The organism is Streptomyces hawaiiensis, assembly GCF_004803895.1.
Taxonomy (GTDB): Bacteria; Actinomycetota; Actinomycetes; order Streptomycetales; family Streptomycetaceae; genus Streptomyces; species Streptomyces hawaiiensis.
This window is the reverse complement of record NZ_CP021978.1, coordinates 5,279,312-5,336,551: the sequence shown is the minus strand read 5'-3', so window position 1 is coordinate 5,336,551 and position 57,240 is coordinate 5,279,312. Positions and strand designations below refer to the sequence as shown.

Here is a 57,240-nt window from a genome sequence, read left to right as displayed (position 1 = left end):
ACAACTCCCGTGCGACGACAGCGAATTGTGCCCTACACCACCCGGTTCGCGTCTGCCCGCTCTGGTCAACACGGGTGAAGTTCGGCGTGCCGTGTTGACACTGCTGGTCACACGCGCCACCGGCCCGCGGAGCATCGCCATCGGCGACCTCGTACAGGCCGAGTGGCTCCGCTAGCCCAGCAGGCCCGGCTCGCTCCGGCTGACGTCCTCCCACATGGGCTGGTAGTTGATCCACGCCACCAGGTCGCCGCCCAGCTGCTCCCGCGTCGCCACCGCCATCCGGTGGTCGATCCGGACCGGCCGCCCGGCCGCCTGGGCCGTCAGCTGCACCTGGCAGGAGCGCTCCATCGACACGAACCACCAGGCCGCCGCGTCCACCGAGTCGCCGACGGTCAGCAGCCCGTGGTTGCGCAGCACGAGCGCCTTGCGGGAGCCGAGCACAGCCGCGATGCGCCGCCCCTCCTCGGCGTCGACGGAGACTCCGGTGTATGTGTCGTAGAGGGCGTGATCCTCGTAGAAGGCGCAGCTCTCCTGGGTGATCGGCTCCAGCAGCTCACCGAGCGCCGCGAGCGCCCGGCCGTGCACGGAGTGGCAGTGGGCGACGGCGACCACGTCGGGCCGGGCCGCGTGCACCTGGGCGTGCACGGTGAAGGCCGCCTGGTTGACGTGGTAGCCGCCCTCGACGACCTGGCCGTCCTGGTTGGCGAGCACGAGGTCGCTCACGGTGACGTGCCGGAAGGGCATCCCGAACGGGTTGACCCAGAAGCAGTCGCTGAATTCCGGGTCGCGGGCGGTGATGTGCCCGGAGACGCCGTCCTCGAAGCCGAGCCGGCCGAAGATCCTCAGGGCGCCCGCGAGCCGCTCCTTGCGGTGCCGGCGCTCGTCCTCGACCGACTCGTGCATCGGCGGCATGGCGAACCGCAGCCGGTCGGTGGGCAACGGCAAGGGCGGGGTGGGCCCGTGCATAGGTCCTCCAGCACTGATTCTGCGTACGGGCGGAAGTTACCGTCCGTGAGGCCGGGAAGAACAGAAGCGTTTCGTGAAGATGACCCGAGCGCCCCTGTGAGCACCGTGTGCCCACTCGTGTGCCCCCTGGCTCCCCAACCCCACGAATAGCCGACAGAAGATGTCGGATTTCGGCGCGACACTCTCCCCATGACAGCGAACTGGGCGGCTTTCGCCACCGCCGAACCGGATCTGGCCGGCACCGTCGAGAAGCGTTTCGGCGCCTACACCCACCACGTCCTCGCCACCCTCCGTAAGGACGGTTCGCCCCGCACCAGCGGCCTTGAGGTGCGGTTCCTGAACGGCGAACTCTGGCTCGGCATGATGCCGGCCTCACTCAAGGCCCTCGACCTGCGCCGCGACCCGCGCTTCGCGCTCCAGGCGAACCCCGGGGAGGGCACGGGCATGGGCGGCGGCGACGTCCGGATCAGCGGCAGGGCGATCGAGGTCGACGACGTGGAGACCAAGGCCGGATACGTCGAAGAGGTGGAGCCGCCGCAGCCGTTCCACCTCTTCCGCACCGAGCTGACGGAGGTCGTGAGGACCTACATCGAGGACGAGACGTACCTCGTCGTCCAGATCTGGACGCCCGGCCATCCCCTGCGCACGATCAAACGCACCTAGGGCCGCGGGGTCACTCCCACTCGATCGTCCCCGGCGGCTTCGAGGTGACGTCGAGGACGACCCGGTTGACGTCCTTGACCTCGTTGGTGATCCGCGTGGAGATCCGGGCGAGGACCTCGTACGGCAGGCGCGACCAGTCGGCCGTCATGGCGTCCTCGGACGAGACGGGGCGCAGGACGATGGGGTGGCCGTAGGTGCGGCCGTCGCCCTGGACGCCGACGCTGCGGACGTCCGCGAGCAGGACCACCGGGCACTGCCAGATGTCGCGGTCGAGGCCGGCCGCCGTCAGCTCCTCGCGGGCGATGGCGTCGGCCTCGCGCAGCAGGTCCAGGCGCTCCTTGGTGACCTCGCCGACGATCCGGATGCCGAGGCCCGGGCCGGGGAACGGCTGGCGCTGGACGATCTCCTCCGGCAGGCCGAGCTCCTGGCCGACCATGCGGACCTCGTCCTTGAAGAGCTTGCGCAGCGGCTCGATCAGCTTGAACTCGAGGTCCTCGGGCAGGCCGCCCACGTTGTGGTGGGACTTGATGTTGGCCGTGCCGGTGCCGCCGCCGGACTCGACGACGTCCGGGTAGAGCGTGCCCTGCACGAGGAACTCCACGGCCGGGCCCTGGTCGGCGATGATCTCGGCCTGGGCCTGCTCGAAGACCCGGATGAACTCGCGGCCGATGATCTTCCGCTTCTCCTCGGGGTCGGAGACCCCGGCCAGCGCCTTGAGGAACCGCTCCTCGGCGTCCACGACCTTCAGCTGCACGCCGGTCGCGGCCACGAAGTCCTTCTCGACCTGCTCGGTCTCGCCCTTGCGCATCAGGCCGTGGTCGACGTAGACGCAGGTCAGCTGCGAGCCGATGGCCTTCTGGACGAGGGCCGCGGCGACCGCGGAGTCCACGCCGCCGGACAGGCCGCAGATGGCACGCCGGTCGCCGACCTGCTCGCGGATGGCGGCGACCTGTTCCTCGATCACGCTGCCCGTGGTCCAGGACGGGGTCAGGCCCGCGCCCCGGTAGAGGAAGTGCTCCAGCACCTGCTGCCCGTGCGTGGAGTGCATCACCTCGGGGTGGTACTGGACGCCGTAGAGCTTCTTCTCGTCGTTCTCGAAGGCGGCGACCGGCACGACGTCCGTGGAGGCCGTGACGGAGAAGCCCTCGGGGGCGGCGGAGCAGGCGTCGCCGTGCGACATCCAGACGGGCTGCTCGGCGGGGGTGCCCTCGAAGAGGGTGGAGGACACCTTGGAGACGTGCAGGCCGGTGCGGCCGTACTCGCGGGCGCCGGTGTTGTCGACGGTGCCGCCGAGGGTGCGCGCCATCAGCTGGAAGCCATAGCACATGCCGAAGACGGGGACGCCGGCCTCGAAGAGCGCGCGGTCCAGGCTGGGCGCGCCCTCCTCGTAGACCGACGAGGGGCCGCCGGAGAGGATGATCGCCGCGGGGTTCCTGGCGAGCATCTCCTGGACCGGCAAGGTGCTCGGCACGATCTCGCTGTAGACCCGCGCCTCGCGGACGCGACGGGCGATGAGCTGGGCGTACTGCGCGCCGAAGTCGACGACCAGGACGGTGTCGGCGGCGGTGGCAGCGGGAGTCGCTGATGACACGGGGTGCCTTCCGGCGGTGGGGCGGGGGTCTTGTGCACCCGATTCTACCGGGGGACGGCCGGGCTCCTTCCGTGTGCCGGACAGCCGCCCCGTCTCAGGATGCGAACCAGCTTGGACGGGCCTGGTACGCGGTGCATACTTGCCCTCATGTTCAAGCACCAGACGTTCGTCTTTACCTATGGCATCCGGCCCGCCGGACGCCATGGTCGTGCTGCTTGAGCTACTGACAAGCGACTTCCCAGGCGCCCCGGGCCGACAAGGCCCGGGGCGCCTGTCGTCGTCCGGGCCCTGTCGCCCCGGGGCAGCCCCCGACGACGAGGAGCCCTCTATGACCGCCATCGACGTGACCGGCGCCCGCACCCCCGAGGCCGCCGACATGATCACCGGCGCGCGCGAGCGGATCGACGCGCTCGACGACCGGATCATCGGCCTGATCCAGGAACGGGTGGCCGTCTCCGCCGTCATCCAGGAGGCGCGGATCACCTCCGGCGGCCGGCGCGTGAACCTGTCCCGTGAGATGGACGTCCTCGGCCACTACAGGCAGGCGCTGGGCAAGCCCGGCACCGCGCTCGCGATGACCCTGCTGGAGCTGTGCCGCGGCAAGATCTGACGCCGCCCCCCGGCCGGGACCGGTGTTCCCGGGACAGACGTCCGCATCCCTCTCACCCGTACGGCGCGTGACCGCCCCCGCGCGACGTCGTTGGTCCCGGTGTCCGTGCCAGCCAGGGGCGGGCCCGAAAGAACCACGCGTGGCTCACTGGGGCGATGAGACGCACGGATCGTGCCGTGTGTCGTGGGACCTCGCTCCAGGGAAGTGACCGGACGGCAGGGGACAGCAGCCCGGTCACCCAAGAGAACGGTCGGCTCCGGGGACGCCCGGGGCCGACCGGCGGACCTTGCATAAATGCACAAGTCTGGGTCAAACGGTTGCGGGCGCCGCGTTCATCCAGCACGATGCGTACACAGTCCAAGTCCCCTCGCGGGCACCCGCATTGCCCCACTGTCAGAGGTACAGACCAGCGGCGCAACCCCCCGGCGCCGCTTCCAGGCACCGGCGCTGCCCTGACGTCGGTGCTGACGAGAAGAAGGGCCCCGCGGCTCCACCCCGCGGGGCCCTTCGCTCTGCTCAGGTGCGGGTCACCGTCCCGCAGTCATCACCGTCGCCGTGTTCGATGCCCTTGCTCCGGTCGTACGGGTCCGTCGCCGGGCCGCTCGGCGACGGTCCCGCGGACGTGCTCGACGAGAACTCCGGGTGCAGGTAGCCGTCGTAGACGAAGCAGGAGGAGTTGCCTATCTCCTGGTCGTAGTTGAGCAGGAGCAGCCGGCCCGGTGTGACCTGGTAGCGGGCGGGGTCGGCGAGTTCGACGTCGAGGACCCGGCGGACGATGGTGCGGGTGACCTCGGTGGGGCCGTCGGCCCGCACGACGGGGTAGACGAAGGTGTAGTCGGCGCGCACCGCCACGCCTCCGTGCGATCCCTTCTTGAACGTCATGCGCCCGCGGGTCTTGACCACGTCGCCGACCGGCCGCACCTCGTCGGGGTCGAAGCGGCTGAACAGCGTCACCGGGTCGTGCTCCCGGCTCGGGGAGCGCAGCCCGGTGTCGAGCTCGTCGAGGAGTTCGGGCTGCTTGGGATCGAGCACGGAGAGCGCCGCCGCGGGACGGGCCCCGCGCACGGTCTTCGGGTCGAGGTTGGCGCCCACCAGAAGTTTCTTCGTCAGCTTCAGCGCCTGTGCCACCCGGTCCTGGGAGACCGGGCCGACGGCCTCGGCCTCGGGAAGGACGATGCCGGCCTCGCCGTCGGCCCAGCGCAGGGCCGGGGAACCGGCGAACGGCCGGTCAAGAGTGGGCTCTTCCGGGTCGGACGCCCCCGGCGCGGCGGTGGGCGCCGCCGTCTCGTCGGGCAGCGGTGAGGCCTCGGCGGCCTGGGACTCCCCGGTGCCGAAGGGGTCGCCGGGCAGCAGCGACGGCTTCAGCGCCACCAGCGCCACGGCCACCGCGACGGGCACACCGAGCACGGCCCACAGCTTGCGGCGCCGGGCCGCACGGCCGTTCATCTCCTGCCAGGCCGGGCCGGTGCGCCACCCGGGAGGCAGTTCGCCCCGGGCGTCCTGCTCACGCAGGCGCTCACTCACCATGCGTGCCCGCGCGGACGGCTCCTTCGGGGCGGAGGAACGGATGTCCCGCTCGGTGTCACGGGTGAACTGCTCCCAGACGTCGTCGGGGATCTCCGAGGCCGACGGCTGGTCGTCGGACGGCTTTTCAGACACGAAGCCAAGATCTAAGCGTGTGGAAAGCGCCTCCACAAGTCTTCACAAGAAGGTCTCGGGTGTGACTCAGCCCACATAAGGATTCTGTGAATGCCGGCACAACCATTCACAGGTTTCACGGATCAAACCTGCCGAACCAAGGGCCACTCCCGCGCCCCACACGCGGAGGCCTCCCCCAACGTTCGTGCCGCATCCCGCGGTACGCCGGACTCTCCGAGGTCTTCATGAAGCTTCGCCGCGCCATGGCAGCAGCGGCCGCTACGGCGGTCATAGCCCCGGTGGCACTGCTCGCGGCACCGGCCGCGTACGCGACCGACGAAACGACGCCCAGCCCGAGCACGTCGGTGAGCGAGTCCGCTCCCGAGACGTCTCCCTCCCCGTCCGTGAGCGAGTCCACGCCCGAGACGACGCCGAGCCCGAGCGCCTCGGTGAGCGAGTCCGCTCCCGAGACGTCCAGCTCGCCGAGCGCCTCCGCGAGCGAGTCCTCCCCGGCGCCCAGCGCGTCCGAGCCCGAGGAGTCGGAGTCCCCGGACCCCGAGCCCTCCGTGTGTGAGGACACCAAGGTCGACGTCAGCATCTCCGGTCTGCCCGGCAAGATCTCGGCGGGCAGCGGCTGGCACAAGTTCTCGCTGAACGTGGCCAACAACTCCGACTCCACGCTCAACGACCTCGACTTCTTCGCCGGGGCCTCCCCCGACAAGAACGGCGAGGAGTTGTTCTCCAGCAAGCAGGTCCAGCTCCAGGCCTGGGACCCCCAGGACAAGATCTGGGTCGACCTCAACGAGGGCGGCTACGCGGTCGGTTACGTCGGTTACACCGACGAGCTGAAGCCCGAGTACGAGGTCGACATCCCGCTGCGCCTCAACGTCAGCAAGTCCGCCCCGGTCGGCGCCGGCTTCTCGCTCGGCGCGACGATCTACGGCGACAACGACGCCGAGTGCACCGGCTTCGGCGACGTGTCGTACAAGTTCCAGATCGTCTCGGCCGGTACGGACACCGGTGGCACCAAGCCGCAGGAAGGCGGCAAGGCGCCCGTCACCGACGAGAAGCCGAGCGGCAACACGCCGGAGGTCACCGGCAGCCTCGCCGAGACCGGCTCCAGCTCCGCCCTGCCGATGATCAGCCTGGTCGGCGGTGCCGCGGTCGTCGCCGGTGCCGGCGCGATCTTCGTGGTCCGTCGCCGCAAGGCCGGCGTGCAGGCGTAAGCCATAGCGGCCGGCAGGCCGCGGCACCAAGCAGAAGAGGGACCTGCGCTCGGAGGGGGGCGCAGGTCCCTCTTCTGTATCCGCTGTCGCTCAGTTCTTCGGCGGTACGGACGGCATGCCGAGGAACGGCAGCCGCAGCGCCCCGAACGCCTCCGCCGGGACCGCCGGGGACTTCGGCTCGACCGGCTGGAGACGCGCGTAGGCCGTGCCCTGCTGCGGGCGCGGGTCGGGCTCGCCCTTGTTGGGCCAGTACGACATCGCCCGCTCGGCCTGGGCGGTGATGGTGAGGGACGGGTTGACGCCCAGGTTGGCGGAGACCGCGGCGCCGTCGACGACCGAGATGCCGGGGTGGCCGTAGAGGCGGTGGTACGGGTCGATCACGCCGGTCTCGCGGGAGTCGCCGATGGGGCAGCCGCCGAGGAAGTGGGCCGTGAGCGGGGTGCCCATCAACTCGCCGACGTTGGAGCCCGCGAAGCCGTTGATCTCGGCGGCCAGTGCCGAGGCACCCTCGGTCGCGGCCTTGATCTGCTTGGGGTTGGGGGCTCCGTGGCCCTGGCGGGCGGTGAGCAGGCCCCGGCCGAGACCCGACGGTTTCACGTACGTCGTCAGGGAGTTGTCCAGCGACTGCATGACCAGGCCGATGATGGTCCGCTCCGACCAGCGGCGGTTGGACAGGGAGCGCAGCACGAGCAGGGGGTGCCTGGCCGCGTGGGTGAGGAAGCCCAGGACCCGTGACGTACCGGAGTTCCTCCCGGCGTAGGGGACCTGGAGGATGGACAGGCTGCCCATCGAGTTGGAGCCCTTGCCGTAGCGGACCGGCTCGATGTGGGTGCTGGCGTCGGGGTGGATCGAGGACGTGATGGCCACGCCCCGCGTGAAGTCGGCCTTGGGCGCGCCGTGCGCCTTGCGGTAGCGCCGGTCGTCGGTCTGGGCACCGACCAGGGCCTCGGAGTTGGTGCGGGTCAGCTCACCCAGCTTGTCCGAGAGGTACGGCAGTTGGCCGCCCGCCTTCATGCGGTGCAGCAGGGTCTGGGTGCCGTAGGTGCCGGCCGCGAGAACGACCCGGCGGGTCGAGTAGGTGCGGCCCTTCCTCTTGCCGCGGCCGTCGGTGGGCAGGGTGGCGACGGAGTAGCCGCCGCGCGAGTCGTCGGTGACCGACACGACCGTCGTCATGGGGTGGACGACCGCGCCGGCCTTCTCGGCGAGGTGCAGGTAGTTCTCGTTGAGGGTGTTCTTCGCGCCGTGGCGGCAGCCGGTCATGCACTCGCCGCACTCCGCGCAGGCCCTGCGGGACGGGCCCGCCCCGCCGAAGTACGGATCGGGCACCTCCTGGCCCGGCTTGGCCTTCGCCGTGCCGTCGGCGTCCTCACCGTCGCCGAAGAAGACGCCGACCGGAGCCAGATGGAAGGAGTCGCCGCAGCCCATCCGCTCCGCCGCGGCTTTCAGATGGACGTCCGAGGGGGTCATGGTCGGGTTGAGCCGTACGCCGAGCATGCGCCGGGCCTGGTCGTAGTACGGCGCCAGCTCGTCCTGCCAGTCGGTGATGTCACGCCACTGGGGGTCCTCGAAGAACGGCTTCGGCGGGACGTAGAGGGTGTTGGCGTAGTTGAGGGAGCCGCCGCCGACGCCCGCGCCGGCCAGGACCATGACGTTGCCCAGCAGATGGATGCGCTGGATGCCGTACATGCCGAGCTTCGGGGCCCACAGGTAGTTCTTGAGGTCCCAGGAGTTCTTGGGGAGGGTCTCGCGGGTGAAGCGGCGGCCGGCCTCCAGGACGCCTACGCGGTAGCCCTTCTCGGTCAGGCGCAGGGCGGTCACCGAGCCGCCGAAACCGGAGCCGACCACGATGACGTCGTAGTCGTAAGCGTCCTGAGGCACGTGTTCTCCTCGTTGAGTGTCGCGTGCGGGCCGTCAGTGGTTGATCGCGCAGTTCCCCGCGCCCCTCTAGGGCATCACCGGAACCGGAATGCCTTCATCAGGCGGAGACTGCGGCTCATGAACTCGGCGTACTTCTCGTCGTCCATGCCCAGTGAGGGGGCCATCGGGAGCACCCGCTGGTGGGCTACCGTCTGGGCCTCGGTGTACTTGAGGATGCCCTCGGAGCCGTGACGGCGGCCCAGGCCCGAGTCCTTCATGCCGCCCATGGGCGACTGGACGCTGCCGTAGGCGGGGGCGTAACCCTCGTTGATGTTGACCGTGCCGGTGCGCAGCCGGGCGGCGACCTCCTGGCCGCGGCGGCCGTTCCTCGTCCAGACCGAGGAGTTGAGGCCGTACGCCGTGGCGTTGGCGCGCTCGATGACCTCGTCCTCGTCGGTGAAGCGGTAGACCGACACGACCGGGCCGAAGGTCTCCTCCCCGCAGACGGACATGTCCGTGGCGACCCCGTCGAGGATCGTGGGCTCGAAGAAGTACGGGCCGACGTCCGGGCGCGCCACACCGCCCGCGACGACCTTCGCGCCCTTGGCGACGGCCTCCTCGACGTGCCGCGTGACCGTTTCGAGCTGGCGTTCCCCGACCAGGGAGCCCATGTCGGCGCCGTACGCCAGGGACGTGCCGAGGCGCATGGCCTTCGTGCGGGCGGCGAAGCGCTCCAGGAAGGCGTCCGCGATGGACTCGTGGACGTAGAGCCGCTCGATGGAGATGCAGAGCTGGCCCGCGGAGGAGAAGCAGGCGCGGACCGCTCCAGCCGCGGCCTTTTCTATGTCGGCGTCCTCCAGCACCAGCATGGCGTTCTTGCCGCCGAGTTCGAGGGAGACGCCGACCAGCCGCGCGGCGGCGCCCTGGGCGACCTCGCGGCCGGTGCGGGTGGAGCCGGTGAAGGAGACGTAGTCGGCGTGCCGGACGACCTCGGGGCCGACGACCGGGCCGTCGCCGAGGACGACCTGGAAGACATCGGCGGGCAGCCCGGCCTCGATGAGCAGGTCACGGGCCCACAGGGCGGTCAGGCAGGTCTCGGTGTCCGGCTTCATGACGACCGCGTTGCCCGCGACGAATGCCGGGAGCGCGTCACCGACCGACAGCTCCAGGGGGTAGTTCCAAGGGGCGATCTGGCCGACGACACCGCGCGGGTGGCGCAGTTCGGTGACCTTCGTGAGGGTCGGCATGGCGCCTGCGTGCCGCTTGGGCCGGAGGTAGGCGGGGGCCTTGCGGCCGTAGTGCCGGGCGGCGACCGCGACGGCCTGGACCTCTTCATGGGCGTGCAGGCGGGCCTTGCCCGTCTCCAGCTGGATGAGGTCGAGCACCTCGGCCTGGCGCTCCAGCACCAGGTCGTGGAAGCGGAGCAGGACGGCGGCGCGCTGCCGTACCGGCGTCTGCGCCCACACGGCCTGGGCGGCGCGGGCCAGTTCGAAGGCCCTCGCGACGTCCTCGGGCGTCGACTCGGGGAGGTCGGCCAGCTTCTCGCCGGTGAACGGCGTGTGGTTGGCGGTCCTGCCCGAGCCGGCCACGCCCTTGGTGAGCTGGGCGACCAGCTCGGGCGTGACCACGTCCGCGGCGGTGCGGGCGCCCTCCGGGGCGGGGGCGAGGGGGTTCGTGCCGGTCTGTGCCGTGCCGGTCTCTGCCGTCTTCTCGGCGGCCTGCGCGTCCGTCATGAGGCGCAGGGTATGCCGCGGCGGAGCCTTTGGGTACCCGTCGGTAATACGGCTTCACCGAGTGCACACACGACGCCAGTGACCGCTGGCAACAAACGCGCTGATCAGGACGTTGTGCGGTGGCCCGTGGGGGTGATTCAGCCTTTTACGATCCCCAGCCGGTCCCGGGCTCCCTCGAACACCGAGGTGCCCTCTTCCTCCTCCGGTGTGCCCTTGGGCATGTCGACGCGCAGTTCGTACATGCGGTCGTCGTCGGTGCGGATGACCAGCCGCATGAGCCGCCTGGGGGTCTCGCCCCGGCGGTACGTGGTGTCGGCGAGGGCGGCTTCGTGGCCCTGGAAGCCGGTGCGGGTGTACCGGGTGTCTCCCCCGGCGCCCGGCGCCTTGCCGGCCTGGTCCATCGGGGAGGCCGGGGCCCTGTCCCAGGAGAGGAGACGGACCTGGATCGTGCCGGTCCGCTCGTCGCCGTAGAGCGCCGTGCGGGGCTGGGCGGTCGCGCTGCCGGTCCGGCCCAATGGGCGGTAGTGGCGCGGCAGGTGGAGAACGGCCGCCATCTCCGGCTCGGGATGCGGGCTCCAGTCGTCGGTCGCGTCGGCAGCCGGCCCGGCGCTCTCCGCGCTGCTGGTGTCGGCGAACTGGGTGACGGCCCCTATGCCCCCGGCGAGCAGCGCGGAGAGGAGGGCGAGAGGGCCGGGGCGGAGCAGGCTTTGGCGTTTGGGTGGTGTGGGGTCTTGCTGCAGGGCGCCGCTCCCAGGGCCGGGCTGCGCGGCGGGCCCGGGGTGGGGCGCGGCGGCAGGCGCAGGGCCGGACCGCGCGGCGAGCACGGGGTCGGGCGCCACGAGCACGGGGTCGGGCCCGGCGAGCACGGAACCGGACGCGGCGCCGGTCACCGGGCCGGACTGTGCGGCAGGCACGGAAGCGGACTCGGCGGCGGACACCGGGGCGGGCTGTGGCGGGGTCTGGTCGTCGGGCTTGCGGGGGGCCTCGGTCGGTGTGGGTCCCGCCACCGCCTCCAGCTCCTTCGCGACCTCCTCCGCGTCCGGCCGCTGTCCGGGGTCCGGTGCCAGCAGCCGTGCGATCAGCGGCCCGAGGGGGCCGGCCCGGGTCGGTTCGGGCGGCTCGGCGGCGAGGATCGCGGCGAGCGTGGCCTCCGGCGTGGTCCGCAGGAACGGGGACGAGCCCTCAACGGCCGCGTACAGCAGGGCGCCCAGGGACCACAGGTCGGAGGCGGGCCCGGCGATGCGGCCGGACATCCGCTCGGGGGCGACGAACTCCGGCGAGCCGGCGGTGGATTCCCCGCTCGCGGTGGGCAGGTCCTCGCCCTGCACATGGGCGATGCCGAAGTCGGTGACGACGACGCGCCGGTGCGGGCCGAGCAGCACATGGGCCGGTTTCACGTCCCGGTGCACGATGCCGACGGAGTGCGCGGCGCGCAGGGCACCGAGCACGGCGAGGCCGATCCGGGCGGCTTCGGGCACGTCGACCCGGCCGCGCCGGAGCCTTTCGTGCAAGGACTCGCCGGGCACCAACTCCATGACGATCCACGGGAGTCCGTCCAGCGCCTCGGCCGCGTCGAGCTCGTCGGGGCCTATGGGGCCCGGGCGTTCGTCCCGCTGCTCCGCCTCCACCACAACGTCGTGGATGGCGACGGCGGCAGGGTGATCGACGCGGGCGGCGGCCCGGGCCTCCCGGTGGAGCCGGTGGGCGGCCCGCCGGTAACTCTCGTCGTCCGGGTCGCCCGGCAACCGGGGCTGTCTGACGGCGACCTCACGCTGCGCGAGCTCGTCGCGGGCCCGCCAGACGGTGCCCGTCCCACCCGAGCCGATGCGCTCGATCAGCCGGTAACGCCCACCGACCAGCCGGCCCCGGGCGTCGTCCGTCCCGCCCCCGTCGTTGCTCATTCCCCATCAGTACCCCGCGAGGCGGGCCCTTGTCGACGCGGATCTTTTCCGGGGGAGTTGGACCAGCGGGATCAGGTCTTGTCGATGTCCAGGTTCGCGATCGCCGCGCTCGCCACCTCGCGTCCACGGGCCGTGAAGTCGCCCGCGCCGGGGTAGCTGACGGTGAGTTTGTACATGTCGCCGCCGGGGGTCCGGTAGTAGAAGATCTGAACCTCCCGGGGGAGCGGGTTCTCGCTGTCGTCGGTCTTGAAGGGGACGGTGTTCCGGGCGGCCTTCTTGTCTCTGTACGTGGTCGTGCTGGGGTCCGTCTTCTTCGGCCCCTCGTCCATGTCCAGCTCGTAGCTGCCGCTCTCCTTGAACCGGGTGTCGTCGTCGTACATCTCGGCGGCCGCGGAGCCCGCGATTTGGCCGCCGGTGTCCTCGGCCTTCTTCTCCAGGGCCAGGCCGATCCAGATGCTGCCGCTCCAGTCGGTGTACCTGACCCAGTGGCCCTGGTCGGACTCCCGGTCGGGCACGGTCCGCCGGTACTCGGCGGGGACGGCGAGCGACGCGGCGAGATCCTTCTCCTGCTTGATCTTCCAGCCCTCGGGCAGCGGCCCTGCGAACGGGTTCGCGATCACCAGGTACGCCGTCACCGCCGCCGCGACGATCGCGGCGCCCAGTCCGATCCAGGTCTTGCGGCCGAGCCGGACGCCCCGGCCGCCACCGCCCCGGCCCGTGGCCTGGACGACCTGCGTGGGCCGGGTGGCGGGCGGGTTAGCGGCCGCTTCCAGCAGGGCCCGCACCCGCGCGGCATTCGGGCGGCGGGCCGGGTCCTTGTCCAGCAGGCCGTTGACGGCCTCGGCGAGCGGGCCCTGGGCGGAGGCGGGCGGCGCGGGCGTGGCGTTGAGGACGGACTGGAGCGTGGCGGGGGTGTTGCTGCGGCGGAACGGCGAGACGCCCTCCGTCGCCGCGTACAGCACCACGCCGAGGGACCACAGGTCGCTGGCCGGGCCCGGGCGCTGCCCCAGCACACGCTCGGGCGCGATGTACTCGGGCGAGCCGACGAAGCCGCCGGTGTCGGTCAGGTTGGTCTCGCCCTCGATCTGGGCGATGCCGAAGTCGGTGAGGACGACCCGGTCGTACCGGCCGAGCAGCACGTTGTCCGGTTTCACATCCCGGTGCAGGATGCCCGCCGCGTGCGCGGCCTCCAGCGCGCCGAGCACCTCCAGGCCGATCCGGGCGGCCTCGCGCGCGGACAGGGTGCCCTCCTGGAGCGCGTCGCCCAGCGAGCGGCCCCGCACCAGCTCCATCACGATCCAGGGCTGGTCCTCCACGACCGCGACGTCGTGCACGTCGACCACCGACGGGTGGTCGAGCCGGGCCGCCGCACGGGCCTCGCGACGCATCCGCTCGAAGGAGTTAACGCGTTCGCGTTCGGTAAGATGCGCCGGGACGCGAGGCTCCTTGACGGCGACCTCCCGGTCCACCGTCTCGTCCTTGGCCCGCCACACCGTGCCCATGCCGCCGTGCCCGAGCTTGGCCAGAAGCCGGTAACGCCCGGCTATGAGCCGCCCGGCACCGGGGCCCTCGGGCGCCTGGGCCGACTGGGCCGACACGACATGGGTGGGTGACGCGACCGGCGCCGCGTAGGGATTGCCCGGTACCGGTGCTTGTTGGTTCGGCGGTTGCAATACAAAACTCGTGGGCTCGTCGGCCTCGGATCGGGCTCCCCCGTCGTTGCTCATGGGCTCATCCATATCGCGCCAACCGCTCGCGGAGCCACACAGGACGAGAGCTGGTCACAGACCCGTGACTTCGGAATGGGGCTTTTCTCCCCTTTGCAGATGTACGGGTTGCGGGGGTACGGGGATCCGGCGGTCGCGGGTCAGGGGGTGGGCGCGGATGTGCTCGGGGAGGCCTGCCGGGTCGTCGGCGTCGGCGTCGGCGTCGCGGAACGCGTGGGCATGGGGCCGCCGTCCCCCGTGCTCTCCTCCCTCAGCAGCGCCGCCGCGGAGATCCCCGCCCCCGCCATCGCGGCGACCAGCAGCGCGGCGATGAGCACACGCCGCGTGGGCTGCCGGAGAAAGGGCTCCTCGGGCCGATCCGGACCGGGCAGGTCCACCGGCGGCAAAGGCGATCGCAGGCCGGGGAGATCCTGCGGCCGCCGGCGCGGCACGTCCCCCACCGTCGGTGCGTACGCCGGCGGCGGCGACATCGGTGTACGGCCCGTGTCGCGGAAGGCCCGGAGCATCCGCTCCGCCCGGTCCGCGTCCAGCCGCCGGTCCGGATCGCGTTCCAGCAGACCGCGTACGACGGGCAGGAGCGGCCCGACCTGCGCGGGCGGCTGGATGTCGCCCACGACGACCGCGTGCAGGATGCCGCCCAGCGAGTCACGGTGGAACGGCGACTCCCCGCTGAGGGCCGCGCACAGCAGCGCGCCCAGTGACCACAGGTCGGACTCGGGCCCGGTCCTCACCCCGGACATCCGCTCAGGCGCGGTGTACTCGGGCGATCCGACGAAGGCGCCGTTCTCGGTGAGCGTGGGGGTGCCCGCGACCTGGGCGATGCCGAAATCAGTGAGGACGACCCGGTCGGTGCCGTTCTCCAGCAGCACGTTGTCCGGCTTGAGGTCACGGTGCAGCACCCCGGCGGCGTGCGCGGCACCCAGAGCGCCGAGCAGGGCGATGCCGATACGGGCCGCTTCGGTGGCGTCGACCGGGCCCCGCTGGGCGAGCCGGTCGGCGAGCGAGCCGCCCTCGATCAACTCCATGACGATGTAAGGGCGTTCGTCCTCGACGACATCGTGGACGACGATGATGTGCGGGTGGCTCAGCTGGGCGACGGCCCGGGCCTCGCGCAGCGTACGGTCCCGCTGCCGGCGCGCCTCCGCCGCCGAGAGCGACTCATCGTAGGGGAGCTCCTTGACGGCCACGCTCCGGCCGAGCAGCTGGTCGGTCGCCCGCCAGACCACAGCCATGCCACCGCGACCGAGTTTCTCCTCGAGCCGGTAACGGCCCGCGACGACACGCCTGTTGTGCCCCTCGGTCCCCATGCGGCCATCATGCCCCAACGGACGGGACCGCTCCGGGGCGGCGAGGTGCGGGTGGCCGAAACAGACAGCCCCCTCGTCACAAGTGCCCGCGCCTCAGGAGGTCTTCTCCTGCCAGCCCTGCAGCAGCGCGGTGAACTGCTTGCGCGCCGTCGCCCAGTCCGTGGCGGGGGCCGACATGTAGAGCGCGTACTCGGTGCCGTCGCGGGCGACGTACGTCTCCTCGATGGCGCGGCGCGGGCCGGGGAACTTCGTGTCCTTGGCCTGGGCGGTCCAGGTGTACTCCCACAGGGCGCCGTCCCGGTCGCGGTAGACGTTGCGCTCCAGCGCGATCCGCTGGTAGGCGACCAGCCCCTGAATCTGCTGCTCCAGGTCGCGCTGGTGCGCGTAGGGGTCGGCGAAGTCCGGTGATTCGTCGATGGCGATGCGGACGAAGTGCCGTCCTCCGTCCGGCGAGTAGTCGATCTGCTTGAGCTCGCCCTGCGGACCGAACGGCTTGCGCTTCCAGCCCTTGGGCAGGTGGAGGCTGAACCCCGCGGGGTCGTCGTAGCGGGTCCAGCTGGCCGGAACCGATCCCCCGCGCCGCTCCGTGCCCGCGGACGTCGGCGAGCCGGATCCGCCCTGCGACTGCCGGCTCTCGTTCCACTGCTGGAGCACCACGGCCGTGCCCCCGCCGATGATGGCCGCGAGCGCGACGACCAGAGCGAGCGTGCGCAGTCGGCGGCGCTTGCCCGAACCGGCCGGCCGCGGACCCGTCGCCATCGGCCCGAGCACGGTCGGGCCGATGGGGCCGTAGGGCGGAGTACCGGCCGTGGACGTCCCGGTGCCCGGGGCGCCGGCCAGCGGCGGGAGCGGCATCCCGGTGTGCGACCCCGAGCCGGTGCCGGCCGGACCCGTACCGACCGAGCCGGTGCCCACGGAGCCGGTGCCCACCGGGCCGGTGCCGGAGGTACCCGCGGTGGCCGTCCCTGGGCCCGTACCGCTGTGGGCGTCCCGGTACGGCGTCGTCCCCCCGTACTGCGTCGGCACATACGCCTGCGCCCCGTTCGGCCGCCGCCCCTCCGCGGCTTCGGCGAGCATCTGCTCGGCCGCGGACGCGTCGGGCCGGGTGCCGGGGTCCTTGCGCAGCAGGGCGGTGATGACGGGCGCGAGCGGACCGGCGTGCCGGAACTCGGCGGCCTCCTCCTCCACCACCGCCTGCATGGTGGTCAGCGGTGTGGTGCGGCGGAACGGCGACCGGCCCTCCACCGCCGTGTAGAGCGTCGCGCCGAGCGCCCACAGGTCGGAGGACGGGCCCGGGTCGTGGCCGCGGACCCGCTCGGGTGCCAGGTAGTCGACCGAGCCGACGACCTCTCCGGTGCGCGTGATGGTCGTGTCGCCCTCGATCTGGGCGATGCCGAAGTCCGTGAGCAGGACGCGTCCGTCGCGGGCGAGGAGGACGTTGCCCGGCTTGATGTCGCGGTGCAGGACCCCGGCGGTGTGTGCGGCGCGCAGGGCCCGCAGCACCCAGAGGCCGATGCGCGCGGCCTCGCGCGGCTCGACGCGCCCCTCCTCCTTGACCGCGTCGGCCAGGGAGCGGCCCTCGACCAGCTCCATGACGATCCACGGGCGGCCGTCGTGCTCCAGTACGTCGTGCACCGTGACGACCGCGGAGTGGTTGATTCGCGCGGCTGCCCTGGCCTCCGCCCGGGTGCGCGCCAGCAGGATCGCCTGCTCGCTCTCGGAGACATAGAGGGCGGCCGTCAACTCCTTGATGGCGACCGACCGGTGCAGCACCTCATCATGTGCACGCCAGACTCGGCCCATGCCGCCACTGCCGATGGATTCGGCCAGCCGGTAGCGGCCCGCGACGAGCAGGCCCTGCATCTGATTCACGTTGCCCCGCAATGGTCTTGACAGGGTCAGCGTAAGGACACGCCCTCACCCGGGGAACAAGCGGGGTGCCACGGTGACCGCACTGTGACGGTTGTCGTCTGCCGGGACGGAAGGCGACCAGAGTGTGAACTGCGGCGTACAGGCGGCGCGCCGGCCGCTCACCCCGTCACCTTGTAGGTCGCCGCCGCCTGCTCGTACAGCCGCGTCACCTCGTCCCGTTCGGACTCCGGGCCGCGCACCTGGACCACGTGATAGCGCCCGTCGACCAGCATCGCGAGGTTGCGGACGTACAGCTCGCCCCCGTCGCCGCCGGACCACGTGAACTGCCCCTCGGCCATGGTCCGTCCGCCCACCTCGATCGTCTTCAACCCGGTGGAGGTGGCCCAGCTGGAGTCGCGGTAGGGCTGCAGCTCGCGCTCGCGCTCCCGCTGGTAGACCATCGGGTCACTGCCGTACTCCGACGCGCTGTCCCGGCCCGCCACGACGATGAGTTCGAAGTCGCCCTCGGAGTAGACGACCTGGCCGCTGCCATTGCGCGGGGTGCGGTCCCACCCCTTGGCGACGGCGACCCGGAAGCCCGCCGGGTCCTTGCGCAGGGTGAAACCGTCGGCGACGTCCGGGCCGGTCGTCTGCGTCTCGGTGGTGCCGGCCGACGACGAGGGGCTCTTCTCCGGCTCGGGCGACGTCTGGTCGGGCCGGGGCTCGCTGCTGGCGTCCGGCTCGGGTGCCTGGCCGGCCTTTTCACCGGCGGCACCGGTGCGGTCCGCGCCGCCCGCGCCCTCGGTCCCCGACTTGGGCATGAAGAGCATGGCGTAGGCGATCGCCGCGGCCATCGCGAGCAGGACCAGCACGAGCAGGGTGCGGCCGAGGCGGTGCGGCGAACCGCTCTCCTTCCTGGCCCGCTTGTGCCGTCCGTGATGCGCGGGCAGCCCGGCCTTCCGCCGGCGCACGAGCTCACCCCGGCGCCGTACGACGGGCAGCCGGCCGGCGTCCACGGGCGGCGCCGGGACGACGTGCACCCCGGCCTCCGGCTCGGGTGCCGAGCGCACCAGCGAGCGCAGCCAGCCGCGCACTTCCTCGAAGTCGAGGCGTTCGGTGGGGTCCTGCCGCAGCAGCGACTCCACGACCGGCCGCAGCGGCCCGCACTCCTCGGCGTACGCGGGCGGTTCCGCGCACACCATCTGCACCAGCTCGGCCGTCGACTCCTCCGGGTAGGGCGCGTGTCCCTGCACGGCCCTGAAGAGCAGGGCGCCGAGCGCCCACAAGTCGGTCGCGGGGCCGATCGGCGCGGCCAACTGCCAGTTCTCGTGCACGGGCCCGGCCTGCTCCGGCGCCCAGCGCTCGGTCACGGGCCCGACCACGGCCATCCGCGCCTGCCGCGCCCGCTCGGCCGCCAGCGCCGTGGCCGGACCGCGCCGGGGGGCGGGGGTCTCGGCGACCAGGTCGTCCCAGCGGGTGGGCTCGCCGTGGGCCGCGGTGTCCGGGGCCGGTGGGAGCGCCGCCTGTTCCTCGTTGTGCGGGGCAGGCGCCCCGCCGCTGGTGCCGCGGGGCGCGGCACCATGCCATGCCGTCGTCCGTGGGCCGCCGCCCACACCGTAAGGGTCCGCGACCCGCCCGGGCGGTACGGTCCCGGGGGCGGTGCCCTGCGCGGGGATGTACGGCGACTGCGCCGACCCGTTGCCGTAGGGCGCGGCCCCGCCGTCCGGGGCGGGCCGGGCTCCGGGCAGGGCCGCCCGCCCGCCCTGCTGCGCTTCCTGCACCCGCGCGGCAGCGCGGGCACCGGCCCGGTAGGCCGCGATCGCCCCGGCACGCGCCGCCCGCGGGTCCCCGCTCTCCTCCACCGGCCCGCGCGCCGGCACGACCGGGCCGCCGCCCGCGGTCTCGCCCCCTGCCGAGGGCAGTCCCCTGGCCTCCCGGGCCTCTATGGCAGCGCGCCGCGCGGCCTCGGGGTCACCCGGGCCACCGATACCACCGGCCGTCCCGGAACTCCCCGGACCGCCTGCGCCCTTGACCGGCCCGGCGCCGCCGACCTCCTGCCCCTGCCCGGACTCCTCGAAGAGCGGTTCCGGAACCGGGTCGTACCCGCACAACGCCTCCTCCGCCGCGCCCACCGCCAGCCCGGTCAGCATCACCCGGCCGTCGTCGCAGACGAGCACCGTCCGCGCGGTGATGTTCCGGTGCACCCAGCCGTGCGCATGCAGCACCCGAAGGGCCATCAGGACGTCGGAGGCCACCTCGGCGGCCCGGTACGGCGTCAGCGGCTTCTCGGCGAGCAGCGCCGCCAGCGGGCGCGCGGCCACCAGCTCACTGACGATCCACAGGGAACCGCCCTCGGCGAACACGTCGAAGACCTGGTCGAGCCGGGGGTGGTCGGGAATGGCCGCAGCGGCCTGCGCCGCCTCCACCGCGCGTCGCACCACCGGGTCCGCGGGCCGCCGGGTGCCCGGGCGGACGCCGGACCGCCGCGCACCACCGTCACGTGCCGTGAAACCGTCGGGCAGTCCCTCCGCGTCGAGGACCTCGGCCTCGACCACTTCCGGCAACGGCACCTGCCGGACCAGCACTTCCTGTCCGCTGTAGGTGTCGAAGGCCCGGGTCTCGGTGAGTTCGTACTCGTCGGACGGCGGCAGTGGCAGGCGGTAGCGGTCGGCGAGTACCCGGCCCGCGTAGTCGTCCACGTTGCCTCCCCCGGCAGCCCGGTCGGTCACATCCGTTCGCCCCGCGGTCCGTTTCGGCTGCGCACGGTCCGCAAACATTTACGATACGTGCCGCAGACAACCCGCATTGCGGGGATGCCAGATCTCACTCCCCAAACCCGGGGCGCCTCATGCTCAGGACTTGGGTTCGAAGGTCTTCGTCAGCGTCCGCCACGTCTCCTTGCGCGAATCGCCGTCCCAGCCGGCCGCCTTCGCCGTGTACATCAGCGCGTACCCCTGCCGGTCGTCGACCACGAAACCCCGGTCGATGGTCCGGTACTTGGTGCCGCCGTCCGTGTAGGTGAACTCCCAGTCGGCCGTGTTCCAGCCTCGGTAGTCCACCTTCTCTATGCGGATCTTCTTGTACTGCGCGCGCACCATGTAGCGCTCCTGGCTCTTCCAGTCCGCCACCGGGTCGCCCTTGGGCGTGGACGTCCAGGCGATGAGCAGCTTCTGCCCGTCGGGCCCGGTGAAGCGGTCGCCCGCCGCACCCGTGGACTGGTACTTCCACCCCTTCGGCAGACCGATCGAGTACCCCTGGTTTCCCTGGTGAGTCGACTCCGCCGCGGTGCCCTTGGCGCCGGAGCCGCCCTCGCCCGAGGAACCGCTCGCCCGGCCGCTCGGCGTGCTGTTCGAGGCGGGGCCGGACGGCGCGGGCTGAGTCTCCCCGCCGTCCGTACGGGTGCCGTCGGGATCGTCGCCCTTGGTGTCGGCGCTGCCGGACGCCGTGGCGACGGTCTTCCCGCCGCCCTTTCCGGAGGCCCCCTCGGAATCCTTGCCGTCACCACTGAGCACGATGGCGAGCACGGTGCCGATCACGGCGAGCACCACGACCACCGCGATGATCACCAGGGTCCGCCGCGGCACCACGTCGGTGAGCGGCGCCCGGGGCACGGGCCTCGGCGGCAGGTCCGGCGGCGGCATGACGGGCCAACCCGAACTCCGTCCCCCGGCCGCCGTCTTGGCCTCCGACCCGCTCCGCCCACCGGCGCCGGCGGCCACCGAGCCCGACTGTGCCCCGGACGCGCCCGCGGCCCCGGCCCGGCCCGCGCCGCTGTCCGACTCGGCGGAGGCCGTGCCCGCCGACCCGGAAGAGCCCTTGCCCGCGCCGGACTCGGCAGCGGCGGCCGATCCCCCGGCAGCCGATCCCGCAGCGGCCTTGCGCACGGAACGCAGCGCGCCGCGCAACCGCTCCCCGGCCTCCTCGCCCCGCTTGCCCCCGGACCCGGACCCGGACGAACTGCTCTTGCCCGAGGACCTGTCCGGCTGCGCCGGCAGCGGCACGACCTTCGTCGCGTCCATGGGCTCGGGCTCGGCCGTCTCGCGCGCGTGCAGGACCGAGTTCAGCATCGCTCGGGCCCCGGCGTCGTCGAGCCGCTGCGCGGGGTCCTTGGTGAGCAGCCCGTGGATGACGTCCTTCAGCGGGCCCGCGTTCTTCGGCTCCTCCAGCGGCTCGGTCATCACGGCCGTGAGGGTCGCTATGGCCGACCCCTTGTCGTACGGCGGCGCGCCTTCCACCGCCGCGTACAGCAGCCCGCCGAGCGACCACAGGTCGGCCGCCGGGCCCGGCTTGTGCCCGCGCGCCCGCTCCGGGGAGATGTAGGAGGGCGCGCCGACGAGCATGCCGGTCGAGGTGATGGACGGGTCGCCCTCGACCTGGGCGATGCCGAAGTCGGTGAGCACGACCCGGCCGTCCTCGGCGATCAGCACGTTCGACGGCTTCACGTCGCGGTGCAGGATGCCCTCGCGGTGGGCCGACCGCAGCACGTCGAGGACGGCGAGCCCGACCTCGGCGGCGCGCTTCGGCTCGAGGAGGCCGTCCTCCCGGATGACCTCGGCGAGCGACTTGCCCTCGACGAGCTCCATCACGATCCAGGGCCGGTCGTCCTCCTGGACGACGTCGAAGACCGTCACGGCGCTGTTGTTGCGGATCCGCGCGATCGCCTTGGCCTCGCGCAGCGTCCGCGTGATCAGCCGCCGCTTCTCCTCCTCGTCGATGTTCGTCGGGAACCGCAGCTCCTTGACGGCGACCGTCCGCCCGAGGGTCTCGTCCTGGGCCCGCCACACGGTGCCCATGCCTCCGCGGCCGAGTACCTTGCCCAGCCGGTAACGCCCCGCGAGGAGACGCTCCCTGTTGTCCTGACGAGTGTCCTGACGAGATGTGCCCGCCCGCTCCGCCTCCGACATGCGTCCCCTCATGCAACCCGCCCTGACAGAGCCTCCATTGTCTCTCACCCGACAAGTGCCCGATGCCCAGGGGCCCCCTGGCGAGCGCCCGCGTGCCCGGCCCCCCGGAACCCGGGTGCGGCCTGCCCCACGCGGCCTTGCATGATGGCCCCTGACCAGGGAGGAGCCCACATGCCGCCGTTTCGGACATTGCTGGCCCTGCCGGTGGCCGCCGCCCTCCTCGGTCTGCCGCCGGCCGACTCCTCCGCCCTCTCGATGCCGCCCACCGACGCACTGCTGCGGCTGATGGTGACCCAGGGCCGAGCCCCGGCCGCGGCCCTGCTGGCCCGGGAGGGCGCCACTACCCGCTACGCCGCCGCCGGTTCGGGAATCGCCCGGTCGGACCATTTCCGCGCCGGCAGCATCACGAAGACGTTCATCGCGACGGTCGTGCTGCAACTGGCCGCCGAGCACCGGCTGTCGCTCTCCGACACGGTGGAGCAGCATCTGCCGGGCCTGGTGCGAGGAGCAGGCAACGACGGCCGCACGCTGACCCTGCGCTCCCTGCTCACCCACACCAGCGGCCTGCACGACTTCACCGCGGACACCGACGGGACCGCACCCGTCACACCCCGTCAGGCCCTACGCATCGCTCTCACCCACCCCCCGGCCGCACTCGGCCGCTTCTCCTACTCGAACACCAACTACGTCCTGCTCGGCATGGTCATCCAGCAGGTCACCGGCCGCTCGTACGCCACGGAGGCCGAGCGCCGCATCATCACTCCCCTGCGTCTGACGGGTACCTCCTTCCCCGGATCCCGCTCCTCGCTGCCCTCTCCGCACGGCCGCGCCTACGCCGCCGACGGAACCGACGTCACCGAACTCGACCCGCGGGTGGCCGGAGCCGCGGGCGAGTTGGTGACCACGCTCGCCGACCTGGACCGCTTCTACGAGGCCCTGCTCGGCGGCCGGCTGCTGCCCCCGCACTGGCTGCGCGAGATGCTCGACACCCGTGCCGCACACGGCGCGTACGGCATGGGACTGCTCCCCGAGAAACTTCCGTGCGGCACGACGGTGTGGGGGCACAACGGGCACATATCCGGCAGCTACGTGCGCACCGCAGCCACCGTCGACGGACGGCGTGTCCTCACCTTCCGCGTGAACACGGACGCGATCGCAGATCCCGGTCTCGAACCCGCGGTGCTCGCCGCCGAGTTCTGCCCCCGCACCTCGTAGAACGACCGGGTTCCGAACGGAGATCCCGTTTCCCGACACTCGTTCGGGTGACGTCCGCAGGATCTGGCACGATCAGAGCGGCACGATGTCCGGCGCCCCCAGCCGCGCCGCGTCCGCCGTCAGGTCATCCGGCTGCCGCTGCGATTCCCGCTCGGCCTCCACCCGCTTCTGGTAGTGCTCGACCTCGCGCTCGATCTGGTCCTTGTCCCAGCCGAGCACGGGCGCCATCAGCTCGGCGGCGTCGCGTGCGCTGCGGGCGCCCCGGTCGAAGGTCTCGATCGAGATGCGCGTCCGGCGGGTCAGCACGTCGTCCAGGTGTCGCGCCCCCTCGTGGGAGGCCGCGTACACGATCTCGGCGCGCAGATAGTCGTCGGCCGCCGCCAGCGGCTCGCCCAGCGACGGATCCTCGGCGATGAGCGCGAGAAGCTCCTCGGTCATCGTCCCGTAGCGGTTCAGCAGGTGCTCGACGCGCACCACGTGGAGTCCGGTCCGGGCGGCGATCCGCGCCCGCGCGTTCCACAGCGCCCGGTAGCCCTCGGCGCCCAGCAGCGGCACGTCCTCGGTGACGCACTCGGCGACGCGCATGTCGAGCCCGTGCACCGCCGCGTCCACGGCGTCCTTGGCCATGACCCGGTACGTCGTGTACTTGCCACCCGCCACGACGACCAGCCCGGGCACCGGATGCGCCACGGTGTGCTCGCGCGACAGCTTGCTGGTGGCGTCCGACTCGCCCGCGAGCAGCGGCCGCAGCCCCGCGTATACGCCCTGGACGTCGTCCCTCGTGAGCGGCACCGAGAGCACCGAGTTCACATGTTCCAGCAGGTAGTCGATGTCCGCGCTGGACGCGGCGGGGTGGGCCTTGTCGAGGTCCCAGTCGGTGTCGGTGGTGCCGACGATCCAGTGCCGGCCCCAGGGGATGACGAACAGCACCGACTTCTCCGTGCGCAGGATCAGGCCGGTCGTGGAGTGGATCCGGTCGCGCGGCACGACCAGGTGGATGCCCTTGGACGCCCGGACGTGGAACTGGCCGCGCTCCCCGACCATCGCCTGGGTGTCGTCCGTCCACACGCCGGTGGCGTTGACGACCTGCTTGGCGCGGATCTCGTACTCGCCGCCCGCCTCGACGTCCTGCACCCGCGCACCGACGACCCGCTCGCCCTCGCGCAGGAAGCCCGTCACCCGCGCGCGGTTGGCGGCCTTGGCGCCGTAGGCCACCGCCGTGCGCACCAGGGTCGCCACGTACCGGGCGTCGTCCATCTGGGCGTCGTAGTACTGCAACGCCCCGACCAGGGCGTCCCTCTTCAGGCAGGGGGCCACGCGCAGGGCGTGAGAGCGCGTCAGGTGGCGGTGCATCGGCAGGCCCCGGCCGTGACCGCGAGCCATGGACATGGCGTCGTACATCGCGACGCCAGAACCCGCGTACAGCCGCTCCCAGCCCTTGTGCTGCAACGGGTACAGGAACGGCACGGGCTTCACCAGATGCGGGGCGAGCCGCTCCAGCAGCAGGCCGCGCTCCTTCAGGGCCTCGCGGACGAGCGCGAAGTCGAGCATCTCCAGATAGCGCAGGCCACCGTGGATGAGCTTGCTGGACCGGCTGGAGGTGCCGGACGCCCAGTCACGCGCCTCGACCAGACCGGTGGACAAACCCCGAGTCACGGCGTCGAGCGCGGTGCCCGCACCGACCACGCCTGCACCCACGACCAGCACATCCAGCTCGCGCTCGGCCATGGATGCGAGTGACTCGGCGCGCTGCGCCGGTCCGAGTGTCGCTGTCCTCACGCTTGCCTCCCGCTGATCGGTCGCGCCGACCGCACCCGTCGAGTGCGGCCCCGTCCGTATCCCCCTGCCCAGATTCTGACCGGGTTGCCCGACTTCAGCCACCACGGGCCCGCAGCCTGTGGACAACGCTCACGGAACACTCACCGAAACTCGGCCGGGCAATCCCGCATATCGGTCATATTTACTCCTAGTCTGACATTGCGCTCGCCCGTCCTGTCCACAGGGCTTGCGCACCTGTCCCACTTCGGCTATCGGGAAGGACGGCCGCCATGCCCGCAGATCTCGCCGTCATCGGACTCGGCGCGTACGGCCTGCCCCTGGCCCAGGCCGCCGTCGCCGCCGGCATCCCCACCATCGGCTACCGGACCGGACCCGAGGCGGGCTCGCTCAGCCCCGCCGAACTGCGCCGGATGCTCTCGGGGGGCTTCCGGCCGACCACCGACCCGGCCGAACTCGGCCGCGTGCGCACCGCGGTCATCTGCGCGCCGACCCCACGAGGGGCGGACGGCGGGCTCGACCTGAGCCAGCTGGAAGCAGCCGCCCGCACCCTTGCCGCCCATCTGCGCCCCCACACCACGGTGATCCTGGAGTCACCCGTGTACCCGGGGACGACAGAGGAATTCCTGCGTCCGCTCCTCGAAGAGGGCTCCGGCCTGCGCGCGGGCCGCGACTTCCACCTCGCGTACTCCCCCAGCCGCGTCGACCCCGGCAACCGTGACGTCACGCCCGCCACCACCCCCAAGGTCATCGGCGGCCTCACCCCGGCCTGCACCGAGTCGGCCGCCGCGTTCCACTCACGGCTGACCGACAAGGTGGTACGCGCGCGTGGACCCCGCGAAGCGGAGACCGTGCAGCTACTGGAGACCAACTACCGGCACGTGAACATCGCCCTCGTCAACGAGATGGCCGTCCTCTGCAACGACCTGGGCGTCGACCTCTGGGACGTCATCCGCTGCGCGGAGACCAAGCCTTTCGGTTTCCAGGCCTTCCGCCCCGGCCCCGGCGTCGGCGGCCACTCCGTCCCCCAGGACATGACCACCCCCGGCGGCCGCGGCCTGCGCATGGTGGAACTGGCCCAGCAGGTCAACAGCCGCATGCCCGGCTACGTCGTCCAGCGCGCCGCCACGCTCCTCAACGAACACGGCAAGTCGGCCCGGGGCGCGCGCGTGCTCCTCCTCGGCGTCACCTACAAGCCCGACCTCGCCGATCTCCAGGGCACCCCGGCCCAGGAGATCGCCCTGCGCCTGATGGAACTGGGCGCGGCGGTCAGCTACCACGACCCGTACGTCCCCGCCTGGAGCGTCCTCGACCGCCCCATCCCCCGCGTGGACTCCCTCTACGAGGCAGCGGCCGACGCGGACCTGACCATCCTGCTCCAGCAGCACCGCACGTACGACCTCCAGGGCCTGTCGGTGAAGGCCCAGCTGCTCCTGGACACGCGGGGGGCGGCGCCCACGGGGGCGGCGCATCGGTTGTGAAGGGGGGCGCGCGGGATGCGTGAGCCCTGGGGACTGGTGGCATGCGGCACGCTGCGCGGGTACCTTACGGAAACAGGTGGAGCCCACCGCAGGGGGTACTGCGGCAGGCTCCTGGATGGATCACGGAGTGTCCGCCCCTAGTTCTCATGGGGGCGGCCGCTCACCATCCGAAACAAGGCGGAGCCCACCGCAGTGGCCACTGCGGCAGGCTCCTGGATGGATCACGGAGTGTCCGCCCCTAGTTCTCATGGGGGCGGCCGCTCACCATCCGAAAAGCCGCAAGATCCACCTCCTCCGGCACTGCACCATCCGAAGACGGAGTCGGTCCCAGCGGGTGGGCTTGCGGTGGCGTCCCATGGGCGCCCCCTTCCACGACGCCGCCCATTGACCCGGTAGGCGGCACGTCGGAAATCGGGCCGGGCCCCGAGGGCCGGGGTCCGGAACCGTGTCCTTGGAAGGGGGAGCCCAGAAGAACCTGGGCGCCGATCACGGACACTAGCGCCTCGAAACTGCCCTCCACGGGGCCGAACGGCCCGAAGGCACCCGTGCGCCCCCCGTCGGCAACACGCGCCCCGTCAGAGCCACTTGGGCACGCAAAAGGGCCCGGCCACTCCCCCGAGTGACCAGGCCCTTCTCAGCGTCGGGGCCGACTACCGCCGGTGCTGCGAATCCGCCACCGTGACCTCGACCCGCTGGAACTCCTTCAGCTCGCTGTAGCCCGTCGTGGACATGGCACGGCGCAGGGCGCCGAAGAGGTTCATCGAGCCGTCCGGCGTGTGGGACGGGCCCGTGAGGATCTCCTCCAGCGTGCCGACCGTGCCGAGGGCGACCTTCTTGCCACGCGGGAGTTCCTCGTTCACGGCCTCCATGCCCCAGTGGTGGCCCTTGCCCGGGCCGTCCGTCGCCCGCGCGAGCGGGGAGCCCATCATGACGGAGTCGGCGCCGCAGGCGATCGCCTTGGCCAGGTCGCCGGACCAGCCGACACCGCCGTCCGCGATCACGTGCACGTACCGGCCGCCGGACTCGTCCATGTAGTCACGGCGCGCCGCGGCCACGTCGGCGACAGCCGTCGCCATGGGGACCTGGATGCCCAACACGTTGCGCGTGGTGTGTGCCGCGCCGCCGCCGAAGCCGACCAGCACACCGGCCGCGCCGGTGCGCATCAGGTGCAGGGCGGCGGTGTACGTGGCGCAGCCGCCGACGATCACCGGGACGTCGAGCTCGTAGATGAACTGCTTCAGGTTCAGCGGCTCGTGCGCGCCGGAGACGTGTTCCGCCGAGACCGTCGTACCGCGGATGACGAAGATGTCCACGCCCGCGTCCACGACGGCCTTGGAGAACTGGGCGGTGCGCTGCGGGGAGAGCGCGGCGGCGGTGACGACTCCGGAGTCGCGCACTTCCTTGATGCGCTGCCCGATCAGCTCCTCCTTGATGGGAGCCGCGTAGATCTCCTGGAGGCGGCGGGTCGCGGTCTCCGAGTCCAGCTCCGCGATCTCGTCGAGCAGCGGCTGCGGGTCCTCGTAGCGCGTCCACAGGCCCTCGAGGTTCAGCACGCCGAGGCCGCCGAGCTCGCCGATGCGGATCGCGGTGGCCGGGGAGACGACCGAGTCCATGGGGGCGGCCAGGAAGGGCAGCTCGAAGCGGTAGGCGTCGATCTGCCAGGCGATCGAGACCTCCTTCGGGTCCCGCGTACGGCGGCTGGGGACGACGGCGATGTCGTCGAAGGCGTACGCCCGGCGGCCGCGCTTGCCGCGCCCGATCTCGATCTCAGTCACGTCTGTGGCCTTTCCCTGATGCGTTGCAGCGTCTTCCAGTATCGCCGACGGGCACGGCGAGGGCGGCCCCGGATGCTCCGGAGCCGCCCTCGGAAGGCCGGGTCTACTTGTTGCGGCTGTAGTTCGGTGCCTCGACCGTCATCTGGATGTCGTGCGGGTGGCTCTCCTTGAGGCCGGCCGACGTGATGCGGACGAAGCGGCCCTTGGTCTCCATCTCGTCGATGGAGGCGGCGCCCACGTAGCCCATCGTCTGGCGCAGACCGCCGACGAGCTGGTGCAGGACGTTGGCCAGCGGACCGCGGTAGGGCACCTGCCCCTCGATGCCCTCGGGCACGAGCTTGTCGTCGGAGCCGACCTCGGCCTGGAAGTAGCGGTCCTTGGAGTACGACTTGGCCTGGCCGCGGGACTGCATCGCACCGAGCGAGCCCATGCCGCGGTACGACTTGAACTGCTTGCCGTTGATGAACTGCAGCTCGCCCGGGGACTCCTCACAGCCCGCGAGGAGGCTGCCCAGCATCACCGTGTCGGCGCCGGCGGCCAGGGCCTTGCCGATGTCGCCGGAGTACTGCAGGCCGCCGTCACCGATCAGCGGGATGCCGGCCGGACGGGCCGCGAGGGACGCCTCGTAGATGGCGGTGACCTGCGGGACGCCGATACCGGCGACCACGCGGGTGGTGCAGATCGAGCCGGGGCCCACGCCCACCTTGATGCCGTCGACGCCGGCGTCGATCAGCGCCTGGGCACCGTCACGCGTGGCGACGTTGCCACCGATCACGTCGACGCCCACGCTCGACTTGATCTTCGCCATCCAGCTGAGCGCGTTGCTGTTGTGGCCGTGCGAGGTGTCGACGACCAGGAAGTCCACGCCCGCCCCGGCGAGCGCCTGGGCGCGCTCCAGAGCCTCGGGGCTGGCGCCCACGGCCGCGCCGACGAGCAGCCGGCCCTCGGAGTCCTTCGCCGCGTTGGGGTACTGCTCGGCCTTGACGAAGTCCTTGACGGTGATGAGGCCCTTGAGGACACCCGCGTCGTCGACCAGGGGAAGCTTCTCGATCTTGTGACGGCGCAGCAGCTCCATGGCGTCGGCGCCGGAGATGCCGACCTTGCCGGTGACCAGCGGCATCGGGGTCATGACCTCGCGCACCTGACGCGTGCGGTCGGTCTCGAAGGCCATGTCGCGGTTGGTGACGATGCCGAGCAGCTTCTTGTTGCCGTCCGTCACGGGGACGCCGCTGATGCGGAACTTGGCGCACAGGGCGTCGGCCTCGCCCAGCGTCGCGTCGGGGTGCACCGTGATCGGGTCGGTGACCATGCCGGACTCGGAGCGCTTCACCAGGTCGACCTGGTTGACCTGGTCCTCGATGGAGAGGTTGCGGTGCAGCACGCCGACGCCGCCCTGGCGTGCCATCGCGATCGCCATGCGGGACTCGGTCACCTTGTCCATCGCCGCCGAGAGCAGCGGGATGTTCACCCGGACGTTGCGGGAGATGCGGGACGAGGTGTCGACCGCGTTGGGGAGCACCTCGGATGCACCCGGCAGCAGCAGCACGTCGTCGTAGGTCAGCCCGAGTGTCGCGAATTTACCGGGCACTCCGTCGACGTTGGCAGTCATGACACCTTCCCCAAATGGCCTTGATCGGTGCGGATGTCCATGCTAACGGGAAGCGCGGCTGTCTCATTCCACGGTTCCGCCTGGCTCCGGGCCTCGTATGTTCGTACGGAAGCGGCCCACCGCCTGTTCAACAGAAGGTTGTTCCGGCAGGGCTACTGCTCGGCCAGCGCGCGCAGCCGGCTCAGCGCCCTGTGCTGAGCCACCCGGACCGCTCCGGGTGACATTCCCAACATCTGGCCGGTCTCCTCGGCCGTGAGTCCCACCGCGATCCGCAGCAGCAGCAGCTCCCGCTGGTTCTCGGGGAGGTTGGCCAGCAGCTTCTTGGCCCATTCCGCGTCGCTGCTGAGCAGGGCGCGCTCCTCCGGGCCCAGGGAGTCGTCCGGGCGCTCGGGCATCTCGTCGGAGGGGACGGCCGTCGAGCCGGGGTGGCGCATCGCCGCGCGCTGCAGGTCGGCGACCTTGTGAGCGGCGATGGCGAAGACGAACGCCTCGAAGGGGCGCCCGGTGTCCCGGTAGCGCGGCAGCGCGAGGAGCACCGCCACGCAGACCTCCTGGGCCAGGTCCTCCACGAAGTGCCGGGCGTCGCCCGGAAGACGGGACAGACGGGTGCGGCAGTAGCGCAGGGCCAGGGGGTGGACATGGGCGAGCAGGTCGTGCGTCGCCTGCTCGTCCCCGTCGACGGCGCGGTGGACGAGCGCACCGATCGCGCCCTGGGCATGGGCCGCCTCGTCGTCGCGCATCGGTCCATGGTGCCTTGCGTCCGCCGGGTCCGCGGCACCGCGCCCGTTGTTGTGCACCGAAGCGTTATGAGCAGGTGCGCCGGCACTCATCCCCTGCGCCCTCCCCTTCCGCTCGACCGACTCGTCCCCGAGGAACTCCACACCCTCAAGGATGCGGCATCCGCGGCGAAACGAGCATCGGGCTCCCGGTGACCCCCCGGCCCACCCGCGCCCACCTGGCTTTTCGTGCCTTCACCTCGACCGCTGGGACCTGCCGTTCGGATCATCCCGGGGATGTGGATCCCCGCCTGCGCCCTCCCGGGCTCTCGACCTCGCTCGGGCAGGGGCAGATCCCTGTCGGCGCTGTCGCCGGCCACCGGCTTCGGTCCACGCGGGTGCGGCTCGCGCGGGGGCATCCACATGCCCCCGCCCTCCGGCCCCGGCCGGAGGGCGCGCGCCGAAGCCGGCCCGATCCGAAGGACAGGCGTGATCCAAACGACAGGCCCTAGCGCACCAGACCCCACCGGAAGCCGAGCGCCACGGCGTGGGCCCGGTCCGAGGCGCCGAGCTTCTTGAACAGGCGCCGCGCGTGCGTCTTGACGGTGTCCTCGGAGAGGAACAACTCACGACCGATCTCCGCGTTCGAGCGGCCGTGACTCATGCCTTCGAGGACCTGGATCTCACGCGCCGTGAGCGTGGGCGCCGCGCCCATCTCGGCCGAGCGCAGCCGGCGCGGCGCGAGCCGCCAGGTCGGGTCGGCCAGGGCCTGGGTCACCGTCGCGCGCAGTTCCGCGCGGGAGGCGTCCTTGTGCAGATAGCCGCGGGCACCGGCGGCGACCGCGAGGGCCACGCCGTCCAGGTCCTCGGCGACGGTGAGCATGATGATGCGCGCACCGGGGTCCGCGGACAGCAGCCGCCGGACCGTCTCGACGCCGCCCAGGCCGGGCATGCGTACGTCCATCAGAATCAGGTCCGAGCGGTCGGCCCCCCAGCGGCGGAGGACTTCCTCGCCGTTGGCCGCCGTCGTCACGCGCTCTACGCCGGGCACGGTCGCGACCGCACGACGGAGCGCCTCTCGGGCAAGCGGGGAGTCGTCGCAGACGAGGACGGATGTCATGACCGCCCTCCGCAGCTGATGCGCGTCACCTTGAGCCTCCAGGCTGGTACGAAATCGTCACCTGTGCGGTCGACCGTCTCGGACGCCCGCCCGAGCACTTGTTCCTTCAACCGCCTCGCACTCTCAACGACGGTCACTCGAAAGAGTTACGGGGGCGGCTGCCATCTTCGGCACTCTACGTGAGGGGGCGGACACGGTGCAGACATGCGCAACAGACCCTCGAACTTTCATCACAACCTATGCCCCATTCAGACCCATTTCTTCCGCTTTGCCAGTGTCTGGAGCTAGATTCGCAATGAGTCATATTTTCATCTCCTTAGATCGTAGTTGTACGGTCGTAGACACCGGATCCGCCCATAACGGCTACAAGGGGTCACGTAATGGCAGATTTCTCCCGCCTTCCCGGACCGAACGCGGACCTGTGGGACTGGCAGCTGCTGGCTGCCTGTCGCGGGGTGGACAGCTCGCTCTTCTTCCATCCGGAGGGTGAGCGCGGTGCGGCGAGGAGCGCTCGTGAGAACTCGGCCAAAGAGGTCTGCATGAGGTGCCCGGTACGTGCCGAGTGCGCCGCCCACGCCTTGGCGGTGCGTGAGCCGTACGGCGTGTGGGGCGGGCTGACCGAGGACGAGCGCGAAGAACTGATGGGGCGGGCGCGCAACCGGCTGGTGTCGGCGTCGGCATCGGGCGGGCACACCGCCTCGAACAACTGAAGGAACGTTTCTGCGAACAGGCACGCGCACGCGTGCCGTTGGTTTTTGACGCGCGTGGGCGCGTTAGCGGCGGGCGGCCCGGCCCAGCTGGACGAGCGTCGCCGCCACGGCCGGAACCTGCGCGAGGTCGGGCAGCGTGAGCGCGACGATCTCCCGCCGCACCGCCGGTTCGAGCCGCACGGTGCGCACCCCCCGGGGCCGTACCGACTCGACGGCCAGCTGGGGCAGCACGGCCACGCCCAGACCGGCGCCGACGAGGCCGACGACGGCCGGGTAGTCGTCGGTCGCGAAGTCGATGCGCGGGGTGAAGCCGGCCGCCGCGCACACCTCGACCAACTGTCCGCGGCAGCGCGGGCAGCCCGCGATCCACGGCTCCTCGGTGAGCTCGCCGATGGCGACGGACTCCGCGCCCGCGAGCCGGTGCCGCTCCGGCACGAGTGCGACGAGCCGGTCCGACAGCAGCGGCCGTACGACCAGGTCGTCCCACTCCTCGGCGCCCGCCGCCCCCTCGTAGCGGAAGGCGAGCGCCACGTCGCAGTCGCCCTCCCGCAGCAGGCCGACGGAGGCGGGCGGCTCGGCCTCCTCCAGGGAGACGCGGGTACCGGGGTGCGCCTCGCGCAGGGCCGCGAGGGCCGTGGGGACGAGGGTGGAACTGCCGCTGGGGAAGGAGACGAGCCGGACCCGGCCCGCGCGCAGCCCGGCGATGGCGGCGACCTCCTCCTCCGCGGCCGTGAGCCCGGCGAGGATCCCGGCCGCGTGCCGCACCAGGGCCTCGCCGGCCTGGGTCAGGCGCATCTCCCGTCCGGTGCGGATGAGCAGAGGCGTGCCGACGGAGGTTTCCAGGGCCTTCATCTGCTGGCTGACGGCGGGCTGGGTGCAGCCCAGCTCGCGGCCCGCGGCGGAGAAGGAGCCGGTGGTCGCGACGGCGCGCAGGACGCGGAGATGACGAGCTTCGATCACCCTTCGAGGATAAGCGACCCTTTGATGCCGCTCCCAATAACGCGTCGACGCTTTGGGGACCGGTCGCCTACCGTGCGGGCATGAAGCTTCTGTCAGTGAATCTGGGCCGTGCCGAGGCCGTGCCGTACACGGACAACCCGGCGGGCGTGACCGGGATCGACAAGCGGCCGGTGGACGGGCCGGTGCGGGTGTCCGCGCCCGGGCCCAAGGGCATCGGCGGAAGCGGGCTGGCCGGGGACGCGGTGTGCAAGCTGGAGCATCACGGCGGCGACGACCAGGCGGTGTACGCCATGGCCCGTGAGGACATGGACGAGTGGGAGCGCGAGCTGGGCCGCACGCTGGCCGACGGCGCCTTCGGCGAGAACCTCACCACCCAGGGCCTCGACGTGTCCGGCGCGCTGATCGGCGAGCGCTGGCGCATCGGGCCCGATGTGGTGCTGGAGATCACCTCCGGGCGGATCCCGTGCCGTACGTTCCAGGGCCATATGGACGAGAAGAGCTGGGTGAAGCGGTTCACGCAGCGCTGTGCGCCGGGGGCGTACCTGCGGGTGATCGAGCCAGGGGAGATCCGCGCGGGCGACGCCGTCGAGATCGTGCACCGGCCCGGCCACGACGTGACCGTGGCCCTGCAGTTCCGGGCGGTGACGATCGAACGGACGCTGCTGCCGCGACTGCTGGCGGCGGGCGACGCCCTGCACCCGGAGTTGCTGAGGACGGCACGGGAGTACGAGGAGAAGTACGGGGCCTGACGGCCGCTCACCACGCCCGTCTCCACCGACCCTTCACCACGGACGGCCCCACGGGGAAGCGGATGCACGCGGTCCAGGTCACTAATCTTCTGCCATGACAACGGCTCTGATTACGGGATCGACGGCAGGCATCGGGGCCGCGTTCGCGCGGCGACTGGCGGCCGACGGGCACAACCTGGTGCTGGTGGCCCGCGACACCAAGCGGCTCCGGGAACAGGCGACCGAACTGCACGACCGGCACGGCATCGAGGCGGAGGTGCTGACGGCCGACCTGGCCGAGGACCAGGGCATCGAGGCGGTGGCCGGACGCCTCGGCGACCGCAAGAACGCCGTCGACCTCCTGATCAACAACGCCGGGTTCGGCAACAAGGGCCGCTATCTCGACGTCTCCATGGCCGACGAGCTGCGGATGCTGAAGGTGCACTGCGAGGCGGTGCTGCGGCTGACGTCGGCGGCGACCGGGGCCATGCGCGAGCGCGGCCGCGGCGGCGTCGTCAACGTCGCGTCGGTGGCCGCCTTCGTCCCCCGGGGCACCTACGGCGCGTCCAAGGCCTGGGTCGTGCAGTTCACGCAGGGCGCGGCGCGCGACCTGGCCGGCAGCGGCGTACGGCTGATGGCGCTCTGCCCGGGGTTCGTGCGCACCGAGTTCCACGACCGGGCCGGGATGGGCACCGACAACATCCCGGGCTGGATGTGGCTCGACGCCGACAAGCTGGTGGCGGCGGCGCTGCACGATCTGGCGCGCGGCAAGACGCTGTCCATTCCGGACCCGCGGTACAAGGCGCTGATGGGCGCGGCGAAGCTGGTGCCGCGGGGGATGCTCGGGGCGGTGTCGTCCAAGACGGGCCGGAAGTACGGGCCGCAGTAGGCGTGTGCGGTGGGCCCGGCCGTGCCGCGACACGGTCGGCCCGGCAGGCTCCTCACTTCTTGTGCCGGGAGGCACCCGGGCGCTCCCCTTGGGACAATGAAGCTGTTCAGCCGGACCCAGGGGGGCCGGAGGCGAGGCCATGACCTTCGTACAGCTCATCGAATGCAGGACCAGCCGGCTCGACGAGATGAACCGGCTGATGGACCGGTGGGTCGAGCAGACCAAGGGGAAGCGGACCGCGACGCACAGTGTGGTGGCGAAGGACCGGGCCGACGCCTCGCACATCGTGGAGATCGTGGAGTTCCCGTCGTACGAGGAGGCGATGCGCAACTCCGGGCTGCCGGAGACCGACCGGATCTTCCAGGACATGGTGGCGCTCTGCGACGAGACGCCGACCTTCACGGACCTGGAGGTGGTGCGGGACGAGCAGCTGTACACGGCCACCGCGCGCAGGTTCTTCGAGCTCGCGCCCGGCCGGGGGGACGCGCCGCCGTTCAACGACGTGTTCATCGAGGACTACCACGACCACGATCCCGCCAATGTGCAGGACGTCATCGGGCTGGACGCGGTGCGGCGCGAGGTGGAGGTGTGGCGGGGCGGGTTCGACTTCTCGTTCACCATCGACGACCAGATGGCGCAGGGCGACCGGGTGTGCACCCGGTGGACCTTCCACGGGCGTCACACGGGCGACTTCCTCGGGATCCCGCCGACCGGGCAGGAGGTCACCATGACGGGGACGACCGTCCACCGCTGCACGCCGGACGGGAAGATCGCCGAGGGCTGGTGGCAGTACGACCGGCTGGGGCTGATGCAGCAGCTCGGGGTGCTCGATCCGCTGGAGTTGTGACAGCACCCGGGAACGCGGAAAGCCCCCGTGCCGCGCGGGGCGGTACGGGGGCTTCCCGACGAGGTCGGTGCCTCAGTGGGAGTGGCCGTGGCTGTGGCCCGCGGCCGGCTCCTCTTCTTCCTTCTTCTCGACGACCAGGGTCTCGGTCGTGAGGAGGAGGGAGGCGATGGAGGCGGCGTTCTCCAGGGCGGAGCGGGTGACCTTGACCGGGTCGATGACGCCGGCCTTGACCAGGTCGCCGTACTCGCCGGTGGCGGCGTTGAAGCCCTGGCCCTTGTCGAGCTCGGCGACCTTGGAGGTGATGACGTAGCCCTCCAGGCCGGCGTTCTCGGCGATCCAGCGCAGCGGCTCGACGGCGGCCTTGCGGACGACCGCGACACCGGTGGCCTCGTCGCCGGTCTTGCCGAGGTTGCCCTCGAGGACCTTGACGGCGTGGACCAGCGCGGAGCCACCACCGGAGACGATGCCCTCCTCGACCGCGGCGCGGGTCGCGGAGATGGCGTCCTCCAGACGGTGCTTGCGCTCCTTGAGCTCGACCTCGGTGGCGGCACCGACGCGGATGACGCACACGCCGCCGGCCAGCTTCGCGAGGCGCTCCTGGAGCTTCTCGCGGTCCCAGTCGGAGTCGGTGGACTCGATCTCGGCCTTGATCTGGGCGACGCGGCCGTGCACGTCGTCCTTGTTGCCGGCGCCGTCGACGACCGTGGTGTCGTCCTTGGTGACGGTGACGCGGCGGGCGGAGCCGAGGACGTCCAGACCGACCTGGTCGAGCTTGAGGCCGACCTCCTCGGAGACGACCGTGGCGCCGGTGAGGACCGCCAGGTCCTGCAGCATCGCCTTGCGGCGGTCGCCGAAGCCGGGGGCCTTCACGGCGACGGCGTTGAAGGTGCCGCGGATCTTGTTCACTACGAGGGTGGACAGGGCTTCGCCCTCGACGTCCTCGGCGATGATCAGCAGCGGCTTGGAGGCGTTGGACTGGATGACCTTCTCCAGCAGCGGCAGGAGGTCCGCGATGGCGGAGATCTTGCCCTGCGTGATGAGGATGTACGGGTCGTCCAGGACGGCTTCCATGCGCTCCTGGTCCGTCACGAAGTACGGCGACAGGTAGCCCTTGTCGAAGGCCATGCCCTCGGTGAAGTCCAGCTCCAGACCGAAGGTGTTGGACTCCTCGACGGTGATGACACCGTCCTTGCCGACCTTGTCCATCGCCTCGGCGATGAGCTCGCCGACCTGGCTGTCCTGCGCGGACAGACCGGCGACGGCGGCGATGTCGGACTTCTCGTCGATCGGGCGGGCCGTCGCGAGGAGCTCCTCGGAGACCGCGGCGACGGCGGCGTCGATGCCCTTCTTCAGGGCGGCCGGGGAGGCACCGGCGGCGACGTTCTTCAGGCCCTCGCGTACGAGCGCCTGGGCGAGCACGGTCGCGGTGGTCGTACCGTCACCCGCGATGTCGTTGGTCTTGGTCGCCACCTCCTTGACCAGCTGCGCACCGAGGTTCTCGAACGGGTCCTCGACCTCGACCTCGCGGGCGATGGTCACGCCGTCGTTGGTGATGGTGGGAGCGCCGAACTTCTTGTCGATGACGACGTTGCGGCCCTTGGGGCCGATCGTCACCTTGACCGTGTCGGCAAGCTTGTTGACGCCGCGCTCGAGGGCGCGACGGGCGTCCTCGTCGAACTTCAGGATCTTCGCCATGGGAGCGTGAGCCCTCTTCCGGAATCAGGGGTAACGGCACTGCGCCCCGGGCGCCCGGCTCAATAGCGATCGCGGGGGCCAGGGGCGCAGTTCAAAGCAGTGTGCTTGGAGTGAATTACTTCTCGACGATCGCGAGCACGTCGCGGGCCGAGAGGACGAGGTACTCCTCGCCGTTGTACTTCACCTCGGTGCCGCCGTACTTGCTGTAGAGCACGACGTCACCGACGGAGACGTCGAGCGGAAGACGGTTGCCGTCCTCGAAGCGGCCCGGGCCCACGGCCAGGACGACGCCCTCCTGGGGCTTCTCCTTGGCGGTGTCCGGGATGACCAGGCCAGAGGCGGTGGTCTGCTCGGCGTCGAGCGGCTGGACCACAATGCGGTCCTCGAGCGGCTTGATGGCAACCTTGGAGCTGGTGGTCGTCACGATCCGACCTCCCCCTTCGGAGATCACGGGGTTGACTGTCTGAGGTGGCGACCAGGTGGATCCGTCGTCGCGGGTGCCGGACCTGCCCGTCGCTGTGTTGGCACTCTCCTAGGGGGAGTGCCAGAGCCGAGACTATGACTGCGATTAGCACTCGGTCAAGCGGACTGCTAATTGCCGCCCGCGCGTCGGCCAGGTGTTCTCTCCAGGTGGTCCTCCAGCCGGCCCACCCGCAGCCCCCGCTCTCCGATCACCCGCAGCAGGCGTTCGGTCCGTTCCGTCAGGGTCAGGGACCCGGTCTCGCCGGACGGAATCGAGACGATGTCACCGGCGCGCAGGCCGGGCTCGCCCCGGGTGTACGTCAGTTCGCCGTCGGCGTTCAGGGACGCCCGCCACAGGACGACCGCGGTGATGCCGCAGTCGGCGGCGGCGCGCAGGGTCGTCGTGTCGTAGGTGCCGTGGGGCGGGCGGAGGAGGCGGGGGGTGATGCCGAAGCGGGAGCGGAGCTTGTGCTGCTGGCCGCAGATCTCGGCGCGCTGCCCCGCGTAGGGCAGGCCGCGCAGGGCGGGGTGGTCGAGCGTGTGGTTCTGGATGGACGCCCCGACCGCGCGCAGCCGGGCGAAGTGGCCGTAGCCGGGCCCCACGACGCTGTCCGTGAGGAACATGCTGACCGGGAGCCGCCGTTCGCGGACGAGGCCGACGAAGCGGGGGTCGCGTTCGGCGCCGTCGTCGTAGGTCAGGAAGACGACCGGGTCGCGGGTGGGGACGCGGTCCACGACGGGGGGCAGGTGGCGGGGGTCGCTCACCACGTGTGCCGGGTCCTGGGCCCGGCCGTCGGCGATGCCCGGCTGTTCCCCCGCCGCCCCGGCGCAGCCGGCCAGCAGGGCCGCGCAGAGCACGGCGGCGGCCGGCCGCCTCACAGGTAGTCCTCCAGCCGTCCCACGGCGTACCCCTGGGCCGTGACCTTGTTCAGGAAACGGTGGATCATGTCGGCCATCGTGCCCTTCCACTGGTCGCGGCCGCGGAAGTGCGTGAGGACGATGTCGCCCGGGTGCAGCCTGCGGTCCGCCTCGCGGTACTCCCAGCGGTCGGCGAAGACCTCCTCGTTCCACAGGGGCACGTGCGTGATGCCGCAGGCCTTGGCGGCGCGCAGGGTCGCCCGGTCGTAGCTGCCGAAGGGCGGGCGGAAGAGGGCGGGGCGTTTGCCGAACCGCTTCTCCATGTAGCGCTGCATGCCGCAGATCTCGCGCTTCTGCGCGCGGTACGACAGGCCCCGCAGGTTGGGGTGGTGGAGGGTGTGGTTGTTCAGGACCACGCCCCTGGACTGCATCTTGCGGAAGTAGCGGGTGTCGTCCTTGACCAGGTAGCCGCTGAGGAAGGCCGTGTAGGGGATGTCCAGGTCGCTCATCATCCGCAGGAACACCCGGTCCTTCTCGGCACCGTCGTCGATGGTGAGGAAGACGACCTTGTCCCGGGTGGGGACCGTGGTGAAGACGGGCGGGAGGTTCCGTTCCAGGTGTCCGTCCACCTGGAATCCCTTGCGGGTCTTGATCCTGGGCTTCTTCTCGGGGGCCGGCGGGGCGGCCAGTGGGACCTTGCGCAGGTCCCAGCGGTGCGCGGCGGCGGCCCGGGCGGCGTGCGCGGCGCGCAGCTTGGTGGCGTAGGAGGCGAGCGCGCGGGCCGGGGGCGCGTCGAGGGGCTGCTGGCCGCCGGCCGGGGCGACCTGGTCGCTGCCGCCGCCCTGCGCGCAGCCGGAGGCGATGGCGGCGAGGACGAGCACGGTGAGGCCGACCCGTACGCCTGCGGGCGCACGCCCCGATGCCCGGCCTTTGTCATTTTGTACGACTGCTCGCATGGTGTCGGATCCTCGCAGCCCCCTCCCGCCGGTCCCGGCCCGACACCGCGGCCGGTGCCCCACCATCCACCGACTGGCCCACACGCCTCCCGCCCGCCGCCGTGGCCGACAATGATCCGGTGAACGACCTCGCTCCCCTCCTCACGCCCGAAGGCCGCGCTCTCCTCGACGAGGTGCGGGACACCGACCCGGCGCGGGAGCTGGCCGTCGCGACCCGGCTGCGCCGCGAGCACCCCGCCGAGCTGGTGTCGGCGGCGCTGGGCCAGGCGCGGCTGCGGCAACGGGCGGTGGTGAAGTTCGGGGCCGAGGACGCCGGCCGGATGTTCTTCACGCCGAACGGGGTCGAGCAGTCGACCCGGGCGAGTGTGGCGGCCTACCGGGCCCGTCGTATGGCCGGCCTGGGCGTCACCTCGGTCGCCGACCTGTGCTGCGGCATCGGCGGCGACGCGATCGCGCTGGCCCGCGCCGGGATCCGGGTGCTGGCCGTGGACCGGGACCCGCAGACGGCCGCGGCGGCCCGGGCCAACGCCGACGCGCTGGGGCTGGCCGGCCTCGTCGAGGTGCGCGAGGCGGACGTCACGGACGTGGACACGGCCGGTTTCGACGCCGTGTTCGTCGACCCCGCCCGACGGGGCGGCCGCGGCCGGATCTTCGACCCCGAGGCCTACTCGCCGCCCCTGTCCTGGGCGGTCTCCGCCGCCCGCCGGGCCTCCCGGGCCGCCGCGCTGAAGATCGCCCCCGGTGTCCCGCACGAGGCGGTCCCCGAGGACGCCGAGGCCGAGTGGATCTCCGACGGGGGGGACGTCAAGGAGGCGGTGCTGTGGTTCGGCACCGAGCCGGGGGCGGTCCGGGCGACCCTCCTGCCGGGTCCCCGCACCCTGCTCTCCCGCGGCCTTCCCGACCCGGAGGTCCGCCCGCCCGGCCGCTACCTCTACGAGCCCGACGGCGCCGTCATCCGGGCCCACCTGGTCGCCGAGGTGGCCGACCGGGTCGACGGCGGGCTGCTCGACGCGACCATCGCGTACGTCACGGCCGACGCCCTACACCCGACCCCGTACGCCACCGCCTACGAGATCACCGACCATCTGCCCTTCAACCTCAAGAAGCTGAAGGCACTGCTGCGGGAGCGGCGGGTCGGCACGCTGACCGTGAAGAAGCGGGGCTCGGCGGTCGAGCCGGAGGAGCTCCGCAGGAAGGTCAAGCCGCAGGGCCCGCACGCGGCCACGGTGTTCCTGACCCGGGTGGCGGGAGCACCGGCGATGCTCATCGGGCACCCGGCCCGGGCGTAGCCCTCAGGACTGCTCCGCCGCCCGCCTCAGCAGCAGCTCCCGCTCCCGCTCGTTCCGGGTCAGGTACGCCGCCCGTTCGAACTCGGCCCGGGCCTGCGCCGTACGGCCGAGGCGGGCGAGGAGGTCGCCGCGGACGCTGGGCAGCAGGTGGTAGTCCCGCAGGGCGGGGTCGCCGGCCAGGGCGTCGACGAGGGCGAGGGCCTCGGCCGGGCCCTCGGACATCGAGACGGCCACCGCGCGGTTCAGTTCCACGACCGGGGACGGGGAGCGGGCGGCCAGGAGGCCGTAAAGGGTGGCGATGCGGGACCAGTCGGTCTCCTCGTACGTGTACGCGTGCGCGTGGCAGGCGACGATGGCCGCCTGGAGGAGGTACGGGCCCGGGGCGCCCGAGGAGGTGGCCTCGGCCCGGCCCAGTGCGGCGATGCCGCGGGCGATGAGCATGCGGTTCCAGCGGGAGCGGTTCTGGTCCTTGAGGAGGACCGGCTCGCCGCAGGGGCCGGTGCGGGCCGCCGTACGGGACGCCTGCAGCTCCAGGAGCGCGGTGAGGCCGTGCACCTCGGGTTCCTTCGGCATGAGGGCCGAGAGCACCCGGGCCAGGCGCAGGGCGTCCTCGCACAGGGACGGGCGGAGCCAGTCGTCGCCGGCCGTGGCGGCGTACCCCTCGTTGAAGATCAGGTAGATGACGTCGAGGACCGAGCCGAGGCGGGCCTCGCGGTCGGGGCCGTGGGGCACCTCGAAGGCGATGTTCCTCGTCGCGAGGGTGCGTTTGGCGCGGACGATGCGCTGCGCGATCGTCGGTTCCGGGACCAGGAAGGCGCGGGCGATCTCGGCCGTGGTCAGGCCGCCGAGCAGGCGCAGGGTGAGCGCGGTGCGGGCCTCGGTGGACAGCACCGGGTGGCAGGCGATGAACACCAGGCGGAGCAGGTCGTCGTCGATGCCGTCGGGGTCGGCGGGCTCCTCCGGGGGAGCCGTGGCCGGCAGGTCCCGGCCGATCTCCGCCAGCTTGCGGGCGTAGTTCTCCCGGCGCCGGACCAGGTCGACGGCGCGGTGGCGGGCGGTCGTCATGAGCCAGGCGCCCGGGTTCTCGGGCACCCCGTCCCGCGGCCACTGCTCCAGCGCCGCGACCAGCGCGTCCTGCGCGAGTTCCTCGGCGATGCCGACGTCCCGGACGACCCGGGTGACGCCGGCGATGATCCGGGGCGACTCCATACGGAAGACGGTCTCAATGGCCTCGGCGGCCCGGTCGGGCCGGGGCGCCGGGGGCGGGGGCGGCTGCGGGGCGGAGGGCGACTGCGGGGCCCGGATGGGCTGCGAGGCCGAGGGCGGCTGCGCAGCCGGGGGCCGCTGCGAGGCCGGAGACGACTCCGAGGCCCGGACCGAACCCGACGCCCGGGCGGGCTGCGAACCCTCCGCGGGCTGCGAGGCCAGGGCCGACTCCGACGCCAGGGTGGGCTGCGAGCCCTCCGTGGGCTGCGAGGCCAGGGGCCGCTGTGGGGCCGGGGGCGGCTGCGCGGCCCGAGTGGGCTGCGAGGCCAGGGGCGGCTCCGAGCCCTCGGTGGACTGCGAGACCCGGGACGACTCCGACGCCACGGTGGGCTGCGAGGCCTGGGGGCGTTGGGGGGCCGGGGTGGGCTGCGGGGTCACAGCCCACCATCAGACACCCCTGGCGCCGCCCGGCCAAGCGGGACCGGTCAGTCCTCGGTGATCTGCCGGACCTCGGCGGTGATCGTCCAGTAGTCCTCGTGCACGGACAGGAACCGCTTGGTCCATTCGATCGCCTCGGCCTTGTCCTTGCACTGGCTGATCGAGTAGCCGCCGATGACCTCCTTGGACTCGGTGAACGGCCCGTCGGTGACGGACAACTGCCCGCCCTCCCAGGTCACCCGGCTGCCGTCCGAGGTCGGCGTGAGCCCTGCCGTGTCGAGCATGACCCCCGCCTTGGTGATCTCCTCGAGCAGCGTGCCCATCCGCTCCATGAGCTCGGGGCTCGGCCCCTCGGCGGGGGCGTTCTTCTCGTCGATGCGGATCAGGGTGAGAAAGCGCGGCATGGTGACTCCTCGGGGTCCGCGGAGCGGGGCTCTTCCCCGCTCTCACCCCTGCGTCGATCGGGAGACCGCCGGATCGACATGCTCGCGGAATTTTCTTCGAAGAATTTTCCCGTGCCTCGTTTGCGCAGATCAGCGCAGTGACTCCCACAGCTTCCCCGCCTCCGGCTCCTCCGCCACCACCCGGTTGGGATCCGACGGCGCCCGCACCACGGGCATCATCACCGTCCGCACCCCACTCGCCGAGAGGCCCTTCAGACTCTGTCCGAGCCGGGTCAGTTCGCTGAGGGAGTCCAGGCCGGTGTCGGTGGTGAGGCCGGCGGTGACCGTGTCCGCGACGCGGTACAGCTTGGCCGGGTCGGTGAGCAGGTCCTGGGAGGCGATCTGCTCCAGCAGGGCCTTCACCAGCTTCTGCTGGAGGCCTATACGGCCCAGATCGCTGCCGTCGCCTATGCCGTGCCGGGTGCGGGCGAGGGCGAGGGCCCGGGTGCCGTCCAGATGGTGGGTGCCCGCCTTCAGCCGGAGATGGCTGTCCTCGTCGGCGATGTCCTCGTCCGTGGTGACGGTGACTCCGCCGAGCGCGTCGACCAGCCGGGCGAAGCCGGAGAAGTCGATCTCGAGGTAGTGGTCCATGCGGACGTTCGTCATCGCCTCGACCGTTTTCACCGCGCAGACCGGACCACCCACCTCGTACGCGCTGTTGAACATGGAGCGGTGGGAAACCGCCGTCGACCCGCCGGACGGGCGCGGGCAGGACGGACGGCTGACCAGGGTGTCGCGCGGGATGCTCACCACCGTCGCGCTGGTCCGCCCGGCGTCGAGATGGACGACCATCGCCGTGTCGGAGCGGGCACCGGAACTGTCACCGCCGCCGAGCCTGCGGTTCTCCTCGCCGCTGCGCGAGTCCGAGCCGAGGACCAGGATGTTGACGGCCTCGCTCGGCAGGGCCGGGGCCGAGGGCGACGGTGTCGTCACCGGCTTCGGCGGCCGGTCGTCGCCGAGCGCGTTGTCGATGTCGACGCCGGTGATGTTGTCGCTGAGATGCCAGTAGGCCCAGCCCGCCGCTCCGGCGCCCAGCACCAGCGTCCCCGCCAGGGTGAGGCCGGCGATCTTCAGCGCTCTCGACCGCCGGCCCACTGCACTGCCCTCGTCCCCGTGATGTCCCGTCACGGGCAGGAACATAAGTCCGAATTATTACGGGCAGGGAGCTCAGGGCGCCTTTTCTTCGGAAAATCTCAGATTTCAGGGGCCCGGACTCACCCCAGTGTCACCACCGGCACCGGATTGCTCCCGCTCCACGAGGCGTTGAACCCGAACGTCACCGACCCACCGTCCGGCACGGAGCCGTTGTAGGGGGCGTTGGCGCAACTGACCGCCGCGCCCGACTGCGTACAGCTGGCGTTCCAGGCCTGGGTGATCCGCTGCCCGGCACCGAACGTCCAGTTCGCCTTCCACGCCGACAGCGAGGCACCCGAGCAGGCGATCCGCACCTGGCCCGTGTAACCGTTGCTCCACTGGCTGGTGACGCTGTAGGTGGCCGTACAGGCGTCCGTCGGCGGCGGGGTGGTCGTCCCGCCGAGCGCCTCCGCGATGGCGTGGTACGCCGGTTTCGGCTGGTAGTTCTCGTCGTACGGCGTGGCCGCGCCCTGGCCGGGGAAGGTGTCCGGGATCCACGAGTCGGAGTCGGTGAAGCCCCAGACGGTGACGCCGGTGCAGCGCGCCACCGCGACACAGGCGTGCATGACCGCCTTGTAGTCGGCGGCCTGCTGGGTCAGCTTCGCCGGGGTCGACGGCAGCTGCATCCGGATGTCGAGCTCCGTGATCGCCACGTCGACACCCAGGTCGGCGAAGCGCTGGATGTTCTGCTGGAGCGTCGAGGGCACCTGGCCGACGATCAGATGGGCCTGCAGCCCCACCCCGTCGATCGGAACCCCCCGCTCCTTCAGGGACTTGACCAGGTTGTACAGGGCGGTGCTCTTCGCGTTGACGCCCTCGACGTTGTAGTCGTTGATGTACAGCTTCGCGCTCGGGTCGGCGGCCCGGGCCCAGCCGAGGGCCTGCGCGATGTAGTCCTGACCGAGGGTGGTGTGGAAGAGGGTCGGACGGTAGGTGCCGTCCTCGTTGAAGGGCTCGTTGACCACGTCCCAGGCGGCCAGCCGGTCCTTGTAGCGGCCGACCTCGGTGGCGATGTGGTCCTGGACGATGGCGCTGAGCTGGTCCCGGGTCCAGCTGCCGTTCGTCAGCCAGCCCGGGTTCTGCTGGTGCCAGAGCAGGGTGTGGCCGCGCACCTGCTGGCCGTGCGCCTCGGCGAAGTCCACGATCCGGTCGGCCTCGGCCCAGTCGTAGCTGCCCCGGCTCGACTCGACCGAGCCCCACTTCATGGCGTTGCCGGGGGTGAGCCAGTTGAACTCTCGCCCGGCGATCTCGCCGTAGGTGCCGGTGAGTTTCGAGCCGGTGACCGCCGTGCCCATGACCTTGCCCTTGGCTTCGGCGAGGTCGCGCAGGGGGGTGTCTGCGGCGTGCGAGGCGGGGGCCGCGAGCAGCAGGGAGCCGGCCGTCACGACCGAGGCCAGCAGGGAGGTCAGTGAGCCCGATCTCAGGGATCTCATGTGCGGGTGCCTCCGAAAGTTTCGGTGGTGCAACCGATTGGCTTCGGTGCAGTGTGGAGGCGTCCGCACCACCCGTCAATACAGCACCTACCCGTCGGCCGGTCCCGCCGTGCTGCTGCGCACCACCAGGCTCGTCGCCAGCTCCACCCGGGTCGCCGCCGGAGTCCCCCCGTCCCGCCCGAGGTCGAGGACCAGCTTGGCCGCCGCCTCGGCCATCTCGGTGAGCGGCTGCCGTACGGTCGTCAGCGGCGGCCCCACCCAGGGCGCCACCGGCAGATCGTCGAACCCGACCACGCTCAGGTCCTCGGGGATGCGCAGCCCCAGCTCACGCGCGGCTTCGTAGAGCCCGAGCGCCTGGAGGTCGTTGCCGGCGAAGACGGCGGTCGGCCGGTCCGGGCGGCGCAGCAGTTCCAGGCCCCGCCGGTATCCGGCCTCGTGGTGGAAGTCGCCGGTCGCGATCAGCGCGGGGTCCACGGGCAGCCCGGCCGTCTCCAGGGCGGCCCGGTAGCCGTCGATCCGGGCCCGGCTGCACATCATCTGCGAGGGCCCGCTGATCGCGCCGATCCTGCGGTGCCCCAGCTCGACCAGATGCCGGGTGGCCGCGAGACCGCCCTGCCAGTTGGTCGCACCGATCGACGGCACGTCGGCGCCGGGGTCGCCGGCCGGGTCCATCACCACGAACGGGATGGCGCGGCTGGTCAGCAGCGCCCGTTGCGACTCGTCCAGCCCGGACAGCACCAGGATCACCCCGTGCGGCCGGCGCGCGGCGACCTGGTCGGCCCAGGTCCGCCCGGGGGTGAGCCGCCCCGCGCTCTCCGACAGCACCACGCTCAGCCCGGCGTCCCGGGCCACGTTCTCCACGCCTCGGATGACCTCCATCGCCCAGGCGCTCTCCAGCTCGTGGAAGACCAGGTCGATCAGGGGCGAACGGGTCGCCTCGGCACGGCGGCGCCGGTAGCCGTGGGCGCGCAGCAGGTCCTCCACGCGGGACCGGGTGGCCGGGGCGACGTCGGCCCGGCCGTTCAGGACCTTCGAAACAGTCGGTGCCGAGACGCCCGCCTCACGGGCGATCTCGGCGAGGGTCGCGGTCTGCGCGGTGCGCCCCTGCGTCCGGGTCTGCGTCCGGCTTTCAACGGGCTCCGGGGATGTCATGGCGGCGATCGTAACCCTGCGGGCCCCCTTGACGAAGTCCTCGCACCGCCATAGGTTCCCGGAACATTCGACGTTTGTAACGAAACATTCGACAGAACGTTCGTGAGAGGGCCGTCCGTCCACCCGACAGGAGCTTCATGACCACCGTGCCCTGGCGTGACCCCGCGCTGCCCGCCGCCGCCCGCGTCGACGACCTGCTCTCCCGGATGACCCTGGAGGAGAAGACCGCCCAGCTCTACGGCGTGTGGGTGGGCGCCGCGACGGACGGCGGCGGAGTCGCTCCGCACCAGCACGACATGACCGTCGAGTACGACTGGGACGAGCTGATCACCCACGGCCTGGGCCAGCTCACCCGCTCCTTCGGCACCGCCCCCGTGGACCCGGCGCTCGGCGCGCGGGCCCTGGCGCGCGCCCAGCGGCGGATCGCCGGGGCCGGCCGCTTCGGCATCCCGGCGATCGCGCACGAGGAGTGCCTGGCCGGCTTCACCGCCTGGCAGGCCACGGCCTACCCGGTCCCGCTCGCCTGGGGCGCGACCTGGGATCCGCCGCTGGTCGAGGAGATGGCCCGCCGCATCGGCGACGACCTGCGCTCGGCCGGCGTCCACCAGGGCCTCGCGCCCGTGCTGGACGTCGTACGCGATCCGCGCTGGGGCCGGGTGGAGGAGACGATCGGCGAGGACCCGTATCTGGTCGGCACGGTCGGCACGGCGTATGTGCGGGGCCTGGAGTCGGCCGGTGTCATCGCCACGCTCAAGCACTTCGCCGGGTACGCCTCCTCGGTCGGCGCGCGCAACCTCGCCCCGGTCCGGGCCGGCGTCCGCGAGTTCGCCGACGTCACCCTCCCGCCCTTCGAGATGGCCCTGCGCGAGGGCGGCGCCCGCTCCGTTATGGCCGCCTACACCGAGACGGACGGTGTCCCGGCCTCCGCGGACCCCGGACTGCTGACCCGTCTCCTGCGCGAGGAGTGGGGCTTCACCGGCACGGTCGTCGCCGACTACTTCGGCATCGGCTTCCTCCAGACCCTCCACCGCGTCGCCGGCACCCCCGCCGGGGCGGCCCACGCGGCCCTCACCGCCGGCATCGACGTCGAACTCCCCACCGTCAAGTGCTACGGCCGGCCGCTGCTGGAGGCGGTCCGCTCGGGCGAGGTCCCCGAGGAGCTCGTGGACCGGGCGGCCCGCCACGTCCTGCTCCAGAAGTGCGACCTGGGCCTGCTCGACGAGGACTGGACCCCCGAGCCGGCCACCGCGATCAACCTGGACTCCACGGGCAACCGCATCCTGGCCCGCCGCCTGGCCGAGGAGTCGGTGGTCCTGCTCGACAACCCCGACGGCCTGCTCCCGCTGGCCCCCGACACCCGGATCGCGGTGGTCGGGCCCCGGGCGGCCGACGCCCTGGCCATGCTGGGCTGCTACTCCTTCCCCTCCCACGTCCTCACCCACCACCCCGAGGTGCCGGCCGGCATCGAGATCCCGACCGTGCTGGACGCCCTGCGCACCGAACTCCCCGACGCCAAGGTGACGTTCGCGCAGGGCTGCGACGTGACGGACCCGGACACCGCCGGCTTCGAGGAGGCCATCGCCCGCACCGCCGAGGCGGACGTGTGCGTGGCGGTCCTCGGCGACCGGGCGGGCCTGTTCGGCCGCGGCACCTCGGGCGAGGGCTGCGACGTGACGGACCTGGGCCTGCCGGGCGCCCAGGGCGAGCTGCTGGACGCGCTGGTCGCCACGGGCGTCCCCGTGGTACTGGTGCTCCTGACCGGCCGCCCCTATGCCCTGGGCCGCTGGCACGGCCGCCTCGGCGCGGCCGTCCAGGCGTTCTTCCCGGGCGAGGAGGGCGGACCGGCGGTCGCGGGCGTCCTGTCGGGCCGCGTGAACCCCTCGGGCCGCCTGCCCGTGAGCGTCCCCCAGGTCCCCGGCGGGCAGCCATGGACCTACCTCCAGCCGCCCCTGGGCCTGGCGGGCGAGGTCAGCAACCTCGACCCGACCCCGCTGTACGCCTTCGGCCACGGCCGCTCGTACACGGCGTTCGCCTGGGAGGACTGCACCGCGACCGAACCGGCCGAGCTCGGCACGGACGGCTCCTACGACGTGTCGGTGACCGTCCGCAACACGGGCGAGCGCGAGGGTGCGGAGGTCGTGCAGCTGTACCTGCACGACCCGGTGGCCTCGGTGACCCGCCCCGACGTCCGGCTGATCGGCTACCAGCGGGTGGAGCTGGCCCCGGGCGAGGCGGCCCGGGTCACATTCCGTTTCCACACGGACCTTTCGGCGTTCACCGACCGTTCCGGCCGCAGGGTGGTCGAACCGGGCGCCCTGGAACTACGGTTGGCGGCGTCCAGCACGGACGTACGCCACACGGCGCACCTCACGCTCACGGGCCCGGTCCGCGAGGCCGGAACCGACCGACGGCTGCGGTGCGAGACGGAGGTGTCGGGGGCGGGGTGAGACTCCGTACGGGCGCTCGGGGGACGCGGGGGACGCATGGACAGGCTGGTGCACCACGAACTGCGGGCCGTCGTGTCGGTCCTGGCCGCCACAGCCGTCGCCCTGACGACCGTGGGCCTGGTCCGCGGCTTCTCCGCGCCGTCCGAACCCGGCCGGCTCGGCCTCTACGTCGCAGGCGTGCTCGCGTTCCTGCTGCTGTGGACGCTGCTGAAGGCGACCAGGCTCAAGTGGCTCGGCGAGATACGGGACTTCGAGAAGGCGGTACCCGTCGAGGACACCGGCCCGACCCTGCCCGCCGAGCGCTTCCTGCGCGACCAGCCGTTCAGCCCGCGGCTCTTCGTGCTGTACCTGCTGTTCACGGTGCCCCTGTCCCTGTGGGAACCGTGGGCGGCCGTGCTGCCCCTGTGGTCGGCTCTCGACTGGCTGGGCCAGGCCGCGACCGCCGCCCACTGGGAGCGCGGACACGGCGTGCTGCTGTGGCGGGGACGCGTCGCGAGCAGGCCCTGGGAGCTCTCGGTCAGCCGTCGCCCACCGACTCGAACCGCCACCGGTGCACAGCCCGCGTGAGCAGTTCCCCGTCCGGCTCCGGCAGTTCGGGCAGCTCGGCGTCGTAGGGGGCGTCCCACCAGGTGATGACGAGGACCCGGTCGCCGGGAGCGCGCAAGGTCTCCCGGCGCAGCGGCTCACGGGGGAACTCCTGGGCGCGCGCCCAGGCCAGCAGCTCCTCGCCCCGCCCGTCGGACGCCCGGGCCTCCCACATCAACGCGACCGTCACGAGTAGAGGTTCTCCTTGCTGACCTCGTGCACATGGTCGTGGTTGCCCGGGACGTGCGGCTCGGTCACCGGCAGGGACGAGTCGGCCGACAGGTCCCAGGACGACGCCGCCCGGTTCCGTGCGACCATCTCGGCGCCGAGGGCGGCGACCATCGCGCCGTTGTCCGTGCACAGCTTGGGCCGCGGCACGCGCAGCCGGATCCCGGCGGACTCGCAGCGCTCCTGGGCGAGGACGCGCAGCCGGGAGTTGGCGGCCACGCCACCGCCGATCATCAGGTGGTCGACGCCCTCGTCCTTGCAGGCCCGGACGGCCTTGCGGGTCAGCACGTCCACGACCGCCTCCTGGAAGGAGGCCGCCACGTCCCGCACCGGCACCTCCTCCCCCGCCGCCCGCTTGGCCTCGATCCAGCGCGCCACGGCGGTCTTCAGCCCGGAGAAGGAGAAGTCGTAGGCCGGGTCGCGCGGGCCGGTCAGGCCGCGGGGGAAGGCGATCGCGTTCGGGTCGCCCTCCTTCGCGTACCGGTCGATGACCGGGCCGCCCGGGAAGCCGAGGTTCAGCACGCGGGCGATCTTGTCGAAGGCCTCACCGGCCGCGTCGTCGATGGTGGCGCCCATCGGGCGGACGTCGGAGGTGATGTCCGAGGACAGCAGCAGCGAGGAGTGGCCGCCGGAGACCAGCAGGGCCATCGTCGGCTCGGGCAGCGCGCCGTGCTCCAGCTGGTCCACGCAGATGTGCGAGGCGAGGTGGTTGACGCCGTAGAGGGGCTTGCCGAGCGCGTACGCGTAGGCCTTCGCCGCGGAGACGCCGACCAGCAGGGCACCGGCGAGACCGGGACCGGCGGTGACGGCGATGCCGTCGAGGTCGCGGGCGCTGACGCCCGCCTCCTTCAACGCGCGGTCGATGGTGGGGACCATCGCCTCCAGGTGGGCGCGGCTCGCGACCTCCGGGACGACACCGCCGAAGCGGGCGTGCTCGTCGACGCTGGAGGCGACGGCGTCGGCCAGCAGGGTGGTGCCCCGCACGATGCCGACGCCCGTCTCGTCGCAGGAGGTCTCGATTCCCAGTACGAGGGGTTCGTCAGCCATTGATCTCGGTTCCTTGTACGGAGTTCTCGGGGGCGGTCAGGCGCATCACCAGGGCGTCCACGTTCCCCGGCTGGTAGTAGCCGCGCCGGAAACCGATGGGCTCGAAGCCGAAGCGCTCGTACAGCTTCTGCGCGCGGACGTTGTCGACCCGGCACTCGAGCATCACCTCGGCGCACTCGAAGGTGGTGGCCGTCCGCAGCAGTTCGGCCAGCAGCCGTCCGCCGAGGCCGGTGCCCCACAGGTCGCGGGACACGGCGATGGTCTGGACGTCGGCCTGCTCACCGTTGGCGACCAGACCGGCGTACCCGACGATCCGGGAGGCGGCCTCGGCGACCACGTACCGCCGGTTGGCCTCGGGTCCCCGCGCATGGGCCAGCTCGGACCAGAACATGCCCCGGGACCAGGCGTCCTCGGGGAACAGGCTTCGCTCCAGCTCCAGCACGGCGTCGATGTCCCACCAGCGCATCTCGCGCAGCGCGCACGTCACGGGTTCGGTCACTTGGGGGTGACCACCTTGTAGTTCTTGGGGACCTGGGCGTCGGGGCGGCGCAGGTACAGCGGCCGGGGCGCGGGGAGTTCCTCTCCGGCCGCCAGCTTCTCCGCGGCCAGCCGGGCGAGGGCGGCGGCGGACACGTGCTCCGGCTCATGCGCCTTGGGGAAGGTCTCCGGGTACAGCAGCGCGCCCGCGCCGACCGCGGGCAGACCCTCGACCTGCCCGGCGATGTCGGCGGGCCGGTCCACGGCCGGGTCGGTGACCCGGGTGCGGGAGTCGGTGTAGCGGGCCCAGTACACCTCCTTGCGGCGGGCGTCGGTCGCGACGACGAACGGGCCCTGCAGGTCGGTGGCGTAGGCGAGGCCGTCCAGCGTGCACACGCCGTGCACGGGGACGCCGAGCGCGAGCCCGAAGGTCTCCGCGGTCATCAGACCGACGCGCAGCCCGGTGTACGGTCCCGGACCGATCCCGGCGACGACCCCGGTGACGGCGTCGAGCCGCAGACCGGCCTCGGCGAGCATCCGGTCGATCGCCGGCAGCAGCAGTTCCCCGTGCCGCCGCGCGTCCACCTGACTCGACGAGGCGATGACATCGCGTCCGTCGTGCAGCGCGACGGTGACGGCGGGCGTGGCGGTATCCAGAGCGAGCAAGAGCACGCAAACAGCCTACGGCTCCCCGGGGCCCGTGTCGGTCGCGCCTGTCGGGTCGTCACCTGCTGCTACCGTCACCTACCGTCACGACAGGGATGTACGACGTGAGGTGGGACGAACGGTGGCAGCTAGCAGCTCGGGAATCGTGGCCGGGCTCACCGCCGCGGCCCTCGCGACGGTCGGCTACCTCGCCCACCAGGCGGCCCAGACCCTCCCGGCCGGCCTGGGCAGAGCGGCACACGCGGGCGCCGCACCGGCGGCCGGTACGTCGAAGGCGCCCCAGGTCAGGAAGGACCCCACCGCACTGCCCGGCGGCTCCGGCAAGGGCGCCCGGGTCGTGTACTCGCTGCGCGGCGACCGGGTGTGGCTGGTCGCCGCGGACGAGGCGGTCAGCCGCACGTTCGAGGTGGACCCGAGCGCGGTGGACCCGGCCCCGGGCAGCTACTCGGTGACGTCCCGCTCGAACGCGGTCACCGGCTCCGACGGCGTCCCGGTCGAGCACGTGGTGCGCTTCGCCTCGGTGGACGGCGTGGTCATCGGCTTCAGCGCGGCCGTGGCCGGTTCGACCGCCCCCGCCCCCGACCCGAAGATCCGCACGGGCGGCATCCGCGAGTCCCGCGCGGACGGCGACGCGATGTGGACGTTCGCGACGATCGGCCGCAAGGTCGTGGTCGTCCGCTAGGCCGTGTCCGCAAGGTCTCGCCTGATCCGAACGACGGGCCTCAGGCCGCTTCGCGGTGTGCGCGGGTCCGCTCGGAGAACTCCGGCTCGGGAGGGCGCGGGGGCGTGGAGATCAGCGCCGCCGCCTCACCGGCCGCCAGCAGGTCGCGCATGGACACCCCGGCGACCGCGAACCGCTGCGGCTGCCCCTTGCTCTCTGTAGCCGACATGGACGCCTCCCGAAGGGCCGGGGCAACGAAGTTAGGTAGACCTAACTACGAACTGGATACCATGTGACCACGCACGAGACGCCGAACGCAACATCTTGCCGACGTCTTGTCGGAACGTTCATCAAATGAGCGCACATCAGGACTCAGGCGGCGAGCACGCTCAGGTCCGCCGTGGCCCAGCGTTCCCCCACACCGGTGACCGTCATCTGCCGGACCTCGTCGGTCGTGTCGCCCACGGCCCGGTGGATCAGGACCTGGAGCCGGTCCTCCGTCAGCTCCTCGACCTTGCCCTCGCCCCACTCCACGACGACCACGGAATCGGGCAGCGAGACGTCGAGATCGAGGTCCTCCATCTCGTCGAGACCGCCGGAGAGCCGGTAGGCGTCGACATGGACGAGCGGCGGACCGTCGCCCAGCGGGGGATGCACCCGGGCGATCACGAACGTCGGCGAGGTGACGGCTCCGCGCACGCCGAGCCCCTCGCCCAGGCCGCGGGTCAGCGTCGTCTTGCCCGCGCCGAGCTCCCCGCTGAGCATCACCAGGTCACCCGCGCGCAGCAGCTTCGCGAGCCGGCGGCCCAGCTCCCGCATCTGCTCGGGGGACGTGACGACGATCTGGACGGATCCGGGCTCAGCCGGGCTGTGCGGTGCTGGTGCTTCCATAGCCCTTCACGGTAGCTCCTGCGGGCACGGCACCCGTGCGGGTGAGCAGGTCGGCGAGGCGGTCGGTGACCACTTCCGGGTGTTCCAGCATCACCAGGTGCCCCGCGTCCGGCACCAGCACCAGCTCGGCGTCGGGAAGCAGATCGGCGATGGCCTCGCTGTGCTCACTCGGTGTGACCAGGTCCTGCACCCCGGCCAGGACGAGCACCGGCATGTCCGTGAAGTGGACGAGCGCCTCGGTCTTGTCGTGGTCGTTGAACGCCGGGTAGTACTCGGCGACCACGTCGATCGGCGTGCTCTCGATCATCCGCTCGGCGAACCGGGCGACGGCCGGGTCGACGTCCCGGGACGCGAACGAGTACCGCTTGATGATCCCGGCGAACAGGTCGGCCGTGGCCCGGCGCCCCTTCTCCACCAGCTCGGCCCGCTGCCCCAGCGCCTTCAGCACCCCGGGCAGCACTCGCCGCACCGCGTTGACCCCGGCGACGGGCAGGCCGTAGTTGACCTCGCCGAGCCGCCCCGAGGACGTCCCCACGAAGGCGACCCCGACGACCCGCTCCCGGATCAGTTCGGGGTACTGGTCGGCCAGCGCCATCACCGTCATGCCGCCCATGGAGTGCCCCACGAGCACGAGCGGCCCCTCGGGGGCGGCCGCGTCCATGACGGCCTTCAGGTCCCGGCCCAGCTGCTCGATGGTGATCGGCTCGTCGTCCCGCGTCTGCGCCACACCCCGCCCGGACCGGCCGTGGCTGCGCTGGTCCCAGTGCACGGTCCGTACGACGCCCCGCAGAGCCGCCCGCTGGAAGTGCCAGGAGTCCTGGCTGAGGCAGTAGCCGTGGCTGAAGACGACCGTGACGGGCGCGGGGGACTTGCGGCCGAAGAGCCTGCGGCGGCGCGGCCCGATGGCCGCCGGGGCCGCCTCCGGATCGAGCTCGTCGACCTCGTAGTACAGCTCCGTGCCGTCGTCCGAGAACGCCTTGCCGGGCATGCCGCGCAGCGAGCCGTACGGCCCCGCCGAGTCCAGGGCGAGCCGGGCCTTCTGGCGCATGCCGCGGCCGACCGTCATCCGTTCCAGGGCGACACCGGCGGCCGCGCCCGCGGCCACCACGCCTATCGCCACGCCGGCGAGACCGGTCGCCCGGCGCCAGCCCCCCGCCGCCCCCGCGGCGGAGGCCGCGACGGCCGCGGAGGCGACGTCCGCGACGACCTCCGCACTGCTCTCGCTCACGTACCGCTCCTCTTCGCCGGGGTGCCGATCGGGTGACTCACCGGGTCGGGTGAACCGGTGAGCCTGATGGTGCCGCTGTTGTCAGGGTGTGTGTCGTTCCTCGCGTGACGGGTCCCCCTGTGCGAGTTACCCGTCCTGTTCCTCATTCACATAGACGCGAGGAACACGCGTTCCGATCCGGGTCACGATCTCGTAGGCGATGGTTCCGGCCGCCTGGGCCCAGTCCTCCGCGGTGGGCTCACCGCGGTCCCCGGGCCCGAAGAGGACCGCATCGGCCCCCGCCGCGGGCTCGTCGCCGCCCAGATCCACCACGAACTGGTCCATGGCGACCCGCCCGGCGATCGTGCGCCACTTGCCCTCGACCAGGACCGGCCCGGCCGAGGAGGCGTGCCGCGGGATGCCGTCGGCGTAGCCCAGCGGCACCAGGCCGAGGGTGGTCTCGCCGGGTGTCACGTACCGGTGGCCGTAGCTGACGCCGTGCCCGCCGGGGACGTGTTTGACCAGGGCCAGCGAGGCGGACAGCGTCATCACGGGGCGCAGCCCGAAGTCGGCCGGGGTGCCGAGCTCGGGGCTGGGCGAGATGCCGTAGGTGGCGATGCCGGTGCGGACCAGGTCGAAGTGGCTCTCGGGGAGCGTGAGCGTGGCCGGCGAGTTGGCGATGTGCCGGACCTCGGGCCGCACGCCCTGCCCCTCGGCGTAGCCGACCATCTCCCGGAACACGGCGAGCTGGGCGGCGATGGAGGGGTGCCCGGGCTCGTCGGCGCAGGCGAAGTGCGACCACAGTCCCGTGACGCGCAGCAGCCCCTCGGCCTCGGCCCGCAGCGCCTCGCGGACGAGCGCGGCCCAGTCGTCCCCCGGCTGGCACCCGCCCCGCCCGAGCCCGGTGTCGGCCTTGAGCTGCACGCGGGCGGGCCGGTCGGCTCCCCTGGCCGCCTCGACGACCTCCTCCAGGGCCCACATCCCGCTGACGGACACGTCCAGCTCGGCCTCGATCGCCTCGCGCCACGGTCCGCCGGGCGTCCACAGCCAGCACATGATGCGGCCCGGCAGCCCGGCGTCCCGCAGGGCGAGGGCCTCCTCGGGCGTGGCCGTGCCCAGCCAGCTCGCCCCGGCGGCGACGGCCGCCCGGGCGCACGGCACAGCCCCGTGGCCGTACGCCTCGGACTTCACCACGGCCATCACGGCCGCGCCCGGCGCGTGGGCACGCAGGGCCCGCACATTGGCCCGCAGGGCGGCCAGGTCGATCTCGGCACGGGCCCGCAGGGGCGCGGTCCGCGGGGCTGTTCTCTCGCTCATCGCGCCCAGTGTCTCAGAGGGCTCCGGCGGCGGGTCGGCTACGTCCCGGGCCGCCGCCCCCACACGAACACCCGGTCACCCTTCTTGAGCACGCCCCACAACCTCCGCGCGTCGCCCACCGTGAGATTGACGCAGCCCATCGAGCCGACAGCGGTGTGGAGGGAGCCGTAGACGCCGTGGAAGGCCTGCCCGCCGCTGAAGAACTGGGAGTACGGCATGGGCGTGTTGTACAGCGTCGACCAGTGGTTCTTGTGCCGCCAGTAGACCTTGTGCCACCCGGCCCTGGTCCGGTACCCGGCCCGCCCGCTGCGGATGGGCACCGCCCCGAACACGACCTGCCGGCCCTTCTGCACCCACATCAGCTGGCGGCTGAGGTCCACACACGCCACGGGGTGGGCCCGCACCGGGCAGTTCCCGGCGGCATTCGGATTCCGGCGGGCCGACAGATACCGCATCCGCGACCACGTGACCGGTCCCGCGAACCCCATGGCCGGCTTGATCCCCTGCTTCACCTGGAACGCCCGGATGACCCGGCAGTCGCCCGCCGACTGCCTCCCGTCGGCCCGCAGCCCGAGCCACCGCTCGACCTGCCGCTGGTACGGCCCCGTCTTGGCGGTGCAGCTCACCCGCGCGACCGCCTCACCCAACGGCACGTACTCGACGAGCGCGTACGTCCCGGCCACCGCGCTCCGCGGCTCGACGGCTTCCTCCTCGGCGGACGGCGTGTACACCACGGGCGGCAGAGCCTGGTCGGGCGTGTCGAGCGACCAGGGCTGCGCGGGCCCCGGCGCGACCCCGGGCACCAGCTCGGCCGGGGGCCCGGGAGCCGGCGGCACGGGAGCGGCGGA

General features: G+C 72.1%; 48 protein-coding genes (1 of these 48 running past the window's edge). 13 read left to right on the top strand and 35 right to left on the bottom strand.

Features of this window, described 5'->3' with window-relative positions; all coding sequences use genetic code 11:
* Positions 1-171: 171 nt before the first annotated feature.
* Positions 172-966, bottom strand: coding sequence for a class II aldolase/adducin family protein (locus tag CEB94_RS24765; RefSeq protein ID WP_175434284.1), 795 nt, complete (start codon positions 964-966; stop codon positions 172-174).
* Between the two features lie 189 nt (positions 967-1,155).
* Here CEB94_RS24765 and CEB94_RS24760 point away from each other — a divergent pair, with 189 nt between their 5' ends.
* Positions 1,156-1,629 carry a pyridoxamine 5'-phosphate oxidase family protein gene (locus tag CEB94_RS24760; protein ID WP_175434283.1) on the top strand — a complete coding sequence of 158 codons (474 nt, stop codon included), beginning with the start codon at positions 1,156-1,158 and terminating at the stop codon, positions 1,627-1,629.
* Positions 1,630-1,639: 10 nt separating this feature from the next.
* Here the strand turns inward: CEB94_RS24760 and guaA are convergent, their stop codons facing one another.
* Positions 1,640-3,220, bottom strand: coding sequence for a glutamine-hydrolyzing GMP synthase (gene guaA, locus CEB94_RS24755; RefSeq protein ID WP_175434282.1), 1,581 nt, complete (start codon positions 3,218-3,220; stop codon positions 1,640-1,642).
* On the opposite strand from guaA, the gene CEB94_RS41925 reads away from it, so the two are divergent.
* A complete protein-coding gene (locus CEB94_RS41925; protein ID WP_342789849.1) occupies positions 3,141-3,830 on the top strand; it encodes a chorismate mutase in 690 nt (229 codons plus the stop codon). The two genes, guaA and CEB94_RS41925, sit on opposite strands and share 80 nt — an antisense overlap.
* A 516-nt stretch (positions 3,831-4,346) precedes the next feature.
* On the opposite strand, the gene CEB94_RS24745 is transcribed toward CEB94_RS41925, so the two are convergent.
* Positions 4,347-5,489, bottom strand: coding sequence for a hypothetical protein (locus CEB94_RS24745; RefSeq protein WP_175434280.1), 1,143 nt, complete (start codon positions 5,487-5,489; stop codon positions 4,347-4,349).
* Positions 5,490-5,713: 224 nt separating this feature from the next.
* On the opposite strand from CEB94_RS24745, the gene CEB94_RS24740 reads away from it, so the two are divergent.
* A complete protein-coding gene (locus CEB94_RS24740; protein ID WP_175434279.1) occupies positions 5,714-6,694 on the top strand; it encodes an LAETG motif-containing sortase-dependent surface protein in 981 nt (326 codons plus the stop codon).
* 90 nt (positions 6,695-6,784) lie between these two features.
* On the opposite strand, the gene CEB94_RS24735 is transcribed toward CEB94_RS24740, so the two are convergent.
* The 8 genes from CEB94_RS24735 to CEB94_RS24700 form a co-directional block, all read right to left on the bottom strand.
* Positions 6,785-8,572, bottom strand: coding sequence for a GMC family oxidoreductase N-terminal domain-containing protein (locus tag CEB94_RS24735; RefSeq protein ID WP_175434278.1), 1,788 nt, complete (start codon positions 8,570-8,572; stop codon positions 6,785-6,787).
* A 74-nt stretch (positions 8,573-8,646) separates the two neighbouring features.
* On the bottom strand, positions 8,647-10,284 hold the full coding sequence (locus CEB94_RS24730) for a succinic semialdehyde dehydrogenase (RefSeq protein ID WP_175434277.1): 1,638 nt from the start codon (positions 10,282-10,284) through the stop codon (positions 8,647-8,649).
* 137 nt (positions 10,285-10,421) lie between these two features.
* A complete protein-coding gene (locus CEB94_RS24725) occupies positions 10,422-12,185 on the bottom strand; it encodes a serine/threonine-protein kinase (RefSeq protein WP_175434276.1) in 1,764 nt (587 codons plus the stop codon).
* A gap of 71 nt (positions 12,186-12,256) precedes the next feature.
* A complete protein-coding gene (locus CEB94_RS24720) occupies positions 12,257-13,912 on the bottom strand; it encodes a serine/threonine-protein kinase (RefSeq protein WP_175434275.1) in 1,656 nt (551 codons plus the stop codon).
* A gap of 140 nt (positions 13,913-14,052) precedes the next feature.
* A complete protein-coding gene (locus CEB94_RS24715; RefSeq protein ID WP_175434274.1) occupies positions 14,053-15,219 on the bottom strand; it encodes a serine/threonine-protein kinase in 1,167 nt (388 codons plus the stop codon).
* A 93-nt stretch (positions 15,220-15,312) separates the two neighbouring features.
* Positions 15,313-17,082: a protein kinase domain-containing protein gene (locus tag CEB94_RS24710; RefSeq protein ID WP_175434273.1), complete on the bottom strand. Its 1,770-nt coding sequence runs from the start codon at positions 17,080-17,082 to the stop codon at positions 15,313-15,315.
* 167 nt (positions 17,083-17,249) lie between these two features.
* Complete coding sequence (locus CEB94_RS24705) at positions 17,250-19,769, bottom strand: protein kinase (RefSeq protein WP_175434272.1); 2,520 nt, start codon at positions 19,767-19,769, stop codon at positions 17,250-17,252.
* 153 nt (positions 19,770-19,922) lie between these two features.
* Positions 19,923-21,974, bottom strand: a complete 2,052-nt coding sequence (locus CEB94_RS24700; RefSeq protein ID WP_175434271.1) for a serine/threonine-protein kinase — start codon at positions 21,972-21,974, stop codon at positions 19,923-19,925.
* A gap of 171 nt (positions 21,975-22,145) precedes the next feature.
* Here CEB94_RS24700 and CEB94_RS24695 point away from each other — a divergent pair, with 171 nt between their 5' ends.
* Positions 22,146-23,189, top strand: a complete 1,044-nt coding sequence (locus tag CEB94_RS24695) for a serine hydrolase domain-containing protein (protein WP_175434270.1) — start codon at positions 22,146-22,148, stop codon at positions 23,187-23,189.
* Positions 23,190-23,261: 72 nt separating this feature from the next.
* Here the strand turns inward: CEB94_RS24695 and CEB94_RS24690 are convergent, their stop codons facing one another.
* Positions 23,262-24,968, bottom strand: coding sequence for a glycerol-3-phosphate dehydrogenase/oxidase (locus CEB94_RS24690; protein ID WP_175434269.1), 1,707 nt, complete (start codon positions 24,966-24,968; stop codon positions 23,262-23,264).
* 269 nt (positions 24,969-25,237) lie between these two features.
* On the opposite strand from CEB94_RS24690, the gene CEB94_RS24685 reads away from it, so the two are divergent.
* A complete protein-coding gene (locus tag CEB94_RS24685; RefSeq protein ID WP_175434268.1) occupies positions 25,238-26,446 on the top strand; it encodes a nucleotide sugar dehydrogenase in 1,209 nt (402 codons plus the stop codon).
* A gap of 650 nt (positions 26,447-27,096) precedes the next feature.
* Here the strand turns inward: CEB94_RS24685 and CEB94_RS24680 are convergent.
* The 4 genes from CEB94_RS24680 to CEB94_RS24665 form a co-directional block, all read right to left on the bottom strand.
* Positions 27,097-28,221, bottom strand: coding sequence for a GuaB3 family IMP dehydrogenase-related protein (locus CEB94_RS24680; protein WP_031133060.1), 1,125 nt, complete (start codon positions 28,219-28,221; stop codon positions 27,097-27,099).
* A 103-nt stretch (positions 28,222-28,324) separates the two neighbouring features.
* Positions 28,325-29,830 carry an IMP dehydrogenase gene (gene guaB / locus CEB94_RS24675; protein ID WP_175434267.1) on the bottom strand — a complete coding sequence of 502 codons (1,506 nt, stop codon included), beginning with the start codon at positions 29,828-29,830 and terminating at the stop codon, positions 28,325-28,327.
* Positions 29,831-29,982: 152 nt separating this feature from the next.
* Positions 29,983-30,570: a sigma-70 family RNA polymerase sigma factor gene (locus CEB94_RS24670; RefSeq protein WP_033311556.1), complete on the bottom strand. Its 588-nt coding sequence runs from the start codon at positions 30,568-30,570 to the stop codon at positions 29,983-29,985.
* A 484-nt stretch (positions 30,571-31,054) separates the two neighbouring features.
* A complete protein-coding gene (locus CEB94_RS24665; RefSeq protein WP_003948568.1) occupies positions 31,055-31,666 on the bottom strand; it encodes a response regulator transcription factor in 612 nt (203 codons plus the stop codon).
* 380 nt (positions 31,667-32,046) lie between these two features.
* Between CEB94_RS24665 and CEB94_RS24660 the strand changes: the two genes are divergently transcribed.
* Positions 32,047-32,376, top strand: a complete 330-nt coding sequence (locus CEB94_RS24660) for a WhiB family transcriptional regulator (protein WP_004927066.1) — start codon at positions 32,047-32,049, stop codon at positions 32,374-32,376.
* A 63-nt stretch (positions 32,377-32,439) separates the two neighbouring features.
* Here the strand turns inward: CEB94_RS24660 and CEB94_RS24655 are convergent, their stop codons facing one another.
* Positions 32,440-33,336: a LysR family transcriptional regulator gene (locus tag CEB94_RS24655; RefSeq protein ID WP_175434266.1), complete on the bottom strand. Its 897-nt coding sequence runs from the start codon at positions 33,334-33,336 to the stop codon at positions 32,440-32,442.
* A gap of 80 nt (positions 33,337-33,416) precedes the next feature.
* On the opposite strand from CEB94_RS24655, the gene CEB94_RS24650 reads away from it, so the two are divergent.
* From CEB94_RS24650 to CEB94_RS24640, 3 genes are all read left to right on the top strand, one after another.
* Positions 33,417-34,085: an MOSC domain-containing protein gene (locus tag CEB94_RS24650; protein WP_175434265.1), complete on the top strand. Its 669-nt coding sequence runs from the start codon at positions 33,417-33,419 to the stop codon at positions 34,083-34,085.
* A 94-nt stretch (positions 34,086-34,179) separates the two neighbouring features.
* Positions 34,180-34,953 carry an SDR family NAD(P)-dependent oxidoreductase gene (locus CEB94_RS24645; protein WP_175434264.1) on the top strand — a complete coding sequence of 258 codons (774 nt, stop codon included), beginning with the start codon at positions 34,180-34,182 and terminating at the stop codon, positions 34,951-34,953.
* A gap of 139 nt (positions 34,954-35,092) precedes the next feature.
* The gene (locus CEB94_RS24640; RefSeq protein WP_175434263.1) at positions 35,093-35,800 is read left to right on the top strand and encodes an ester cyclase; all 708 of its coding nucleotides are present in this window, start codon (positions 35,093-35,095) and stop codon (positions 35,798-35,800) included.
* A 72-nt stretch (positions 35,801-35,872) separates the two neighbouring features.
* Here the strand turns inward: CEB94_RS24640 and groL are convergent, their stop codons facing one another.
* The 4 genes from groL to CEB94_RS24620 form a co-directional block, all read right to left on the bottom strand.
* On the bottom strand, positions 35,873-37,495 hold the full coding sequence (gene groL / locus CEB94_RS24635; RefSeq protein WP_175434262.1) for a chaperonin GroEL: 1,623 nt from the start codon (positions 37,493-37,495) through the stop codon (positions 35,873-35,875).
* A 115-nt stretch (positions 37,496-37,610) separates the two neighbouring features.
* Entirely contained in the window at positions 37,611-37,919 is a 309-nt protein-coding gene (gene groES / locus CEB94_RS24630) for a co-chaperone GroES (RefSeq protein ID WP_003974211.1), read from the bottom strand.
* Between the two features lie 167 nt (positions 37,920-38,086).
* Positions 38,087-38,836: a polysaccharide deacetylase family protein gene (locus CEB94_RS24625; protein WP_175434261.1), complete on the bottom strand. Its 750-nt coding sequence runs from the start codon at positions 38,834-38,836 to the stop codon at positions 38,087-38,089.
* Positions 38,833-39,771, bottom strand: coding sequence for a polysaccharide deacetylase family protein (locus tag CEB94_RS24620; protein WP_175434260.1), 939 nt, complete (start codon positions 39,769-39,771; stop codon positions 38,833-38,835). Before CEB94_RS24620 ends, CEB94_RS24625 begins: the two co-directional genes overlap by 4 nt.
* 119 nt (positions 39,772-39,890) lie before the next feature.
* Here CEB94_RS24620 and CEB94_RS24615 point away from each other — a divergent pair, with 119 nt between their 5' ends.
* Complete coding sequence (locus CEB94_RS24615) at positions 39,891-41,060, top strand: THUMP-like domain-containing protein (protein ID WP_175434259.1); 1,170 nt, start codon at positions 39,891-39,893, stop codon at positions 41,058-41,060.
* Positions 41,061-41,063: 3 nt separating this feature from the next.
* Here CEB94_RS24615 and CEB94_RS24610 read toward each other — a convergent pair whose 3' ends face one another.
* The 5 genes from CEB94_RS24610 to CEB94_RS24590 form a co-directional block, all read right to left on the bottom strand.
* On the bottom strand, positions 41,064-42,269 hold the full coding sequence (locus CEB94_RS24610) for an RNA polymerase sigma factor (RefSeq protein ID WP_246112183.1): 1,206 nt from the start codon (positions 42,267-42,269) through the stop codon (positions 41,064-41,066).
* A 482-nt stretch (positions 42,270-42,751) separates the two neighbouring features.
* A complete protein-coding gene (locus tag CEB94_RS24605) occupies positions 42,752-43,108 on the bottom strand; it encodes a YciI family protein (RefSeq protein ID WP_175434258.1) in 357 nt (118 codons plus the stop codon).
* 129 nt (positions 43,109-43,237) lie between these two features.
* Entirely contained in the window at positions 43,238-44,287 is a 1,050-nt protein-coding gene (locus CEB94_RS24600) for an LCP family protein (RefSeq protein WP_175434257.1), read from the bottom strand.
* A gap of 74 nt (positions 44,288-44,361) precedes the next feature.
* On the bottom strand, positions 44,362-45,714 hold the full coding sequence (locus CEB94_RS24595) for a glycoside hydrolase family 10 protein (protein WP_175434256.1): 1,353 nt from the start codon (positions 45,712-45,714) through the stop codon (positions 44,362-44,364).
* Between the two features lie 87 nt (positions 45,715-45,801).
* Positions 45,802-46,866, bottom strand: a complete 1,065-nt coding sequence (locus CEB94_RS24590; RefSeq protein WP_175434255.1) for a LacI family DNA-binding transcriptional regulator — start codon at positions 46,864-46,866, stop codon at positions 45,802-45,804.
* A gap of 137 nt (positions 46,867-47,003) precedes the next feature.
* Between CEB94_RS24590 and CEB94_RS24585 the strand changes: the two genes are divergently transcribed.
* Positions 47,004-49,313 carry a beta-xylosidase/alpha-l-arabinosidase gene (locus CEB94_RS24585; protein ID WP_175434254.1) on the top strand — a complete coding sequence of 770 codons (2,310 nt, stop codon included), beginning with the start codon at positions 47,004-47,006 and terminating at the stop codon, positions 49,311-49,313.
* Positions 49,314-49,349: 36 nt separating this feature from the next.
* Positions 49,350-49,880: a hypothetical protein gene (locus CEB94_RS24580; RefSeq protein WP_175434253.1), complete on the top strand. Its 531-nt coding sequence runs from the start codon at positions 49,350-49,352 to the stop codon at positions 49,878-49,880.
* Here CEB94_RS24580 and CEB94_RS24575 read toward each other — a convergent pair.
* The 4 genes from CEB94_RS24575 to tsaB are packed head-to-tail and all read right to left on the bottom strand — an operon-like array spanning position 49,831 to position 52,322.
* Positions 49,831-50,088 (bottom strand): hypothetical protein, encoded by a 258-nt coding sequence (locus CEB94_RS24575; RefSeq protein WP_175434252.1) that lies wholly within the window; start codon positions 50,086-50,088, stop codon positions 49,831-49,833. The genes CEB94_RS24580 and CEB94_RS24575 overlap by 50 nt on opposite strands.
* Positions 50,085-51,173, bottom strand: a complete 1,089-nt coding sequence (gene tsaD / locus CEB94_RS24570) for a tRNA (adenosine(37)-N6)-threonylcarbamoyltransferase complex transferase subunit TsaD (protein WP_175434251.1) — start codon at positions 51,171-51,173, stop codon at positions 50,085-50,087. Before tsaD ends, CEB94_RS24575 begins: the two co-directional genes overlap by 4 nt.
* Positions 51,166-51,672: a ribosomal protein S18-alanine N-acetyltransferase gene (gene rimI / locus CEB94_RS24565; protein WP_381102868.1), complete on the bottom strand. Its 507-nt coding sequence runs from the start codon at positions 51,670-51,672 to the stop codon at positions 51,166-51,168. The genes tsaD and rimI overlap by 8 nt, the downstream gene beginning before the upstream one ends.
* On the bottom strand, positions 51,669-52,322 hold the full coding sequence (gene tsaB / locus CEB94_RS24560) for a tRNA (adenosine(37)-N6)-threonylcarbamoyltransferase complex dimerization subunit type 1 TsaB (RefSeq protein ID WP_175434250.1): 654 nt from the start codon (positions 52,320-52,322) through the stop codon (positions 51,669-51,671). The genes rimI and tsaB overlap by 4 nt, the downstream gene beginning before the upstream one ends.
* A 115-nt stretch (positions 52,323-52,437) precedes the next feature.
* Between tsaB and CEB94_RS24555 the strand changes: the two genes are divergently transcribed.
* Positions 52,438-52,998, top strand: coding sequence for a hypothetical protein (locus tag CEB94_RS24555; RefSeq protein ID WP_175434249.1), 561 nt, complete (start codon positions 52,438-52,440; stop codon positions 52,996-52,998).
* A gap of 40 nt (positions 52,999-53,038) precedes the next feature.
* Here CEB94_RS24555 and CEB94_RS24550 read toward each other — a convergent pair whose 3' ends face one another.
* The 5 genes from CEB94_RS24550 to CEB94_RS24530 form a co-directional block, all read right to left on the bottom strand.
* Entirely contained in the window at positions 53,039-53,206 is a 168-nt protein-coding gene (locus CEB94_RS24550; protein WP_175434248.1) for a hypothetical protein, read from the bottom strand.
* Positions 53,207-53,349: 143 nt separating this feature from the next.
* Entirely contained in the window at positions 53,350-53,868 is a 519-nt protein-coding gene (gene tsaE / locus CEB94_RS24545; RefSeq protein WP_175434247.1) for a tRNA (adenosine(37)-N6)-threonylcarbamoyltransferase complex ATPase subunit type 1 TsaE, read from the bottom strand.
* Entirely contained in the window at positions 53,837-55,096 is a 1,260-nt protein-coding gene (locus CEB94_RS24540; RefSeq protein WP_175434246.1) for an alpha/beta fold hydrolase, read from the bottom strand. The genes tsaE and CEB94_RS24540 overlap by 32 nt, the downstream gene beginning before the upstream one ends.
* Positions 55,097-55,222: 126 nt before the next feature.
* On the bottom strand, positions 55,223-56,392 hold the full coding sequence (gene alr / locus CEB94_RS24535; protein WP_175434245.1) for an alanine racemase: 1,170 nt from the start codon (positions 56,390-56,392) through the stop codon (positions 55,223-55,225).
* A 38-nt stretch (positions 56,393-56,430) separates the two neighbouring features.
* Positions 56,431-57,240, bottom strand: partial view of a L,D-transpeptidase gene (locus tag CEB94_RS24530; RefSeq protein ID WP_175434244.1) — the 3' portion only. 78 nt of this gene lie beyond the right edge of the window; 810 of the gene's 888 nt are visible here — the last part of the coding sequence; its start codon lies off the right edge, out of view — the gene reads right to left on this strand; its stop codon occupies positions 56,431-56,433.

Coding starts and splice junctions, on each gene's coding strand:
- CEB94_RS24700 (WP_175434271.1), bottom strand. CDS start 21,974: ATGTCGGAGGCGGAGCGGGCGGGCACATCTCGTCAGGACACTCGTCAG.
- guaB (WP_175434267.1), bottom strand. CDS start 29,830: ATGACTGCCAACGTCGACGGAGTGCCCGGTAAATTCGCGACACTCGGG.
- CEB94_RS24645 (WP_175434264.1), top strand. CDS start 34,180: ATGACAACGGCTCTGATTACGGGATCGACGGCAGGCATCGGGGCCGCG.
- CEB94_RS24760 (WP_175434283.1), top strand. CDS start 1,156: ATGACAGCGAACTGGGCGGCTTTCGCCACCGCCGAACCGGATCTGGCC.
- groL (WP_175434262.1), bottom strand. CDS start 37,495: ATGGCGAAGATCCTGAAGTTCGACGAGGACGCCCGTCGCGCCCTCGAG.
- CEB94_RS24585 (WP_175434254.1), top strand. CDS start 47,004: ATGACCACCGTGCCCTGGCGTGACCCCGCGCTGCCCGCCGCCGCCCGC.
- CEB94_RS24620 (WP_175434260.1), bottom strand. CDS start 39,771: ATGCGAGCAGTCGTACAAAATGACAAAGGCCGGGCATCGGGGCGTGCG.
- CEB94_RS24605 (WP_175434258.1), bottom strand. CDS start 43,108: ATGCCGCGCTTTCTCACCCTGATCCGCATCGACGAGAAGAACGCCCCC.
- tsaD (WP_175434251.1), bottom strand. CDS start 51,173: ATGGCTGACGAACCCCTCGTACTGGGAATCGAGACCTCCTGCGACGAG.
- CEB94_RS24640 (WP_175434263.1), top strand. CDS start 35,093: ATGACCTTCGTACAGCTCATCGAATGCAGGACCAGCCGGCTCGACGAG.
- tsaE (WP_175434247.1), bottom strand. CDS start 53,868: ATGGAAGCACCAGCACCGCACAGCCCGGCTGAGCCCGGATCCGTCCAG.
- alr (WP_175434245.1), bottom strand. CDS start 56,392: ATGAGCGAGAGAACAGCCCCGCGGACCGCGCCCCTGCGGGCCCGTGCC.
- CEB94_RS24765 (WP_175434284.1), bottom strand. CDS start 966: ATGCACGGGCCCACCCCGCCCTTGCCGTTGCCCACCGACCGGCTGCGG.
- CEB94_RS24665 (WP_003948568.1), bottom strand. CDS start 31,666: ATGACATCCGTCCTCGTCTGCGACGACTCCCCGCTTGCCCGAGAGGCG.
- CEB94_RS24720 (WP_175434275.1), bottom strand. CDS start 13,912: ATGAGCAACGACGGGGGAGCCCGATCCGAGGCCGACGAGCCCACGAGT.
- CEB94_RS24740 (WP_175434279.1), top strand. CDS start 5,714: ATGAAGCTTCGCCGCGCCATGGCAGCAGCGGCCGCTACGGCGGTCATA.
- CEB94_RS24580 (WP_175434253.1), top strand. CDS start 49,350: ATGGACAGGCTGGTGCACCACGAACTGCGGGCCGTCGTGTCGGTCCTG.
- CEB94_RS24685 (WP_175434268.1), top strand. CDS start 25,238: ATGCCCGCAGATCTCGCCGTCATCGGACTCGGCGCGTACGGCCTGCCC.
- CEB94_RS24670 (WP_033311556.1), bottom strand. CDS start 30,570: ATGCGCGACGACGAGGCGGCCCATGCCCAGGGCGCGATCGGTGCGCTC.
- CEB94_RS24590 (WP_175434255.1), bottom strand. CDS start 46,866: ATGACATCCCCGGAGCCCGTTGAAAGCCGGACGCAGACCCGGACGCAG.
- CEB94_RS24650 (WP_175434265.1), top strand. CDS start 33,417: ATGAAGCTTCTGTCAGTGAATCTGGGCCGTGCCGAGGCCGTGCCGTAC.
- CEB94_RS24695 (WP_175434270.1), top strand. CDS start 22,146: ATGCCGCCGTTTCGGACATTGCTGGCCCTGCCGGTGGCCGCCGCCCTC.
- CEB94_RS24710 (WP_175434273.1), bottom strand. CDS start 17,082: ATGCAGGGCCTGCTCGTCGCGGGCCGCTACCGGCTGGCCGAATCCATC.
- CEB94_RS41925 (WP_342789849.1), top strand. CDS start 3,141: ATGAGCTGGGCGTACTGCGCGCCGAAGTCGACGACCAGGACGGTGTCG.
- CEB94_RS24550 (WP_175434248.1), bottom strand. CDS start 53,206: ATGTCGGCTACAGAGAGCAAGGGGCAGCCGCAGCGGTTCGCGGTCGCC.
- CEB94_RS24660 (WP_004927066.1), top strand. CDS start 32,047: ATGGCAGATTTCTCCCGCCTTCCCGGACCGAACGCGGACCTGTGGGAC.
- CEB94_RS24730 (WP_175434277.1), bottom strand. CDS start 10,284: ATGACGGACGCGCAGGCCGCCGAGAAGACGGCAGAGACCGGCACGGCA.
- CEB94_RS24715 (WP_175434274.1), bottom strand. CDS start 15,219: ATGGGGACCGAGGGGCACAACAGGCGTGTCGTCGCGGGCCGTTACCGG.
- CEB94_RS24610 (WP_246112183.1), bottom strand. CDS start 42,269: ATGGAGTCGCCCCGGATCATCGCCGGCGTCACCCGGGTCGTCCGGGAC.
- CEB94_RS24595 (WP_175434256.1), bottom strand. CDS start 45,714: ATGAGATCCCTGAGATCGGGCTCACTGACCTCCCTGCTGGCCTCGGTC.
- CEB94_RS24725 (WP_175434276.1), bottom strand. CDS start 12,185: ATGAGCAACGACGGGGGCGGGACGGACGACGCCCGGGGCCGGCTGGTC.
- CEB94_RS24600 (WP_175434257.1), bottom strand. CDS start 44,287: ATGTTCCTGCCCGTGACGGGACATCACGGGGACGAGGGCAGTGCAGTG.